The organism is Chitinophaga sp. CB10, assembly GCA_001870995.2.
Taxonomy (GTDB): domain Bacteria; phylum Bacteroidota; class Bacteroidia; order Chitinophagales; family Chitinophagaceae; genus Chitinophaga.
On sequence record MLAV02000003.1, the window covers coordinates 346028 to 403698 of the forward strand.

Genomic DNA, 57671 nt, shown 5'->3' on the forward strand with positions numbered 1-57671 from the left:
GTTAATGCAGTAAACGCCAAACGGATAGGCTCCTTCGTGGAAAATGACCTGGCCTTTTTTGTAGGATGAGCATACCTTGGCAGCATCAATCAGTTCAAGATTGCTGTGGTCCGCCTTACAGAATATAGACGAGAAGCGGTCTTTACAGTTTTGACATGCTGGATTTAATGGTGTACTCATAATCAATTGTGCAAATGTACTAATTTACGGCTCCTTAACCAAAGCAAAAGCAGTTGTGGCGCTTCATTATTATGTAATTTATAAACCATACGAGGTACTGACCCGTTTTACGCGGGAGGGTGATAAGGCTTGTCTGGCAGATTTCTTTAAAGTACCTTCAGATGTGTATCCTGTGGGGCGCCTGGATTATGACAGTGAGGGCTTATTATTGCTTACGAATGATAAAGCATTGAATCACCGCTTGTTATCTCCTAAATTCCAGCATGAAAGAGAGTATTGGGTACAGGTAGACGGGGCTGTAACGGAAGAGGCTGTCAGGAAACTGGCCCAGGGCGTGCAAATAAATGTGGATGGAAAGATGTACCTGACGAGGAAGTGCAAGGCGGAAATCTTTGAAACGGAACCTGCGTTGCCACCCCGTAACCCGCCGATCCGGTTCCGTAAAAGTATTCCTGCTCCCTGGCTGCGCCTGACGCTGCACGAGGGCAAGAACCGGCAGGTAAGGAAGATGACGGCGGCAGTAGGCTTTCCTACGTTGAGGCTTGTACGTTATAGAATGGAAGGGCTGACCATTGCCGGAATGAATGCCGGAGATATGGTGGAGCTGAGCCGCGAAGAGGTTTACCGGAAGCTGAAACTGCACTGATGCTTTTTGGCTTTCTGGTCTTATTTAACTAGGTTTGTTGCCTACAAATTTCTATTATGCTGAAATCAATGACTGGCTTCGGAAGGGCGGAAAGCACAAGAGGCGAAACAACAATTGTGGTGGAGATCAAATCGCTCAATGGAAAACAGTTTGAGGTGAATCTGAAATTTTCTCCTTTGCTGAAACCCTATGAATTTGATATTCGCTCGCAAATGCAGCAGGTGTTGCAGCGTGGAACGCTGGATGCTACGATCAACGTACGTCAGAATGGCGCCACCAGGCCGGTGGTTATCAATACCGACCTGGCGAAGTATTATTACCAGTCCATTACCATGCTGGCCAACCAGCTGGAACTGCCCCAGGGCGATATGCTCAATATCCTGATGAAACTGCCCGAGGTAGTAACGCCGGCCACCGAGCAAATCTCCGAAAGCGAATGGAAAGATGTGGAAGAAGTATTGCAGGCCGCCCTGCAGGACCTGGATATGCACCGCCAGGACGAAGGGCTGATGCTGGAAGCGGACCTGGTACAACGTATTGAAAATATCGAAACATATATGGCGAAGGTCAAAGAGCTGGACCCGCTCCGCAAGGATCGCATCCGCCAGCGCCTGGAAGGCCTGCTCGCCGAACATGTAGGAAAAGAGAATGTGGACAGCAACCGGCTGGAACAGGAACTTATCTTTTACCTGGAAAAACTCGATATCTCCGAGGAACTTTCCCGCCTGGAAAACCATTGCCGCTACTTCAAAGAAATTTTGAAAGAAGCAGATCCCGCCAAAGGTAAAAAGCTCGGCTTCGTGCTGCAGGAAGTAGGCCGGGAAATCAATACCACCGGCTCCAAAGCCAATGACGCCGGGATACAGCAATGGGTAGTGCTGATGAAGGATGAATTGGAAAAAGCCAAAGAACAAGTACTAAACGTTTTATAGCAAGGCGTAAACCTTATGAAGAGACTACTCCTGGTAACCGCAGGCTTTTTAATACTGGCTGCCGCCTGCAAGCCGCCTAAACTGGACGTCTACGAAAAAAACCTGGAAATACCCGGGCACGACTGGACCTACGACTATAAACCAGCCTTTGAAATCAAACTGGAACCGGAAGATACTGCCTGGCTCTACAACATATACGTGAACGTACGCCACCAGGCCGCCTATCCGTACAGTAACCTCTGGCTGATGGTAGGTACGCAATACCCCGGCGACAGCATCCCCGCCCAGCAGCGCGTGGAGCTGCCCCTGGCAGAGCCCTCCGGCAAATGGCTGGGCAGCGGTATTGACGATATCTTTGAACACCGGGTGCCTATTCAGCAAAACGCGATTTTCAGTAAACCAGGCACCTATAAGATAACTTTTCAACAAAACATGCGGCAAAATCCGCTTCCCCATGTAATGAATGTTGGTTTGCGGATAGAGAAAGCCGGTAAACGGCCCTGATGAAAAAAATTTATAATAAACTGCAGGAAGGAAAATCAGTGTCCTTCCTTTACTTTTTAGTACTGTTCTATACAGTGGCCGCACTGGTATGGTGGGGAATACTACTCCTGCGCCAAAGCCACCAGATAACCGGCTTTGAAGTGCAAAACCTCGCCCTCCGCATCGATAGCCTGCAAAAGCCGGTGGAATACCAGCTGGAATTTCAGCGCATCGAAAGGGACGAAAAAATGCGCTTCATCAAATACCTCGGGGAAGGCCTTACCTTCCTCGGCATATTGCTGGTGGGCGCCGGCTTCGTGTACCGCGCCATCTGGAAGTATATGAAACTGAGCCGGCAGCAGCAGAATTTTATGATGGCGGTCACCCATGAGCTGAAATCCCCCATTGCGGCGGCCAAGCTAAACCTGGAGACTATACGCCGGCATGCCAGTCTCGACGAGGAAAAAAGGACCCGGCTTATTGATAACACCATCCGGGAAACCAACCGCCTGGACCAGCTTTGCAATAACATCCTGCTGGCAGCGCAGCTGGAAACCCACCGCTACCAGCTCTTTAAGGAACCCCTGAACGTTTCCCAGCTCATGGAGGCAGATATTAAGGAAATAGGCGGACGAATTGGCACCCATCACATTCAGGCAAGCATTTTGCCGGGGGTATGGATGGAAGGTGACAAGCTGATGCTGCACATCGTACTGAGCAACCTGGTGGAAAACGCTGCCAAATATGCACCCAAAAACACCGCTATTCTGGTAAAACTGTTCGAATCCAACAATCAGCTCAAATTACAGGTAGTGGATGAAGGTCCTGGTATCCCTGATGAAGAAAAAGAAAGGGTCTTCCTCAAGTTTTACCGCGTAGGCAATGAAAATACCCGTAAAGCCAAAGGCTCCGGCCTGGGGCTGTTCCTGACAGCCAAGATTGTGGAACAACACAACGGTTTCATACAAGTGCGCGATAATAAACCTACCGGCGCCTGCTTTGAAATAACATGGACTGAATATTCCATTCAAACGGCGTAAATTTAAACCGGATTAAATGACGGCCTTTTAATCCATCATTTGACTTACAATCAAATATTAACACATGAAGGAAGCTACAAAAGCATCAATACTACTGGTTGAAGACGAAGAAAATCTCCAGGAGGCGCTGAAGCTGAACCTGGAGCTGGAAGGCTATGAAGTTACTGCTGTTGACAATGGTACCGCTGCCCTCAAGGCAGTCAAAAACGAATATTTTGACCTGATCATACTCGATATCATGCTGCCGGAAATGGACGGCATCGCTGTGTGCGAAAATATCCGCATCCAGAACAACGAAGTACCCATCCTCTTCCTCAGTGCAAAAAACAGCAGTGCGGACAGGGTGCTGGGCCTGAAAAAAGGCGGAGACGACTACATGACCAAGCCTTTCAACCTGGAAGAACTGTTGCTGCGTGTGGAAAAGCTCATCGTTAAGAATAAAAAGATCCAGGATAAAGACAGCGTACCGAACGTGTACCGTTTTGGTAACAATACTATCGACTTCGCCGCGCAGGAATGCATCGGCAAGGACGGCAAGCATTATGAGCTCAGTAAGAAAGAGGCGATGCTGCTGAAACTCCTCATTGAGAACAAGGGAGAGGTAGTGACGCGTGAGAAAATACTGCAGGTGGTATGGGGATATAACGTGTACCCTACTACCCGTACGATTGATAACTTCATCCTCAACTTCAGGAAATATTTTGAAGAGGACAGCCGGAACTCCAAGTACTTTCATTCCGTGAGAGGTGTGGGGTATAAGTTTACGGAGGCGTGAGGCGTCTTGGCCCCCTCCCCTGAAACACCCTGCAATCAGGCAAATGCCAAATTTCCTCCAAATCTCACCGCTTTCCTGTTATTTTCTGCCTAGTACAAAATGACACTTTCATCTGGCAGTGATTTGCACGATATTTAATTATCGTGGCATATTTAACTATAGCATTGGTGATTGCTGCAGTTTGGCCGTACTGGGTATTCTTCGGGGTTAGCCTCATTACGATACTGCTTTTTTTCTTCGCAAGAGAGAAAAGGATTCGCCGTGCCACCCGGGAGGCGCTGCACCGGCAACAAGCCATGATCAACCTGGAGCTGAATGCCTTCCAGGCGCAGCTGGACCCTCACTTTATCTTCAACAGCCTCAACGCCATACACCATTATATCCTCGCTACCAGCACGGATATGGCCTCCCTTTACCTCACCCGCTTTTCCAAACTGATGCGGCTGATGATGGGGAATTTCAAAAAGGAATGGATTACGCTGCAGGAAGACCTCGATGCGCTGGAACTCTACCTGCAACTGGAGCAGCTGCGGTTTGAACAGCAGTTTACCTACCGCCTGGCGCTGGAACCGGAGGTGGAACCCATGCACACGCTCATTCCCCCGCTGATCATACAACCCTATGTGCAATACGCCATCTGGCACCGGTTGCTGGCGCGCCCGCAGAAGACGGGCGGACAGCTGAATATCGTCATCGGCGTCAAGAATGACCGGCTGTACATCAAAGTGGAAGATAACGGCAACCCGACGGCCTCCCTGCTGGATGATACGGCAGAACGGCTCGCCAACGGCATCGATATTGCCTCCGAACGCCTCTACCTCATGAGTGAGCGCTACCATATGAAAGCCAGCATTTCCGCGCAACCCATCCTCGACAGCGCCAGCCATCCCTGCGGCAACCGGCTCGTCATCAGCATGGAACATACTCCCGCCCGGCAGGAGTTAACCGGCTGATTGCTTGTAAAGCAGTAAAAAAAGCGTAAATTTTCATCGTGAAACAGGAGGCTTTTCCCTCTCTTCGTATTATACCATTTATCAACTATTTCTACCTTCATGCGCGCCATCATAGTGGACGACGAGAAGCACAGTCGAGACGTACTTCGTATTCTTTTGGAAAATAATTGCCCGGATATAACGGTAATGGCTACCTGCAATAATGGCGAAGCCGCCCTGGACGCGATTGCCATGTACGATCCTCAGCTGCTGTTCCTCGATATCGAAATGCCCGGACTGGACGGATTCCAGGTATTGGAAGCCACAAAACGCGGCTCCTTTGCTGTGATCTTTACCACAGCGTACGACCACTATGCCGTCCAGGCGATACGGCACAGCGCACTGGACTATCTCCTGAAACCCATAGACGCCGCAGAACTGAAGGAGGCGGTTATTAAGGCCACCGAACGCATGGGACAGCCGGTTACCAGGAAAGTGGACCACCTGGTAGAGATGTTACAGCAGCATATCAAACAATCCGAGCGGCTGGCGCTGCCCACCGCCGAAGGCCTCCGGATGGTGGTCGCCAGTGATATCCTCTATTGCGAGTCAAACGGCGCCACTACCAACGTGTACCTGCGCTCGCAGGAAAAACCGTTTCCCGTTACCCGCACGATGAAGGAAATGGAAGAAGTGCTGGAAGATAAAGCCTTCTTCAGGGTGCATAACAGCTTCCTCGTGAACCTCTCCTTTATGGATAAATACATCAAGGGCGATGGCGGGGAAATTATCATGTGCGACGGGCAAAGGGTGCCTGTATCCCGGCAGAAAAAGCAGGACTTCCTGTTACGGATAGAAAAAATGTAATGCTTACAGGCGCTTGATGGCAGCGCAGGACACCCAGCCGTTCTTGCCATCGTTGAGTTCCACCTTACAGTACTCGCTGGTGGTATCCACCAGTTTTACTTTCATGCCTTCGTGAAGTTCAAACAGCTCCTTGCTGGTATCGTCCGGCGCGGCTTTTACTTTGATGGAGCCTGCCATCACGATGCCGTTGTTGTGGTTATTGGCAATATTGTAGGTGTCAATGGCCATCAGCAGGTACACGAGGAACAGTACGCCAAACAGGTAGCTGCCCCATTGGAGATACTTGTTCCGCAGCCCGGGTATCTGGGTGTTGATGAGGAGGGATGCCATTAGGATCCAGATGAATACGACCGCGCCCACGGCCCAGCCATTGGAGGTATGCAGGTGTTGCAGCTGCAGCCACCAGCGTTGGAAGAACACCAGGGGCAAATCGCCCACGTACCCATTTACCTTTTGATTGGCGACACTGAGATTGTGTTTGATGGCAGCGTCTTCGGGGGATAGCTGTAAGGCTTTTTCATAGCTGTACACCGCCTGCCCTGTTTTGCCTGCCTTGTACCAGGCGTTGCCAGCATTGAGGTACAGATGGCGGGAGGTATAGCCGGCGTCTATTAGTTGCTGATAGATGGTGGCCGCTTCCGTAAACTTGCTCTGGCGATAAAGCGCGTTGGCTTCATCGAAGCGTACTTGTGGATTCACGTCGTCCGCGAGGGCTGGCGTGAAGCAGGCCATCAACAGGATGCCTGCTGCCAGGAAAATCGATTTGAACATTCTGCAATAGAACATTTGCCTGGTGGTTAAAAATTAATTCTTCAGTGCGTCTTCCAGGTTGGTAATGATGCTGACAGCTTTTTCGTATGTACCCTGCATCCGCCGGTTGTCCTGGCCGGGAGCATACAATGCAACTTCACAATTGTCGATCAGGTCAAACAGCTCAGCGGTGTTGCTGCCGTTGATACTGCGGGCAGCCAGCTTCTCCTGGATCAATTGTTTGCTCAGGTCTGCAAATGGAATTTTGAGCTTATGGCTTAAATAGCCCCATACGGCCCTGGAAGTTTCTTCATAGAAAGCCTTGTCCTTACCTTCTTTCAGGTAACGGGCGGCCAGTTCCAGGCGTTTGAGCGCTACTTTGTTTGCATAGCGGTGTTTCAGCACGGAAGCGTTGGTGGTGTTGTAATCCTGGCGGCGTTTGTAGAATACCGCGCCGGCATACACCAGTACCGGTATCAGCAGCAGGACGTAGAACCAGATGCTGGTGACGAACCAGGTATGTTTTTTCACCCAGGGCATGATGCCGGTTTCAATACCTACCAGCTCATTTCTGCCCACACTGTAATCCTGTTTTTCGGATTTAACTTTTTTCCCTTGCGTGATATTGATGGGGAAGGCTGCAGATTTTATCGTTTTATACGCGTTCGCGGAAGGGTCGAAGTAGGAGAACTCCACCGGCGGAATCACGTGTTCGCCTGCTTCCGTCGGCATCAGCACAAACTCGAATGTACGGCTGCCGGAGAGCGGATTACTGTTTTTTTCGATGTTATCGGATACTTTCGGGTCATAGGCTTCGAACCCTGAAGTAACGTCCACTTTGGGTGTATTCAGCAGGTTCACGTTACCCTGGCCGCTGATGGTTACTTTCAGCGTGAGGGCTTCGTCAGTAGAAAGTTTATTCTTGTTCACTTCGGCCGTCATGTTGAAGCGGCCAACGGCGCCGTTGAAGCTTGCCGGGCGGCCTTCTGCCGGCAGCGGTTTCACGGTAATTTTTACCGGGTTGCACTGCGTTTTATAGGGAACGTCTTCATACTCCACGTCCGGGCGGTTGAAGAAATCGTCGAAGAAGGGATCGCGGAAGGCGGGATCGTTGAAGAAGTCTTCAAACGGATCCCTTGCGCGGCGCTTGTTTTGCACCACTTTCACGAGGCGCACCTGGTTGTCCACTTCCACCGGTTCCAGCTCCAGCGTGCCAGATTGCAGCGGGAACAGCAGTGTTTTACGGATGGTAAACACTTTGAACAGCTGCCCGTTCACCATTTCTTCGGAGGCCTGGGGCGGGTTGGGAAGTTCGATATCTTTTGCGGAAAAGCCTTTGAAGGCAGGCACTTTCGTTACGCTTGAATTGGTGGGGAGGCGGGTATAGAGTTTATACGTTGCCGTTAGCTGGTCCCCTTCATAGAGGTTGGTCTTATCTACCTCTACTTTTACGAATATATTTTTGCGCAGTTTTTCGTTGATGTTCTCTCCTTTGCGCAGCACGCCGTCAACGGATTCGTCGCGGCCGCCGCGTGGCGCGTAGCCGCCGGCAGAGGGTTGTTGCGGCGCCTGTTGCTGGGAAGCGCCGGCGCCTTTACGTACCTCGATGAGTACGGGGTTGGATTTTACGACATTCCCGTTTACCCGTGCCTGGGCGCCGGGAATGGTAAAGTTACCAACACGTTTGGCTTGAATGACATAAATGAGGGCGATATATTCAGATCTGCGGCCGTTCATGATGGATTGCCCCATGCTCTGGCTGGGGCCCTGCAATACGTCAAAATCTTTGAAGTCAGGCGGGTTAAAGCTAGTCACATTTACCCCATTCTCTATCATGAACTGAATTTGAAATGGCTCGTCCAGCGCTACAGGGTTGCTGCTCACCGTGGTAGTAAAGCGGAATTCCTGCGCAAATGCGCAGTTCACCAGCCCTACTAAAAACAATAAGGAGAAAAGACACTTTCTCATACTAAATCTGACCATCATAATTGTGTCAACAAATTTAACCAAACCCGCCATGGATGCGGTAGAAGCGCCGTTAAAAGTTAGTTAAAAAATTATGTTTATATGATTGTTAAATATCTCCTAAAACCGGCCGCAGTACGATGTCTTCAACGACTGTTTGTTGGGCGAGGGTATAGGCGGTCCACATCACGGTGGCTATATCTTCAGGGGGCATCATCCTGTCCGGCGGGGCCTCAAAACCGTCCCAGGAAGCGGTGAGCGTGGCGCCGGGGCTGATGCTGGTCACCCTTACGCCGAAAGGTTTCATCTCTTCGCGCAGGTTGCGGCTGAAGCCGAGCAGCGCATGTTTGGTAATACTGTAGGACCCGCCATTGGCGTAGGCTTTATGGCTGGCAACGGAGCAGAGGTTGAAAATATGCCCGTTACGGCGCTCCATCATATCCGGCAGCAAGGCCCTGGTGAGGTGGTAGGCGCTGTAGACGTTTACGGCCATCAGCTGTTCCAGCAGCCCTTCCGCTTCTTCGTAGAGGCTACCGGGGGTAAAGATGCCGGCGTTATTAACGAGGATGTCCACCTGGCCGAAGGCTGCTTTAACGGTGGCAGCAAAGCGCAGCACCTGGGCTTTATCGCCCATATCCGCCTGTTCCGCGAGTACGGTAACGGCGCTGTTCTGCGCCTGTATGGCGGCTTTCGCTGCTGCGAGCGCCGCTTCATTGCGGGCGCAGATGGCAATGTTGAATCCTTCTTTGGCTAATCGTTCAGCTACTGCCCTGCCAATGCCTTTACTGGCGCCGGTTATTACTGCATTCATGGTCTTGTCCTGTGTTAAAGCGGTAAAATAGTAAAAATTGTATTTCGTAACTTTGCGCGATCATGAAATATAAACATCTTTTCTTTGACCTGGACCATACACTCTGGGACTTTGAAACAAATGAACAGGAAACACTGCTCGAACTGTACGAGCAGCATGCTTTGGAGAGTAGAGGGGTGCCGTCATTTCAGGAGTTTTCCGCATCTTATGTGGCTAACAACGAACGCCTCTGGGATCGCTTCAGAAAAGGTTTTATCACACGCAACGATCTTCGCTATAAACGTTTCAGGTTAACGCTGCTGGAATTCAAAATCGGCGATGAAAAGCTGAATGAGGCCCTGGCGGACCAGTTCCTGGAAATCCTCCCCACGAAAAAACGCCTCTTCCCCCATACCGTGGAAGTGCTGGATTACCTCGCAGGGAAAAATTATCCCATGCATATGATCACCAACGGTTTCGAGGCCACGCAGCTGCTGAAAATGAAGAATTCGGGGATAGATAAATATTTTACCCATATCATCACCTCCGAGCTGGCCGGCAGCCTGAAGCCCTACCGGGAAATTTTCGATTATGCGATCACGAAAGCCGCTACTTCCGCTACCGAGAGCATTATGATCGGGGACGCCATGGAGCTGGATATCAAAGGGGCGCATGCGGTAGGAATGGACCAGATTTACTTCAACCCTGCCAAACCGCCGGTAGACTTCACGCCTACCTATACGGTGAATACCCTGGCAGAGATCAAGGATATTCTCTAAAACAAAAAAGAATCGCGCAAGCGATTCTTTTTTGTTTACTCCCATGGGGAGCCAATATGGTAATGGCTTATTTAGTCGTCTTTTTAGCCGCCTTTACCCGCATGGCTGCGGTTTTGGAAGGCTGTTTACAGCAGCTTTTAGCCGTGCCCTTGCCGTGGCAGGAGGCAGCATCCTTACAATCAGCCTTTTGTTCAGTTTTAGCTGCTTTATTGGCAGACTTTTTAGCGTTATCCTGTCCGAAGGCAGTACCTGCAACGAGCAGGGAGGCAATAGCCAGTGTAAATAACTTTTTCATAGCCTTGTTAGAGTTTTGCAATGACGGTTTGGCCACCTCTTACAACCTGTTCCAGCTGTACGGTTACCTCTGTACCTAAAGGTAAGTAAAGATCTACCCTTGATCCAAATTTAATGAAGCCCATTTCTTCGTTCTGGGTAACCTGCATGCCCGGTTTGAGGTAGTTGACAATACGGCGGGCCAGCGCGCCGGCAATCTGGCGGATCAGGATGTCGGCCTTGCCGTTGCCGATTACTACGGAATGCCTTTCATTTTCCGTGGAAGACTTTGGGTGCCATGCCACCAGGTATTTACCGGGGTGGTACTGGGAGAGCTTCACTTCGCCGCTGATCGGGTTTCTATTTACATGCACGTTGGCAGGGCTCATAAAGATGGATACCTGCAGGCGCTTATCTTTAAAATATTCAGGCTCGTACACTTCCTCAATCACCACTACTTTACCATCGCAAGGGGAGATGACGAGGTTCTCACCTTCAGTATTTTTTCTTGCCGGCAGCCTGAAAAAGGATACGATGAACAGGAAAAATACTACGGAAATGGCCAGGAGGCTCCAGGTGAGCGCTGCTGAGTCGAACCAGTAAAATACTGCTCCGTTAATTACTAACAGTACCAGGAACACAAGGGAAATGGTAGCAAATCCTTCACGATGGATCTTCATTGTTTTCTATTTGTTTGTCTGTTTATTGGTTTAATCGCAGAGCGAAGTTAGTTCAATTCAAAAAATTCAGCATACGAATTTCTGATTTTACAACATAAATGACTGTACGTAGATCCAGGCAAAGGGCGCTGCCAGCAGCATGGAGTCGAACCGGTCCAGGAAGCCGCCATGGCCGGGCATGATGGCGCCGGAGTCCTTCACCCCTGCCATGCGCTTGAGTTTGGACTCGATGAGGTCGCCAATGGTGCCGAATACCGCCGCAATGCCGGCCAGTACCAGCCAGTGCTGCAGGGCCAGGTAGCTGCTGCCCCAGTAATGACCGTACACCCCTGCCGCGGCCACCGCCAGGATCATACCTCCCAGGGTGCCTTCGATCGTCTTTTTAGGGGAAATGGCCGGCGCAAAGGGCGTGCGGCCTATAAGGGACCCCACGATGTACGCCATGGTATCGTTGATCCAGATGAAGATGATGAGCAGTAAAGGGATCAGCCAGCCGGGGGCGGTGCCCACCTGGTCGGCAGTGTAGTGAATATCGATAGCGTTCAGGCGGATATGCACGAGCAGGCTGAATGGAATGGTCACATACAGCAGGCCCATGGCGGAATAGCCGATGTTTTTGAGGGAGAAGTCCTTACTGAAGAGGATTTCCCCTAACGGCAGCACCATGAGGAAGATGATGGCCAGCCACCAGCCTATAAATCCGGCGTTTATATCCCCCAGCATAAAATTACTGCCGGTAAAGGCCAGCATAATGGCGCAACTGGCGATAGACACGCCGTACCGGTGTAAAGCGGAGGTATTGGCAAAATCGGTATCGATCAGCCTGATCAGCTTAAAATACTCCTGCAGGGCGAAGAAGTTCACCAGGAAGAACAGGAGGAAGAACGTAAAGGGACTCCACAGGATGCCGCCCAGCATTACTGCCACAAAAACCAGTGCTGACGCAGTGCGGGTAAAAAATGTTTTCATTATTGAAATTGCTGTTAGTTGATTTTATGGCCGCAAAAGTCTGCAAAAATTTGAGCAAATGCCAGCGGGGGAACCATTATTCATGGTCCCCGGCCTTATTTTCGTCTTCTTCATCCAGTTCATACGGATCGCCGGTGGGCAGGTTATTATGTTGGGTAACCAGCGATTTGGCTGTTTCAGCCTGGGCATCCGGTACGTACAACTCTACCTGACCGGGAATGGTGAAGGTATAAGAGGAAGATTGTTTATTGAGAATAACCGCGTCAATCCCGTTTTCGATTAACATGCCTTTGACGATCTCCGTTTCGTAGGGGCGATCGCTTGCGAATACTTTAGTCCAGCCTTTTTCCATGTTACAGTTATTTTGTCAGTAAGTTAAGTTACTATTTTCTGTTGTTATTGAGATGCGGGATGATCGTCCATGGGATAGGTTTCCACCTGGATGGGGTCCGGCGAGCGTTTGATGAGGGCCCAGAATAAACCGGCCGTTACCGCCAGGCTGATGACGGCAAAGTACCAGGGCAGGAAGTCGTCTACCATCGGGTCCGTCCCGGAAAGGCCGTGCTGAAACAGGTACGACTGTACGACCAGCATGCCATTGTTGATAACGTGGGCGAGGATGGCCAGCCACAGGTTGCCGGTTACCAGGTAGATGCCTCCCAGCACCACGCCCAGCGCTATACGGGGCATAAAGCCCAGCATATCCAGGTGCAGCGCGCTGAAGATCACGGCGGTGAACACCACGCTGAGCCAGCGTTTCCGGGTCATATTGATCATAACCCGCTGCAACACTCCCCTGAAGAAGAGTTCTTCCGCTATGGCGGGAAGGATGGCCATAAGTATGAGATTGATGATTAGGTCGCTGAAATGCGGCATGCGCAGCATGGCGCGGGTGAGCATCTGCCCTGTCTCCTGCAGTTCCCGGGCCTGTTTGGGCAGGTTCCAGGTTTGGTTCCACTCCGCCATGCTGTTGGCAAACGGCAGCGCGCAGAGGAATAAGACTACCGTCAGCGCCAGCTGCATCCAGGATGGGCGGGTTTTCAGCCCAAGGTAGGTGGCCGGGTACGGCTGCCAGAGGTAGGAGAACACTACTGCCGGGAGGAGGAATACGTTGAAGGAATAAAAGAACTGAATCCATTTTTGCGGTCCAACCAATGCAGGGTTGGTTAAGACGCCTTCCTGGATTTCAATTATCGTATAGCCGGTGAGTTTAGGTGCCAAAACGCCTATTGCCAGGAGGTTTATAACAAAGAAACCCATGAAGAACCCTATGATGGTTACAAAATGCAGGATGGGTGGATGCTCCCTGAGATAGCCGTTCATATCAAATACTGTATTAAAATGCGTAAATTTACGGCGTGAAATTAAGCATTGCAGCAACAGTATCACAAACTACCCTGCTGCATTTAGCAAAATTATATACGTTATTACCTTAATACCTCTGGCCTGACGGGCCGTGGTTCTTAGTTTATGGTGAAGATAGGAAACATAGAACTGGGAGAATTTCCCCTTTTGCTGGCGCCCATGGAAGATGTGAGCGATCCGCCGTTTCGTGCAGTTTGCAAGGATGGCGGGGCTGACCTCATGTACACGGAGTTCATTTCTTCCGAGGGGTTGATCCGCGACGCTATTAAAAGCCGTAAGAAGCTGGACATCTTCGAATACGAGCGCCCGGTGGGCATCCAGATCTTCGGCGGAGATGAAGAACCATTGGCCATGGCCGCGCAGATCGTGGAGGCTACCAATCCGGATCTGCTGGATATTAACTTTGGCTGCCCGGTGAAAAAGGTGACCTGTAAGGGCGCCGGCGCGGGCATCCTGAAGGATGTTCCCAAGATGGTGAAGCTGACGGCAGCCGTGGTAAAGGCCACCAAACTGCCGGTAACGGTGAAAACCCGCCTCGGCTGGGACGATAATACCAGGAACATCGAAGAGGTGGCCGAACGCCTGCAGGACGTGGGCATCCAGGCCCTGACCATCCACGGCCGCACCCGCGTACAGATGTACAAAGGCAACGCCGACTGGACCCTCATCGGAAAAGTTAAAAATAATCCACGCATAAACATTCCTATCTTTGGTAACGGTGACATATGTACGCCGGAGCAGGCCATAGCCGCCCGCGCCAAATACGGAGTGGACGGGGTGATGATTGGCCGCGCCGCTATTGGATATCCCTGGATTTTCCGCGAGATAAAGCATTTTATGAAAACTGGCGAACATTTACCTCTTCCAACTGTTTTGGAAAGAGTGCAGGTATGTAAAAAGCACCTGCACCAATCTGTAGCCTGGAAAGGTGATATCGTTGGCATCCTTGAAATGCGCCGCCATTATACAAATTATCTCAAAGGGTTACCTCACATCAAGGAATTCAGACAACAATTAGTAACTTTAAAGACGCTAGCTGAAATAGAAGAAGTATTAGACGCGATCGTGGTGCAATACAAGGATCATATTTTCGAAAGGACTACTCCCCAATGGGCTGAAAACGAGCATTTACCGGCCTCTGATAAAATGGCCGGTTGTAACGTTTACGGTTAAACGATGACCCCGGAAATACAATAAATAAAAAATTACTTTCACATGACCACAATTAAAAATCTGAAAAATGAAGTCTGGAAAGACTTACAGATTAAAAACAAATCTGCCCTCCGTAAGAAATATGCCGTTTCTAACATGGGAAGAGTGATCAGCTATCATGAAAGTATTGAAGATGGTAAGCTACTCACGGGTTCTACCGTGGAAGGCTATACGGTTTTGAACGTAAAACCGGCAGATACCTATCAATCACTCTACCTACACAGAGAAGTTGCCAAGCTCTTCAACAAAAGGCCAGGGCGTACGCACAGGTATGTGATCCACCTCGACTACGACAAGAAAAACAATAAAGCCAGCAACCTGGCCTGGGCTACCAAGGAAGAAATGGAAGCGCACCAGCAGAACAGCCCGGCTAAAAAGGCATATAAAGAAAAACAAAGGAACAGGCTGAAAGGTCTGAAACTGAACGTGACCAAGGTGAAAAGCATCAAACGCATGCTGAACAAGCCCGGTAAGAAGACCATGAAGCAGATTGCCGAGCAGTTTGACATCAGCGAAATGCAGCTCTACCGTATTAAAAGCGGGGAAAACTGGTCACACGTTACATTGGATTAAAGCCTGGTTTGCCAGGAATGATCTATATATGATGTTGTCTGACAAAGGCCATACTTTAGTGTGGCCTTTGTTATCTTTTTTATTTTCAGGCACTTACGAGTGTTCCTGCCTCGGCCTTTACCATCTCTCCCAGTATCCTCCTGTAATGGTCGCTCTCCTGTAAGACCGGCTCATACCCCATCATAATCACCTGTTTTCGTGCACGCGATAACGTTACCAGCAGCTTCCGGTCTACTTCAATCTGCTCGCTGTTCCAGTGAAACCGGCCCAGGCACTGCAATGTTTGCACCTGCCCCGTGTGGTACACCGCCAGCGAAACAATGATGATATCATTTTCCGATCCCTGGAAGCGCTCCACTGTATCAATATTCACGGCCTGCAGGTCCGGATCGTCCGCAATCAGCTCCCTGATCAGGCTGATCTGCGTGCGCCAGGGCGTGACCACTCCCACCGTATCTTTTGTGAATGCGGGGCCATGGCGCCGTTTGAGGTACCGGAGCAGGTCAGCCACCCGCGCGGCTTCCGTGCTGTTCATTTTGGAAGTTGGCTCATAGGGGCTGGGTATAAATATTTTTCTGCCGAGAGATAAAAGCCTGTCCCATGCATTATCTCCCGCGTCAGGGGCAAAATGTTCCTGTTGCGCTATGCACCCGGCAGTAAGCTGCCCGGCATAGTACGGGTTCACCAGACTTGCGATGCTTTCGTGCATCCTGAAATGGGTATTGAGCATTCCCCAGGCGTGTTCCCAGCGCTGTTGCTTGCATCGCTGCATCAGTCGCTCGAAGATGGAACAACGCAGGTCGGCAATCCCCAGCTGGCGCAGGTCTTCATCCCGGGTTTCGCAGAAGTAGCTCTCCTGCGCCACCACGGGCGGCAGCTGGTTCTGATCCCCGATGAGGATGAACTTCCGGAAAGGCATCAGCAGTCCTAACAATTGCGGCTCTGTGAGCTGGGAGGCTTCATCGGCGATCAGCACATCCATGGGGATGCCCATCGTGATCAGGAGGTCCAGCCTGGTGGCCATGGTGGCGACCGTGCCTACAAATATGCGGTGACTGGTAATGAACTGCCGGGCATCGTCCAGGGAGCCGTTCATGCACAGCTCTTTCAGTTTAATAGCGGAGGGAGTATTGCGCCCGCCCATCCGGAGATAAGGGAGTTCTTTCGCGTCCAGCCTGAGGCAGATTTCCTCTACCGCCTTATTGGTAAAGGCCACGATGACCACGTGGTTGTTCCTGCGGACCAGCTCTCCCGCCATGGTGGTCAGCATAGCGGAGGTTTTACCCGTGCCGGGAGGCCCTTGCAGGAGGTAGTAATCCTCCGCCTGTAAGGCGTTACGGACAATGGCTTCCTGGTTGGCGTTGAACATGGGCGGCAGCGGCACGTCCAGCTCGCGGGTACGGGGCGCTCTGAGCCCTAACAGGGTTTCCGCCTTGTGGCGGTATTGCGGGGCCAGCATGTAAAACAGGGAGGATGCGGCCATCCAGTAGTTGGACTCGTAGATATCGTGTTCAATGATCCATTCCTCGTGCTGCCGGAAGAAATCCAGGGTCATCTGCCGGTTATTCAGGGAGAAGACGAGGTAGTCCCTGCCCAGTTCATCGATACGGCCTTTCAGCAGCTCCTGCTGCAACGGCGCAAGTTCCGGGCCCGTTCTGGCGTAGATGATTGCCGTGTCCCCTACCCTGAAATTATGACTAACGGTGGCGGCTATATCAAAAATGACGGAGCTGCTGGTGCTGTCGAACTCGCGGAACCGCAGCCCGGGAATAATGTTGAACCGGTCGGCCTTTTCGTCCTCCTGTTGCAGCCACAGGGCGGCGAAGCCGTCGGCATCGTCTTCCCGGTGCACTTCGGAGAACATGCCGCATTTGGCCTGGAGAAATTCCCGGAGGATGAAGGAGAGGAATGTTTTATAATAGGTTTTGGCGATGTCCGGCGCTTCGTTCCAGGCTTTTTCGAAGGCCATGAAAGGCTCCATACTGAAGGAAGGCAGGCCGGCGGCGGCCGTACTGTTGATAGTGGATAATACGTCGTATTCCCCGGCGGCGAGCCGCAGCAGCATGGCTACGACTTCGTTGCGGAGTTGCAGCAGGGCATTTTCGCTGGCGCGGGTACTGCTTACGTTCCGGAGGGGCTCCGCCTGCGCGGCGGAATACAGGATGGCGCTGCTGCCCTTACGTTTACGGCCAAACGCAGACCGTAATAACAGGTTATAGCCCACTACCTGCATTTCGTGGTTTTTCCAGGTATTGAAGTCCGGGGCCTTTCCGCTTTTCAGTTCAAAAATTTCTTTCCGGTTCGGATCAGCATCGTCTTCCGCCATGATATCCAACCGCCCCTGTATGCCGTAGACGGAGGAGAAAAAGGTAGGCTCTATGCGCAGGGGTTTATCCTCGAGGTCCCGCACGGTTTGGTGCAGGTTGCCCCAGTGGGAGTCCCGGATATCCCGGAACATTTCATTGATCTTCTCCCGGCCGTATGCGGCGGCCTGCAGTACATTATCCGCTACGGCTTCCCGGAAGGAGGTCTTGAAGTCTATGGCCCTGTTGCGCAACATTTCATCCAGGAGCGCATTCACGAGGTTACCTTTAAAAGCCGCAGGGCTGGATGTTTGCGGTACCAGCTTCTTCACCAGGTAGAGCAATTTATTCACCCCTTTGTGGTTGAAGCATTCTGCCAGGTCGCTGATATCAATCAGGAGGTCGGGTTCCAGCACAACCTGGCTCTCCGCGGTGGTGCTGTATAAAGGCGGCTGTGCTTCATCCGGATCCTCCCGGCGGCAATGTATCACATGGAGGGAATCGTAGCGTCGGAGGCGCCCGTGTAAGGCTATCACGGAGGACGGGTCCATTTCCTTTAAGGAGAGGTGAATCTCTCCCAACTCATCATTTTTTACCAGCAAAACACAGGCGTACCTCCCCTGCTTGTCAGTAACCAGTGGGCCTACGGCCATCACCATGCATTTCAGGGAAAGGATACTGGCGGGTTGGTTATTGATATTCCGGGCGAGAGATTTGGTACCGGCGTCGTAATAGGCTTCGGACAGGCGCAGGGGCACGGTGGCGGAATAGCACCAGGCCACCGCCTCTGCCAGGGCTTTAATGCAGAGGGTATGTTCCTCTTCCTGTAAGGGCTGCATGGTGCGTGTATGCCTGGCCGTTATAATGCGCAGCGCGGTCAGCTGCTGTTGGATGTCCGGCGGGACGGTTTCTTTATCGAAATAGAACTGCATCCGGGCAAAGAGGTTGCCGAAGGAGCGGTGTTCCTGCCGGGTGAGGTCACGGAAAAGGCTTTCCAGTATGAGCTTATAGAGCCGGAGCTTACCGGCCGGCTGCGGGGTATTGGCTGCTTCCTGTATCCGTGCGAAAAACGCTGCTGCTTTTTGTGATGCGCCCATTGATGCAATATACTGCAATGCCGACTTTTTGCATCAATGGAGCATTTGTTTTACCTTTCTGAGGATTTATAATGTAAACCTTTTTTATGTCAGCCAAGAAGATAGCCATTATAGGTGGTGGAAACCTGGGGTCGGCCATTGCCCGGGGATTGCTGAAGAGCGGTTTTTCACAGGCCGGAGACATTACTATCACCAAACGTAATACTGATACCCTTGTTGCCCTGAAGGAAGCGGGCGTACAGGTGGAAAACGATAATGCGAAAGCCATCCGCGGCGCGGAGGTGATCATTGTTGCCCTGAAGCCGTATAATGTACGCGAGGTGTTGCAGGAATACAGCGCTGTATTTGACCCCGCCAGGCAGATATTAATCAGCGTGGTTACCGGCGTCAGTATTGACGACCTGGAACGCATTGTTCCCGGAATGGCCGTGGTGCGCGCGATGCCCAATACCGCCATTGCGATACAGGAGTCTATGACCTGCCTGAGTTTCAAGCATGCTAGCCCCGGGCAAACGACCTTTGTGACCGATATGTTTAACCAGCTGGGCGCCGCTGTTACGATCGATGAGAAGCTGATGGACGCCGCTACTGTGCTGGGCGCCTGCGGTATTGCCTATGCGCTTCGTTTTATCAGGGCTAATATCCAGGGGGGCATTGAGATCGGGTTTGATGCCCGCACGGCCAGCCTGATTGCGGCGCAAACGGTGAAAGGCGCTGCAGAGCTGCTGATCAGGGAAAAGACCCACCCCGAAGCTGAAATTGATAAGGTTACTACCCCTAAGGGCTGCACGATTGCAGGTCTGAACGAAATGGAGCACCAGGGCTTCAGTTCATCGCTGATCAAGGGCATTACTGCCTCTTATGATAAGATTTTGAAAGGTTAATCTTTCCGGGGATAATCGAAGAAGAGAAATGATTTTTTAGCGCGATCGAACTCCTGCCAGGAGTCCGTATTGGCTTGTATTGCGAATACGCCGGCGGTAGGTACGTTGTCTATCCTGATTTCTTCCGTTAAATAATTGGCGAAGTCCGTAATGCCGGGGTTGTGTGCGAAGATGGCCACTACGTTGAAGTCGTCGTCTATCCTGGTGATCACTTTGAGGAAGGTGGAGGCATAGCAGAGGTACAGTTCATCTTCCAGCAGGATGGCCTGTTTGGGGTAACGCCATACGTCGGCCATGAGTTTGGCGGTAGTACGGGTTCTTTTGGCAGGGCTGGCGATGATCAATTCGGGCACTACTCCTTTATCGAGGAGCCTTTGGGCCATCTCGGGGGCGTTTTCCTTTCCCCTTTTATTGAGCGGCCGGTCAAAGTCGTCCGTATTGGGATCATTCCAGCTGGACTTTGCGTGTCGGATGAGTAGCAATGTTTTCATGGGCTGAAAACTTACGTAAATACTTTTAAAGAAAGTTAATAGGAACGGGGCAAATAGGAATCGTTGTGAGATTCATTTAAGATAAAATTAACATAGAAATACGGAAAATGTTGTGTTCCAATGGATTTTATGTGGATGGGGGATTTTTTGGGGTGACATGGTTTTATGCGGGACTTTAAAAAAGCAGGAGCGCCATGGGACGCTCCTGCTTTATAAAGTCGTGTATTATCTGCACTAGTAACCTCTTTCGTTTTTTCCTTCCATGAAGTTCATAAAGGCTTTGTTTACTACGCGGTTACCGCCCGGCGTTGGGTAGTTACCGGTGAAGTACCAGTCGCCCAGGTTATTCGGGCAGGCTTCGTGGAGGCTTTCGATAGACTGGTAGATCACTTCGATTTCAGCGCCGATATTGCCAGGGTTGAGGATCTGGGCAATTTTAGCGGAGATTTCTTCGGGAGTGAACAGTTTGTACACATTTTTCACCACGTTTTGGGCGTGGAGGGTGTTGGTACGTTCCAGTTCTTTACAGAGGCCGTAGGCTTCCTGCAGGATATGTTCCTTGCCTTGTTCCTTCAGCAGGGCGATGGCAGCCTGGAAGGCTACGAAGTCGCCCATTTTGCTCATATCGATACCGTAGCAGTCAGGGTACCTGATCTGCGGCGCGGAGGATACGATGATGATCTTTTTAGGACCGAGGCGATCCAGCATTTTGATGATACTTTCCTTGAGGGTGGTACCGCGAACGATGGAGTCATCGATCACTACGAGGGTATCCACACCGGGGCGTACGGTACCGTAGGTGATGTCGTACACGTGCTGCACCATCTCATTACGGCTGGAATCTTCGGTGATGAAGGTTCTCATTTTCACGTCCTTGATCGCGATCTTATCGATCCGGATACGGCGGTTCACCATTTCGGTGAGCTTTTCCTGGTCGATGTCGTTACCCCAGGAGAGGATACGCTCGATCTTGATCTTGTTGAGGTAATCTTCCAGGCCTTTGAGCAGGCCGTAGAAGGCTACTTCCGCGGTATTGGGTATGAAGGAGAAGATGGTATTACGCAGGTCGTTGTCGATAGCTTTCAGTACGGTGCCTGAAAGGTTACGGCCGAGGGCAGTACGTTCTTTATAAATCTTTTCGTCGTTGCCCCTGGAGAAGTAGATTCTTTCGAAGCTACAAGCTTTTCTTTCCTTGGGTTCGAGGATTTTTTCGATGGCATATTCCCCGTTGTGTTTAACGATGAGGGCGTGGCCTGGCATCAGTTCCAGCACTTCATTTTCCCCGACATTAAAGGTGGTGCGGATAGCAGCTCTTTCGGAGGCGGCTACGATGACATCATCATTAATGTAGTAGTAGGAAGGGCGGATGCCGTTCGGGTCGCGGATCACGAATGCGTCGCCGGTGCCGATAAGGCCGGCAGCGTGGTAACCGCCATCAAATAAGGAGAAAGCCTGTTGGAGGATATGTTTGATGTCGAGCCCGTTGCGGCGTACTTCATCTTCTTTGCAAAGGAAATGGTGAACGGTTTCGAGCATCGCAGCGAGGTCGCTGTTTTTGTGTACTTCGCCCGGGTTTACGTCTGTGAATTTGAAGAGTTCATCTGCGTTGACCAGGTTAAAGTTACCTGCCATAGCGAGGTTGCGGGCAGGGATGGTGTTGTATCTGACAAAGGGGTGGCAGAGTTCCACATTGTTTTTGCCTTGAGTGGCGTAGCGAAGGTGACCCATGAGGAGTTCGCCGAGGAACTTGATATGCCCTTTCATCAGGCCCGGATACTTGGTGATCTCGGGTTGATACTTTTCGATTTCCTGGATTTCGTCCCTGATCTTACCGAAAACGTCGCCGATGGCTTGCGGAGCGCTACTGCGTACGCGGTGCATAAAGGGAACGCCAGGTTCGGTGTCTAATTTTACTGCAGCTACCCCAGCGCCATCCTGGCCCCTGTTGTGCTGCTTTTCCATGAGCAGATATAATTTGTTCAGCCCATAGAAAACAGTTCCATACTTCTGTTGGTAATACGAGAACGGTTTTCTCAATCTTATAAATGCCAGTCCGCATTCATGCTTGATCGCATCACTCATGCCTGAAAATTGAAGATGCAAAGTTACAGCAATTTCAACTAATTCGCGTCATCGGAGCGTAACTACGGGATGAGCGGAATGAAAAGCGGCGCGGAGATCATCTCCGCGCCGCTTTTCAAAAAAGTTAAAATTGGCTACTGTTTGGCGAGCTGAGCCATCCACTGGTTAATATGTTCGCAGTTTTTGTACTCGGGATCCACGTGTACATAGAATGTCGGGATCTTTTCCGTGAGCCATTTATTGATTGCTTCTGCCTGTTTGATCATGAGGCAGCGTTGCTGAATGCGTGCGTAGTCGTCGTTCAGGTTTTCCCGGTGGGGCTGTGTACGCGTTTTCAGGTACACGATGCGCACGGCGGTATGGCCCTGTTCGTCGGTGAATACGGTAGGTTTGGAGATACCGCCTGGTTTGAGGGTATCGAGCATCATGACGATCTCTTTTTCGGAAGGTTCTTCCAGCTGATCGATGGTGATGAGGGTACCTTCGCCTGTTTTGGACTGCAGCATACCTCCGGTGAACTTCGCGGAGGGGTCATCGCTGTAGTCGCTAACAGCCTGGGCAAAAGTGATTTTGCCGGCGATGATCTGGTTGCGAACGGAGTCCAGTTTTTCGGTAGCCTTGGCCAGGTCGGACTTGGTTACGGCTGCTTTGATCAGGATGTGCTGTACGGTGATGTTATCGCCCTGGCGTTTCAGCATCTGGATGATATGGTAACCATGGGCGGATTTAACCGGGTTGGAGATCTCTCCTTCTTTCAGACGGAAGGCGGCGGCCATAAAGTCCGGGTCCCAGGTGTTTTTATCGTTACGGTTCATCGGGTAGATGCCTTTGTTGTCCTTTACGCCGGGATCTTCGGAGTAGAGGATGGCGAGGGAGCCGAAGTCGGCCTCTTTAGCCAGCACGCGTCTTTTAAACTCCTGCAGGCGCTCGATGGCGTAGTTATCCATTTCGCGGGTAGCCTTGGGCGTGATTACTACCTGGCCGATTTCCAGTTCAGACTCATAGAATTTGAGGCTGTCTTTAGGAATGGCGTCGAAGAATCGTTTTACTTCGGAAGGGGTTACCTTCACCTGTTCGATTACTTTATTGCGCATGGCCTGGGCCAGCAGATTTTCCTTGATGGGGGTGCGGAAGCGTTCGCGAAGCTGGTACACGGTGTAGCCGGTCACTTCCTTCATTTTTTCTTTACCGCCGTAGAGTTGTTCGAAGTAGCGGATACGGTTTTCCATCTGGCCTTCAATATCGCCATCGCTTACGGGAAGGGAGTCGCGTTCTGCCTGGAGTACCATTACCTTCTGGGAAATGAGCATTTCCAGGGTATTGCAGGCGGCGTTGGGCGGTAAGTTACCGTCGATGGAATTGCGCTGCTGGTCGGCGAGAGCCCCTTCCATGTCCGATTGCAGGATAATTTTGTCCCCTACTATACCTATAATTTTATCTGCCACGAGCTTCTGCTGGGCTGAAACGGCCTGCAGGATGGTGAGCGATATAGCAGATAATGCCAGAAGTTTCTTCATACTAATTTCGTAAAGTTCAAAAATAACCAAATAAAGATCAGTCCCCTACTAAATTTCGATGGATTTAACAAAAGTTTAGATCAGGCCGGGGAAAAAGCGGACTGACACAAAAAAAGTGCAGCGAGTAGGGCTCGCTGCACTTAAGTTTATTCAGGAGAGTTCTTATAAAGTCCTCTTCACTTCTACTTCTTCAAAACCTTCAACGATATCTCCCGGGCGGAGGTCATTGTAGTTACGGATACTCAGACCGCACTCCATGTTGGCTGCCACTTCCTTCACGTCGTCTTTATAACGTTTCAGGGAGCCGAGATCGCCGGTGTAGACTACGATACCATCGCGAACGAGGTTCACGCGGGTATTTCTTGTCAGCTTGCCATCGAGTACGAAGCAACCGGCCACTGTAACCTTGTCGAATTTGTAGGTTTCGCGTACTTCGACGTTGCACACCACTTTCTTTTCGATTTTTGGTTCCAGCATCCCTTCCATCGCGGATTTGATTTCTTCGATCGCATCGTAGATGATGGAGTAGTTGCGTATTTCGATGTTTTCTTTCTCTGCGAGTTTGGCTGCCTGAGAAGAAGGACGTACCTGGAAACCGAGGATGATGGCATCGGAAGCAGTAGCCAGGAGGACGTCGGATTCGGTGATCTGACCCACGGCTTTGTGTACGATGCTGATAACGATTTCTTCGGTAGAGAGCTTCTGCAGGGAGTCGGACAGCGCTTCCACGGAACCATCAAAGTCGGCTTTGATGATGAGGTTGAGCTGTTTAAAGTTACCCAGTGCCAGACGGCGGCCGATTTCATCCAGGGTGATGTGTTTCTTGGTACGGATACCTTGTTCGCGAACGATCTGAGCGCGGCGGTTGGCCACTTCTTTGGCTTCAGATTCGTTTTCGTACATTTTGAATTTCTCACCTGCCTGTGGGGCGCCGTTAAGGCCGAGTACCTGCACTGGCATGGAAGGACCGGCTTCGTCCATTTTCTGGCCACGTTCGTTGAACATGGCTTTGATTTTACCGTAGAAGGAGCCTGACACGATGGTATCGCCCTGACGGAGGGTACCGTTTTGAACCAGGAGGGAGGCTACGTAACCGCGGCCTTTATCCAGGGAAGCTTCCACGATAGAACCTGAAGCCTCGCGGTTAGGGTTGGCTTTGAGTTCCAAGAGTTCGGCTTCCAGGAGGATTTTCTCCAGGAGGATGTCGATATTCAGGCCGCTCTTAGCGGATATTTCCTGGCTTTGGTATTTACCGCCCCAGTCTTCCACCAGGAGGTTCATACCAGCGAGTTGTTCTTTAATTTTCTCAGGGTTGGCGCCATCCTTATCAATTTTGTTGATAGCGAATACCATTGGGAGGCCTGCTGCCTGAGAGTGGGAGATCGCTTCACGGGTTTGAGGCATGATGGCGTCGTCCGCTGCTACTACGATTACTGCGATATCCGCTGCTTTCGCACCACGGGCGCGCATCGCGGTAAACGCTTCGTGACCCGGGGTATCGAGGAAGGTAATTTTCTTACCGCCTGCGGTCGTCACCTGGTAGGCGCCGATGTGCTGGGTGATACCACCGGCTTCACCGGCTACTACGTTTGCGTTACGGATGTAGTCGAGCAGGGATGTTTTACCATGGTCAACGTGACCCATGATGGTTACGATCGGAGCGCGAGGTTCCAGATTTTCCGGATCATCTGCTACTTCTTCCTCGTCGGAGTCTTCGGCGGCGTCGAGGCCGATGAATTCCACTTCATAGCCGAATTCGCCGGCAACCAGTTCGATTACCTCTGCGTCGAGGCGTTGGTTAATGGAAACCATGATGCCGAGTCCCATACATTTGGAGATTACTTCGGCGAAGCTAACATCCATCAGGTTAGCGAGTTCGCTCACGGAGATGAATTCAGTTACCTGGAGTTTGTTATCCTCCATGTTCTGGTTAGCTCTTTCATTGGCTCTCTCCTCGCGTTTTTCGCGGCGGTGTTTCGCTTTCACGTTTTTACCGCGGGTATTGCCGGAGAGTTTGGCCATTGTTTCCTTGATCTTATTCTGGATTTCGTTTTTATCGATTTCCTTTTCTTCAGGCGTACGTTTATCAGGAGCGTTGTTGCCATGGCGGTTAAATCCACCACCCTGACCCGGGCGGTTGAAGTTACCTCTGTTCTGGCCGCCCTGTTGACCGCCCTGACGGTTAAATCCGCCGCCTTGCTGACCACCCTGGCGGTTGAATCCACCTTGTTGGCCACCCGGACGGTTTTGACCGCCGGCGTTTTGTCCGCCCGGACGGTTTTGACCACCGTGCTGACCACCCTGGCGGTTTTGTCCGCCGTGTTGGCCGCCCTGGCGGTTTTGACCGTGTTGGTTACGATCGCCATGCTGGCCGCCCTGGCGGTTTTGGCCGCGGTTATCGCCGTGTTGGCGATCGTGGCGGGCATGGTCGCCTGTACCTTCCTTATGGTCGCCGTCTTTGAAGTCGCGCGGCTGGATAGGTTCAGGTTTCTTTTCAACGATAATGCGTTTACGTTTACGTTTTTCTTCGCGTTCTCTGTTGAAATTGCTTTTATTGTTATCTCTTCTGTCGGACTGTACCGGCAGTTCGATTTTGCCGATTACTTTAGGGCCGGTTAATTTTTCGGCCTGGATGTTTTCTATAACGGCGCCGGCTTGCTCATCCGCATTATTTTGTGCAGCAGGAGCCTGGGCGGCGGGCTCGTTGGTAGTTTTAGGTTCGTCTTTAACAACAGGTTGTTTGACGGGAACCGTTTGTTTGGTTGCTGCAGCCGGTTTTGCCTCTTGTAATACTTCTTCCACTTTGTTAACTAAAGGTTTATCTTCAACCGGTGCGGCTTTTTCCGTTTTATCTGTCGTCGTATCGGTTTTATCTGTTTTTGCTGATTGCTCAGGTTGAGCGGGCTTAGCAGGGGCTTCAGGAGCTTTTTCTGCTGGCTTCTCGGTGCTGGCTGCCGGTTTTTCCGGTTGTACGGCTTGCGGTGCGGCTGGTTTTTCAGCGGCTTTAGAAGCGTCAGATTTGGCAGCAGGCGTTTGTGCAGCAGTTTTATCAGCGGCGGGTTGTTCCTTAGGCTGTGCTGCTGGTTTAGGTTCCGTAGCTTCTGTTTTCGGCTGTTCTTTCTGTGCCGGTTTTTTACCGCCACGATTGAGCGCCTCGAGGTCGATCGTAGTGATGACGCGAGGGCCGTTAATTTTAGGAGCTTCGGTTTTAACCACATCCGGTTCGGCAGGCGGGGCCTGAGTTTTAGGCGCTTCCGCTACAGGGGGAGGTGGTGCAACGGGAGGTTCAACCTTTTCTTTTTCCTTAACCGGCGGGTTTTCCTGAACGGGTGCTTTAGGTTCCGGTTTAGGAGATTCCTTTACTGGTTCCGGTTTAGGTTCAGGTTTAGGTGCTTCTGCTACTGGAGCAGTTGGCTCTTTTTCTTCTTTAGGAGTGTTCTTTTTAGCCACAGCTTCCGCTTCCTCGTTTCCTTTCTCTTTCTCTGCTTCTTTCTTCTTCGCTTCTAACACGCTTCCTTTGGGCAGGGCTATCTGGTCGCTTTTGCGCTTGTTAGCCTTGTCCTGTTGGAATTCCGACTGCAGGGCTTGGTACATAACAGCCGTGAGGCGGGCATTTGGCGAACCAAAGCCGCCAATATCGAAGCCTTTATTGGAAAGAAAGTCTATAAGTGTTTCTTTACCAATATTAAACTCTTTGGCTGCGGCCAGCAATCGTGGTGTGTTGTTTGTTGTTTCAGGCATATCGTAATTCGGGCCTCCCCTGTTTCCCGTTTCTTCCAAACGGGTTGTTTTTTTACGTTTAAACAATAACTCGAAAAAATCAATTCCCCTTCTAATAAGCCCTTTACCTGGGAAGGGTTCTGGCTGGGCTTTATTCTTTGTCAAACTCTTCCTGTAATATTCTTCTTACATCCTGCACTGTCTCTTCTTCAAGATCCGAGCGGCGGACCAGCTCTTCGGTGGTCAGCTCCAATACGCTGCGGGCAGTATCACAACCTATGCGCTTCAGTTCGTCTATGATCCATTCTTCGATTTCGTCAGAGAATTCTTCCAGATCGATATCAAATTCGGCTTGTTCCTGTTGTTCATCGCGGAATACGTCGATTTCGAATCCGGTGAGTTCGCAGGCGAGTTTGATATTTACGCCTTTTTTACCGATGGCCAGGGATACCTGATCTGGGTTCAGGTACACGGAGGCGTATTTATTTTCCATATCCACTTCCATGCGGCTGATCCTTGCGGGGGTCAGGGAGCGTTGGATGAGGAGTTGGATATTGGTAGTATAGTTAATGATGTCGATGTTTTCGTTTCTGAGTTCACGAACGATACCATGTATGCGGCTACCTTTCATACCCACGCAGGCGCCTACCGGGTCAATACGGTCGTCATAAGATTCAACGGCTACTTTGGCTCTTTCACCTGGTTCGCGTACGATTTTCTTAATAACGATCAGGCCATCAAAGATCTCAGGAACTTCAATTTCCAGCAATTTAGCCAGGAAGGATGGATGTGTCCGGGAAAGAATGATGAGTGGGGCATTATTCTTCATTTCTACCTTTTTCACCACCGCTCTAACGTTTTCCCCTTTCTTGAAATAATCAGTGGGGATTTGTTCGGCTTTAGGCAAAATTAATTCATTCCCTTCATCATCAAGCAATAAAACTTCTTTTTTCCAAACCTGGTAGACTTCGCCGGTTACAATTTCGCCGGCTTTGTCAGCATATTTCTTTACGAGGATATTCTTTTTGAGGTCGCCGATGCGGGCAGACAGCGTTTGTTTTGCTGCCAGGATGGCGCGGCGTCCGAAGTCCAGGATCTCTACTTCTTCATAGAGTTCCTCCCCTATTTCAAGGTCTTTTTCGATGGCAGTAGCCTCTGTATATGCGATTTGCGCATTTTCATCTTCCACTTCTCCATCTTCCACTACGGTCCGACGGCGAAATATCTCCAAGTCCCCTTTTTCTGTATTTACAATGACGTCAAAGTTCTCATCAGAGCCATACTTTTTCCTCAGCAGGGTCTTGAACACATCTTCCAAAACCTTCATCAGCGTAGGGCGGTCGATGTTTTCCGCCTCCTTAAACTCGGTGAATGACTCAATCAGGTTAATACTAGCCATGTTTAATTATTATATTTTAGAACACAATGCACACTTTCGTATGCTTGATTTCATTGAATTTTATATCGGTAGATTTTTTTTCTTTTTTCTTTCCAATTACTTCTTCGATGGTAAAGCCTTCGTCTGATACTGCGGTCAGGGTTCCTTCTTTGGAAGTACCGTCCAGGAAAGTGGCTTCCACTTTTCGGCCAATATTTTTGAGATATTGTCTGTGCAGTTTCAGGGGTTCATCCAGCCCGGGGGAAGAAACTTCCAGGGAGAAGTCGCCATCCGGGAACAGGGCTTTTTCCTCCAGCAGCGCATAGAGGGCTCGGTTAAAAGATACCAGTTTATCGACCGGTACGCCTTTATCCCCATCCAAAAAGAGCTTTATATTATTTGTGGGTTTTATTCTGATATCCACCAGAAAGTTATCGGGATCGTTTGCCAGCAGACCTTCTGCCAGCTCCCGTATTGCTGTAATCACGAGTTCGTTTGCCATACAAAAAGCGCGAAGGGGCCGATATCTCGTCCCCTTCGTTTGAATCATTTTTCCTACGCAAAATTAGGATTTTATTTTTATTGTAGCACTATTTATTTTATTTAACAGTTAATTTTTAAGGAGATATATTATTAAGGGCTATACGTATTTCTGAAAAGTTTAATTTGATTAGGTGACGGAAGTTAAAGAAAACTTAAAATGAAACGGGATGTTTATGGCCGGAAGATATTATCAGCTACCTTTGCTCCATTATGTTGAAGACGCTTATATATCTTTTTCTTGCCTGGTTGCTTTACAAGCTGGTGTTTGACTTCATCATACCTATTTACCGCTCTACCAAGGTGGTAAGGAGGCAGATGGCGGACATGCAGGAGGCGATGCGCCAGCAATATGAGCAGCAACAGGCTGCCCAGCAGGGATACAGTACGCAGCAACAGCAACAGCCGCCGGTATCCCGTCCGGCCCCGAAGCCCGACAAAGGAGATTACATTGATTTTGAAGAAATTAAATAAAAAAACCTCACAGAGATGTGAGGCTTTTCTTTTATGTCTTATACCGCCAGCGGCTTGAAGATATCGAGTATTGTTTTAGGCGCCTGCAGGTGGATGGTATGAATCCCCAATTGTTTGGCAGGTTCTATATTGGGCAGCGTATCGTCGATAAAGACCGTTTCTCCCGCTTTCAGCCCATTTTCGTCCAGGACCACCTGGTAAATTTCCGATCCCGGCTTACGGTAGCCCACGAGGTGGGAATAATAGATTTTGTCGAAGAACTCCGCCAGGGAGGGAATACCCCGGGATTCCATCAGGATTTTATTGAAGTGATCCACATGGATTGCATTGGTATTGCTGAGGAGATACAGATTGTACTGCTGGCGGAGCTGCTGCAGCAATTGGAGGCGCTGCAGGGGGAAATCCAGCAGCATAGCGTTCCAGGCAGCAATTATTTGCTCATCAGTGACCCCTTCCGGTAGATGTTTATGCATTTCAGCGAGGAACTCTTCATTGGTGACATGGCCGGTTTCCAGGTCGTTGAACAAACTGGAGCCTTTAAACTGGGAATACAGCTCATGGAAATTTTCCGCGCCCAGTTTTACGAAAGCGTCATTGGTTTTTTGGTAATCGATGTTCAGGATAACCCCGCCAAGGTCGAAAATGATATTTTTAATTCCCTGCATAAGTGCGTATTTACTGCAAAGAAACACGTTTTTCGTAAAGTGTAGAGGGGTGAGTTACATTGTGGAAAATAATTTTAGGTTAATTGAATAAAATAATTAATTTTGCCGTCCCCTCGAAAGAGGGTTTGCGTTCTTCGGAACAGCTCCTATAGCTCAGTTGGTTAGAGCACCTGACTCATAATCAGGGGGTCACAGGATCATGCCCTGTTGGGAGCACGGATTTTTTGAGGCTTTTAGTGCGATGCGCTGAAAGCCTTTTTTTGTTTGAAACAATTCAGCGGTTGATTATAGCTGTCGAAGTACGAGCGTTTCCAATGCGATAGAATTAGAAGAAAATAACCTCTGGGAATCGTTTACTGGACCTGGATGTTATTTCCAGTGGTGGAAGGCATCAGTACCTTGCGCTTACAGCTAATATGTTTAGAAATAGTAACGAATGGCAGCTCATCACCATGCCATTAACATTACCTAACGCAGTAAATGATGTAGAAATTCGGGGATTCAACTTTGCGCCAGGCACAACTGATGTTTTTCTGGATTACATCAATATCATCCCTGGCGACGCCCGTGGCTTTTATTCCAATGAATACACAGTTACAAGTCAGTAGCCAGTAAGGAAGGTGTCGATGTTGGCGAAGTGCAAACCGTGCTACTCAAAAAGATCGAAGAGCTTACACGCTATATCATCGGCCAGGAAAAACGTATTAATGCCCAGGAGCAGCGAATTAAAGAACTGGAAATGCAAACAAAGAAATAATTTATAGCGGTCTAACAAAGGCCGCTTTTTAATTTTTTATTCGCCATAATGCTGTGCTAGTATGCTTTCATACCCAATTATACCGGCTCTCAAATCTTTTAAGTTCAAACCGCGTTAAAACCAGGGTATATAGCCACAGAAAGGCAAGGAAATTTTCGGACGCCAACAACCATAATGGTATCCATAAGCTCGGTTCGACAGCTTCAAAAAAAGTCCCAAAACAATAATCCCCCTCCCCCATTGCACCCCATCAAAAAAATCCTTAGCTTTAGCTCAGGCCAGAAGTGCCGTTGTCCGGAAATTGTAGTATCGCCATTTTGTCAACTAAAGCTTTATATAACGAACCACATCTAATTATCCTAGCCTCACAAGGAAACCGTGAAGCATTCACCAGCCTGTACTCCCACTACCTGGATGCTGTAACGCAATATATCCGCCTGTTTACCAACTCCGAAGATGAGGCCGACGAAGTGATCCAGGATGTTTTCGTCCGCATTTGGGAACAACGGGATAAACTCAGCACCGTCACCTCTTTCAGAAGCTACGTGGCCAGGGCAGCCCGCAACCGCTTGCTCGACCATCTACGCCATCTGGAAGTCAGAAAGGCCGCAATTCTCGACCTGCAACAAACAAAAACAACAGCGGAAACACCGGAAGATATATGGCATTATCGTTATATTTATGCAAAGGTGCAGCAACAAATAGCCGCGCTTCCCACCCAATGCCAGCACGTTTTCCGGCTTAGCGTGGAAAAAGGTATGAGCCTGGACGAAATTGCCGCCGAACTGCATATTTCCAAATCCGGCGTAAAAAACCAGCTCTATAAAGCCCAGAAACTGGTGCGCCAATGCTTCGAAGAAAAAGATAGCCACCTTTTTATCGTGTTCCTGCTCTCCATCCCCACATTTTCCATTTTCTAAAAAAAATTTTTTTGGACCGGCGTGTCCTTTCGCTTTCCTCAAACGTCCTTATTCCGGAAACACATTCCAGGATATGACTCAGGAACAACTATACGCTTTTTTGAAAGACTATACCGCCGGTAATTACTCAGAGCAGGATTACCTCGCCTTCCGCCATTGGCTTGATAACGCCGCTATGGAGGAAAAGCTGGCAGTACTTGATAAGTATAGCGATTTGTTTCCTGAACTCACCGCCCAGCCTTCGGCTGATACACGTCGTATAGCCATGATTGAGGCCGCCCTGGATGAGTCGACATTCGAAGCACTGCGTAAACCTGCGAGAGTACTTAATATACGAAGGTGGAGCGCTGCCGCGGCAGCTGTACTGTTGCTCGGCGCCGGCGCCTGGTGGCTACTTAAAGACAGCAAATCTAAACCTGCTACTGTAGCTCAGCATGTAAATGTTGCCCCAGGAAAAGCCGGCGCCATCCTTACCCTCGGTGACGGGTCGCAGGTAGTACTCGACAGTGCCGGAAACGGCCTCATAGCCGTGCAGAACGGGGCCAGTATTGTACTCGACAGTGGTAAAATCGGTTATGGAAAGCATGACCGGCAAAACGGGGAACCGCAGCAGAATACGCTGTCTACCCCGATCGGGCGACAATTTAAAGTCGTGCTGCCGGACGGTACCCTGGTATGGCTCAACGCCGCAAGCTCCATCCAATACCCCACCTACTTCGCCGGCAACAACCGCGAAGTAACCGTTACCGGTGAGGTGTACATGCAGGTAGCCCAGGATCATAACCACCCCTTCCGGGTGACCATCCAAAGCGATGGCCAGCACGAAGGAACAGTGGATGTACTGGGAACCGACTTTAACATTAACGCCTACCCGGATGAAAGCGCCACAAAAGTGACGCTCATCAGCGGCGCCGTCATGGTGTCGGCCGGCACCCCTGTTCAAAAGGAAATGCTGAAGCCGGACCAACAGGCTGCCATACATGAAAACAGTAAGATCACCGTCCTGCACGTAAATGCAGATAACGTAACAGCCTGGAAAAACGGGTACTTCGATTTCGAAGAAAACGACCTGACCATGCTGATGCGGCAACTTACCCGCTGGTACGGGATCGAAACGGAAATACAGAAAAATGTACCTGTGGATATAGAGTTCGGGGGGAAAATCAGCCGGAATCTGATGCTTTCAGAAGTCATCAAAGTCTTGAACCAGGCAGGCGTACACTGCTACCTGACCAATGAAAAAAAGTTGATCGTAATACCGTAATGAACAATCAAAAATTGTGTTTAGTCAATCAATACCAGCAGTAAAGCTGCTGTCAACCAAAAATGAGATAGACCTGTTGCCGCGTGAGGGAATGAGCGTCGCCTCTTAATGCTATTAGCAAACAAGTAAAAATTTGATAAGAAAACAGAAAGTCAAGAAAAACCGGAAGTGTTAGGACCACTCCCGGTAGGTGATTTGACTGCCTCTGGCTGAATGAAACCAATTTTTTAAACAACCATTTAAACAGATCAAACTAATGCAATTTATGCAAAAAAATGCTAATTGTAGTTGGTATGCTATGCCCGGAAATGTAGCACCGGACAGCCTCCGGAAAGGATCGGCGGACTGCGCCGGCACCGAGGAGGCAACTCTGGCAGAACGGCATATTCCACACGAGGGTATGGGTACCGGACTAAAAAAACTGCTGATTACAATGAAATTAACAGCATTGCTCTTCCTGGTATCTATCATGCAGGTTGCGGCTGAAGTGAAAGCGCAGCATGTTTCATTTACCGGCCAGCGGGTTAGCCTGCAACGGGTGTTTTCCGCGATTGAAAAACAAACGGGATACCTCGTGTTCTATAAAAAGGAAGTGCTGCAGCGCTCCCATGAAATCTCCATTAACGCAAAGGATGTTCCCTTAAACGACTTTATGGAGCTGGTACTCAAAGACCAGCCCGTAGACTATGAAATGGTGGCTAAAACCATCATCCTTAAACTAAGGGAAACACCTGCGCAAATGCAAAATACTTCCGCCTTTCAACAGGAAAAGCGCACCGGCCGCGTCACGGATAAAAAAGGGAGTCCCCTGCCCGGTGTATCCGTACTGGTTAAAGGACAGTCTAAAGGCGTTATCACTGACGGCGATGGCCGGTTTTCCATCTCCGCAAAGGCCGAAGACGTACTGGTATTTAACTTTATGGGATTCAAATCCCAGACCGTAACCGTGGGCGATCGCGCCAGCTTCAACATCGTCCTGGAAGATAACGTTTCCGGACTGGGGGAAGTGGTGATCACCGGTTACCAGAACGTAGCCAAAAAACTCTTTACCGGTTCCGTGACCAATATCTCCGGCGCTGACGTTAAGCAGGATGGTATTCTCGACGTTTCCCGCATGCTGGAAGGTAAAGTGGCCGGGGTATCCGTTCAAAATGTGTCCGGTACCTTCGGCGCAGCCCCTAAAATCCGCGTCAGAGGCGCCACCTCCATCACCGGTGAAAACAAACCGCTGTGGGTGGTGGATAACGTAGTACTGGAAGATATCGTAAATATCAGCAACGACCAGCTCTCCAGCGGGGATGCACTCACCCTCATCAGCTCCTCCGTTGCCGGCATCAATGCGGATGATATCGAATCCTTTACTATTCTGAAAGATGCGGCGGCTACCGCCCAGTACGGCGCCCGCGCTATGAACGGGGTGGTGGTAATCACAACCAAGAAAGGCCGCGCAGGCTCCACCCAGGTGAACTACAGCGGCAACTTTTCCACTTTCCTCAAACCGGACTACAGCACGTTCAACATCATGAACTCTGCGGACCAGATGTCCGTTTACGCGGAAATGTACCGGAAAGGCAACCTGACTTCCAACATCGCTAATGAAAATACAGGAGGTGTTTATGCGAAGATGTACCGCCTGCTGAAGGAATACGATCCCGTTACAGGTAAATTTGCCCTGGAGAACACGCCGGAGGCACGTGCCGCCTTCCTGGAACGCTACGCGAAAGCCAATACTGACTGGTTCGGCCTGTTGTTTAAAAACTCCTTTGTGCAGGAACACTCCCTGAGTATTTCCTCCGGTTCTGAAAAATCCCAACACTACGTTTCACTGGGTTATTATAATGACAACGGCTGGTCTATTGCCGACCGCGTAAGCCGTTATACGGCTAACCTCCGCGGTAACTACAATATCACCAACAGGCTTACCGCCAACGTAATTGTGAACGGATCCATCAGGCAGCAGCGCGCACCCGGCACACAGGGCCGCTCCAGCAACGTGGTAGAAGGCGTGTACACCCGCGACTTCGATATCAACCCGTACAGCTTTGCCCTGAATACCAGCCGTACGCTCACTGCTTACGATGAAAACGGGGAACTGGAATATTTCAACAGGAACTACGCGCCGTTCAATATCCTCCACGAACTGGAAAACAACTACATCAACCTGGATATGCTGGATACCAAGATCCAGGGCGAACTCGCATATAAAATCTCCAATGATTTTAACTTCAGAACGCTCGGCGCGATGCGCTTCGTGAAAACTACCCGCGAAAACATCATCACCGAACATTCCAATATGGCGGAAGCCTACAGGTACATGCCTAATGCTACCGTAGCAGCAAATAACAGGTTCCTCTACCTGGATCCGGATCATCCTGAAATCACAGTAAAAGTGCCTACCCTGCCTTATGGCGGTTTCTATAACAAGAACGACGACAAACTGGTAAACTACTACGTAAGAAACCAGCTGGATTATAAGCACACCTTCAACGAAAAACACCTGGTTAATGCGTTCGTAGGTCAGGAGGTTAAATACACTGACCGCCAGAGCACCTTCAACAATGGTTTCGGTTACCAGTACGATAAAGGCGGTACGCCGTTCACGGATTACCGTGTCATAAAGATGTTCCTCGAAAGTGGTTATAACTACTATGGAATGGAAAAGCAGTACGACAGATACCTGTCCCTCTTCGCTAATGCCAGCTATTCCTACGATGGTAAATACGTATTCAACGGAACCGTACGTTACGATGGTTCCAACCGCATGGGTAAATCCAGGAATGCACGCTGGCTGCCAACATGGACGGTGAGCGGTGCATGGAACCTCGACCAGGAAGAATTCCTCAAGGATAAACGCAATATCAGCTTCCTGAAGCTCCGTGCATCCTATGGTCTTACCGCCAGCATTGGTAGCGCTACCAACTCTTCCGTGGTATTCCAAAACAGCTCTGCCATCCGCCCGCGCCAGTCCGAACTCGAGCCGCGTATTGAAATCCGGAACCTGGAAAACTCAGAGTTGACCTGGGAAAAGCAATATGAAGGAAACATTGGTGTGGACGCAGGCTTCTGGGGCGATAAGCTCAGCATCTCTGCGGATATCTACCAAAGAAACGGGTTTGACCTGATCAGCAGCATGCGTACTTCCGGCATCGGTGGCGAAGGCACCAAACAGGCAAACTATGCGGATATGAAGTCCCATGGCGCTGAGTTGACCATCGGTGGCCGGGTGATAAAAACCAAACAGTTCAACTGGTCTACCAACCTGACCTTCGGTTATAATAAGAATAAAATCACCAACCTGAAAAGCAAACCCCGCATCTACGACCTGATTATTCCTGAAGGTGGCGCGATGGAAGGGCATGCGGTGCGTGGCCTTTATTCTATCAACTTCCAGGGCCTGGATGAAAATGGTAAGCCTACATTCATCGATGAATCAGGTAACGTGGCCAGCGGCGTATATGTACAAAGCACCAACAAGGATTACCTGATCTATGAAGGTTCCGTAGATCCAACCATTACCGGTGGCTGGAACAATACCTTCAGCTACAAAGGTTTTATCCTCAACTTCTTCTTCTCATACCAGGCAGGAAACAAGATCAGGCTGAACAACGAATTCGCACTCAACTATTCCGATGCGAACGCGATGCCTAAAGAGTTCCTGGACAGGTGGACTTTACCATTGGATGAAACTATTACCAACGTACCGTCTATCGCCGATTACGTTACCCGTAATAAAATTGGTTCCGTTTATCCCTATACCGTTTATAACTATACCTCAGGCCGCGTAGCAGATGGCAGCTTTGTACGACTGAAACAACTGTCCCTCGCGTACAACCTGCCAGCCAACGTGGCTAAGCTGATACGTGCCAATAACATTTCAGTGAAGCTGCAGGGTAATAACCTCTGGCTGGTATATGCCGACAAGAAGCTGAAAGGTCAGGATCCGGAGTTCTTTACTTCCGGAGGTGTGGCGATGCCATTACCAAGACAATTTACATTCTCCTTAAAAGTTGGATTCTAAAGGTGAAAATTATGAAAAGCAAATATTTATGTATCGCGTTGCTGGCCCTGACGGCCGGAACCGGTTGCAGCAAATACCTGGAGCATGCGCCTGATCAGAGGGCGGAGCTCAACACGCCTGAAAAGGTTTCTGAATTACTTACCACCGCCTACCCTGCTGCCAACTATTTTGTGATGGCAGAAGCGAGGTCCGATAACCAGATGGATGTGAGCACCACCGGCATTCAAAGCCCGGTAAATGCTGACTCCTATTTTTGGAAAGATGTTACTTCTACAAGTCAGGATGGCCCTACCTATTACTGGAATGCCTGTTATGAAGCCATTGCGGCAGCCAACCAGGCGTTGGCCGTATGTAATAGCGCTGTTAACCCCAAAGCCTATGAAGGGGCAAAGGGAGAGGCATTGTTAGCCAGGGCCTATGCACATTTCATGCTGGTGACGCTCTACTCAAAGGCATACGACCCTGCTACGGCGAGTACTGATCCCGGTATTCCGTATGTTACCGAACCGGAGAAGGTAGTCGTAAAGCAATACGACCGTAAAACGGTAGCCTATGTATATGAGATGATTGAAAAGGATATCAAGGAAGGTATGCCTTTAATCAACGATAAATATGCCGTACCCGCCTACCACTTCACCAGAAGGGCCGCACATGCATTTGCGTCCAGGTTTTATCTCTGGAAGAGAGATTGGGCGAAAGTGATTGAGGAAGCGAACCTGGCATTCCCTACCAACGACTTTGCAGCAAACGTAAGGCCATGGCTCAACTATCAGAGTGCAACCGTTACGGTAAACGACCTGCAGACATTTTATACCAACGCCACCAACCCAGGTAACCTGCTGCTCGGCGAAACGGTATCTTCATTGGGTATTTACTATTACCGCTACCAGTACGCGATGACGCAGCCCCGCCTGAACCAGATCATTGCGCCGCTGGGTATCTCCTGGAACGCCCTGAAAACCTATAGCACCAGCTCTACTTTTTACTTCGTGATGAAGTACCTGGCATACTTCAAGCGTTCCAGCCTCAACGCGACTACCGGCGTGTATTACACCATGGTGCCCCTGCTCACCACAGAGGAGGTACTGCTGAACAGAGCGGAAGCGTTGCTGATGAGCGATAAGTATGAGGAAGCCCTGGCGGATATGAATACCATGATGAGAACGCGTATTGTAAACTACAATACAACTACTCACCTTGTTACCAACGACAAGATTACCAAATACTACGAGTCGAGGACTACAGATAAAAAAGAAGCCTATCGCATGGCCATTCTCGATATCAGACGTGCGGAGTTTGTAAATGAAGGCATGAGATGGCTGGATATCCTCCGCCTGCAAATGCCGGTAACGCATACCACCGCCAAAGGAGAAGTATTTGAGCTGGCTGCGGACGATAAGAGAAAACTGCTGCAACTGCCGGAAGAAGTCACCTTGTCCGGTATTCCTCTTAATCCTCGTTAATCTTACTGATTGTATGAAAAAATATTGCTTACATATAATAGCACTGGCGGCAATCTGCCTGTTCTCCTGTAAAAAGGAAGACGATTTAAATAAGCCCCTGGTAGGACTGGGAGGCGACACCTGGGCAAAAACAGCGCTTGATAACTGGATTTACAACACCTTTACCAAGCCGTATAACCTGGAAGTAAAATACAGGTGGGATGGTACAGAACTGGATCCTACCAAAACCCTGGTTCCACCGGATAGCAGCCGGGTAAGGCCATTGATGGAAATGGTAAACAGCGCGTGGATAGCGCCTTACGTAGCTGAAAAAGGTGCGGATTTCATCAAAATGTATTCTCCCAAACAATACATGCTGGTGGGTAGCGTGGAGTATAACACCGGCGGTACTGTGAAGCTGGGTGAAGCCGAAGGCGGTTTCAGGGTAACGCTTTACAATGTGAATAACTTTGATAAAACCAACCGTGCCAATGTGCAGCAGGTACTCAAGACTATTCACCACGAGTTTACCCACATCCTCCATCAAACCGTGGAAATCCCCAAAGAATATCCGTTGCTGACCGGTGGAGGTTACACTTCCGACTGGAATAACCAGACCTTGACGCAAGGCCTCGCGCTGGGCTTTATATCCCAGTACGCCAGAGCCGCTCCCAACGAGGATTTCGCCGAAATGGTATCTATCATGCTCACACAGGGCCGTGGCGGATATGAAACCCTGCTGCGTACTAGCGGTACCAACGTAACGGTGCTGCGCCAGAAAGAAAATATCGTTGTCAGCTACTTTAAGCAAACATGGGGGATTGATTTCACTTCGCTGCAAACAAAAGTGCAGAAAGACCTGAACAGCTACTCCAAATCGCTGGCATTTGCGCAGATCGGGTTTAGTAAGGCATTTTCCCAGATTACCATTAACCCGGCGCTGGTAGGCGAACAATCTGATAAGTTTAATACAGCTTGGGAAACGGCTAAGGCCAATTTCATGAAGGCCAGCTCCTCTGCGCTGTACGCCCTGGAGAGCATTAACATCGTATTTCCAACGGCTACTACCATGCAGCTGAAGGTGAATTTCCGCGCTACAGCCGGTACTAACTCTGGTAATTTATTCACAGGAACGTACACTTACAACGTTACTGCGAACACTACAGCGGAAACCAACACATTTGCCTACGCCAGCGCAGATGCAAACGGTACTGCCCTGTCAGCGGCAGCCAAACCACTGACGGATTACTTCAGCGGCGCCTTTGCCATGAAATATTTCTATACGCAGGATGTCAAAGTGGAATATGGTGGCCTGCAGAAAGCGGATGATGCTACCTCATTTACATTCGGAATATTAAACCTGTAATGAACATGATTAAGAAAATCGCACTATATACAATATTGTCAGCGCTGGCATTTTCAGCCTGCAAAAAAGCGGATGATCCTTTCATGGAAGATCCGGATAAAAGACTGGCTGCCCGCCTGGCAGAAGATGAGCAGTTGCTGACCAGCGCTGAATTTGGCTGGAAAGCTACTATTTACCCTAAAGGCGGAAAAGGCTTCAGCTATTATTTTAAGTTCGGTAAGGATAATTCAGTGGAAATGATGGGCGACTTTGACGCTACCACGGCTACCACGCTGAAGTCTTCCACCTACAGACTAAAAGCCTTGCAATGGCCTACGCTGATATTTGATACCTACAACTACATCCACCTGCCAAATGATCCGGCTCCTGGTGTGAGCGGAGGCGCTGCCGGCGCAGGCTTGCAGTCCGACTTCCAGTTTGCCATGGATAAAATGAAAGGCGATACCTTTTTCCTGAATGGAATTGACCGCGGTAACGTAATGACCATGGTGAAGCTCACCAGTGACGAGCAGAAGGAGATATTGGCCGGTAAGGTAGCGCAAAACATGACCAGCATGAACGGATATGCATCAACTGTTCGTTATCCTAATCTTACAATGGAGGATGGCAAGCAGATGGACGTGTCTATTTCACCGGCTTCCCGTCGTGTACGAATTAGCTACCAGATAGATGATACCAATGTTTTCAGTAAATCCAGGGGTTTTGCCTATACCGTTAGAGGCGTTATTCTTGACTCAACGGTAACGTACAAGGGGTTTGCTATCAGGGAGCTCATCTGGGATGCTGATAAGAGCAACTATTTTGTGCAGAATGGGGACAAGAAGATTTACCTGGGTTCCGGTATCATACCTGTTGTGCCTTTGGCGGCTGTATTTGGAGTAGGTAAGGATTATACGTCAATAGACTATACGCCCGCTACCCTGAAAGGTACTATGGGTACTGATTTTGACGCGGCCTTCACCAACAGCTCAAATCTGTTTAAAGGCGGAAGTGCCACTTTGAATACCGTAAGGTTGATCCTTAATTCAGACAACACGTACACCTTGAGGTTTAACTATGTTACCACAGGATCCCTTGTTGCCAACATCATTTACACTCCTGTTAAAAATGCAGATGGTTCATTCAATCTGGTCTTTACATCCCAGGATAATAATGCTGGCGTTAGAGCTGCTGCTATCGCGCCTGTCAAAAATTATTTTGAAAATACCGCATTCAAAATAAGCTGGGTGACTAATACGATTTCCGGGTCTGTATTAACATTAGGTGGCCTTGTTAAAGCAACTGATAATAAGCAGTTTTTCTATGGCGTGGTAGGAAACTAGTATCTTTTATATGTGGCATCTTCAATCCGTGTACTTTTTGCGTGATTGAAGATGCCCTCCTTGCGTACCCACGCAATCCCGGTTCATTCAGGAGCTTATCCTCAAATTTACCCCGGATACGCATACGCCTCCGCCACCCACTCAAACGCCCCGTCCTTCTTCCGCGCATGCCCTATCCCCGGCCATGGCAAATGATAAGCAAATATCGGTGTAGCCGATGCCGTTAGCCGCGCCAATACCTTCTTACGGGTGGCCGCCGCCAGCTGCAGATCGGTATCTCCATTGAATCCCCATTCCGGATGCGGAAATAACAGCACATCGGAATGTATCAAATCCGCTACGTGCACAATAGACTGCCCGCCGGAATAAATATGCGTAATGGTATGCCCCGGCGTATGGCCTGGCGCAATTTCCAGTTTAATGCAATCATGCAGCACCAGCCCGTCTTCAAACAAATGCAGCTTAGGCTTGATGGTAGTCAGCACCTGCTGGGTAGCTTTGGTAAACACTTTCAGCAGCGCTTTATCTTCGAAGGCGGATTTACTGAAGTCCTGCTGATCCGCCATCCAAAAGTCATGTTCAATGCGGGAAATATAATATTCCGCATTCGGGAAATTAGGCGCCCCGCCGGCGTTCAGCACACCGCCGATATGATCAGGATGGCCATGCGAAATAATGATCGTAGTAATATCAGCCGGTTGTATCCCCGCATCCGCCAGGGAATTCAGCAGCCAGCCGGAGTTTTTGCCAAAGGCATTGCCGGTGCCGGTATCTATCAGTATCACCTGGTCCTGCTTTTTTACCAGCAGCATATTCATCCCAAGGTCCACATGGTCCGTTGGGCGGAAGCTCTTTTGCAGCAGGTCATTCACGGCCTTTGCAGGCACGCCCGGCGCAAAGTTGGGCTGTACCTTATCCATATGGATAAAGCCGTCCGTAACGGTGATCAGTTCCAGCTCTCCCAGGCGGAATTGATGGAACGGCCTGGTTACAGGCGTTGCAACAGCGGCAAACAGATTTTTAAGAGGCAAAGCAGCGCCGGCGCCCGCCAGCAGCATATTTCGGATTAACGTTCTTCTGTTCATCGGATTGAGGAAATTTTCACCAAAGGTATTGGCATCCGGTATCTGTGACAAGTAGTTACAAAAAAGAAAGGTACGCACCAAATGGGTACTATTGCTGAAAATCAAGCAAATAAAAGGGCCTCCCTGGAAGCAGGGAGGCCGTATCCCTACTTATAAATCCACGTTAATAAGCTGATTGGAATTGGCAATGGTCACCTGCTGTACCGGGCAGCTATCAGCTGGAACAAATGACCCCTGCGGATCAAATCTGGAAATGGGCGACAGGAAGGAAAAGGAAAACTGCTGTAATGGCTGCGCAGCGCCGTTTACTTTCAACTCCTGCTTCTGTTCGAAGCCATGGAGTATCAGCCTGATAAAACGGAACTGGCTGGCCCTGCTCCCTGAAGGCGCTTCCAGCGTCAGCCTGGCGGCCGACGGCTGATAGGTGATACTGCGCTTGTAGAAACCGCCTTTTTCATAATCAAAGCTTTCTCCGTCATCTTCATAATACACGAAGGTGTTCGCGTCCGAACCCTTGTACACATGAAGCGAGAGCGTGTCAGTGGGCTTCTCCGATGTACTTTGTACAAGGGATTGCATAGGGATGATACTGCTGCCTTTTACATATACCGGCAATGTTTTGTTATTCAGTTCTATGATACTTTCCTGGTTCCCGGCCAACGCCTCGTCGGTGTACAACTTGTACCAGTTGCCGGCCGGCAGGAATACTTTACCGAACGATGCGGTACTCTCAAAAGGCGCTACCAGCATGGCATCGCCAAACAGGTACTGGTTCTGGTACCGCGTATCAAATACCCTGGGCTCAAAGGTATAATCCAACGCGAGCGTGCGCATAACGGGCACGCCTGTACTTGCAGCCTCATATATCTTGCTATAGATATAAGGCAGCAGCCGGTACCGGAGGTTGATATAATTCCTGGAAATTTCCAGCACCTCTTCGCCAAAAGCCCATGGCTCGGCAGATTTCGTATTTACCTGCGTATGGTTGCGGAAATAGGGAATAAATGCGCCTATCTGCATCCAGCGGGTGTACAACGCCACGGAGGGATTTCCTGAAAACCCGCCGATGTCCATCCCTGCAAAGGCAAAGCCACTCAGGCCAAGGCTGTTCAGCAACCTTACGCCCAGCAGCATGTGGTCGTCTTCGGAACGGTTATCCCCCGTCCAGATGGCGGTATAGCGCTGGGACCCCGCATAGGCGGCACGGGTGAGCAGGAAAGGCCGCTTCTTCATCTCCTCGCGGGCGCCTTCGTAACTGGCTTTGGCCATGGTAAGCCCGTAAACGTTATGCGCCTGCAAATGCGTGGTAGGCTTGCCTTCAAAATCAAACAGCACGTTATCCGGCATCTTCTGCCCCCAGGTGGCTATTTCGTTCATATCATTCCAGATGCCTTCCACACCTGTACGGATATACGATTTCAGCTGCCCTTTCCACCATTCCCGGCCTTTGACGGACGTAAAGTCCGGGAAATGGCACCAGCCGGGCCATACCTGCCCGGTGTAATAGCTGCCATCGCTGTACTTCACAAAGATGTCGGCCTGCCTGCCGCTTTCGTAGGCGTGGTAACCGTTTTCAACCTTGATGCCGGGATCCACGATTACGGTCAGATGCAGACCTTGATCTTTGAGTTTTTTAGCTAATCCCTGCGGATCAGGAAAACGCTCCCTGTTCCAGGTGAACAGCTTGTAAGCATCCATGTAGTGGATGTCGAGGGTGATGCCATCGGCCGGTACTTTCTTTTCACGCAGGGTTTGCGCAATGCGCATCACCTCCGTATCAGGATAGTAGCTATACCTGTTCTGCTGGTAGCCCAGGCTCCAGCGGGGCGGCAGCGGCATACGCCCGGTAAGCAAAGTATAATCAGACACTATATCAGCCATACGGGTATGGTAGATGAAGTAATAATTCATCTCCCCTCCCCTGGCGCCAAAGGAGCTAAACCGGTTGTTGCTGGCGCCGAAGTTGAAATCACTTTGATAACTGTTATCGAAAAAAATACCGTAGTTCAGCCGGTGATGAATACCTATGTAGAAAGGGATCGTCGCATAGATGGGGTCCCTGTCCGTCCGGTAGGCAAATACATCGGAGTTCCAGTTCGTATAGGCTTCCCCTTTACGGTCCAGGTTACCGGTTTTTTCGCCCAGCCCTATGAAGCGCTCTCCTTCCTGCATATGCTTGTAGGTAGTTACCTGGCCGTTGATCCAGGAGGTGGTAAGGCCGGGTTCATCCTGGTTGATCACTTCCCCGGCAGGGGTTAAGAAAGTAACGGCAAACGGGGTCTTACTGATCCTGACCCGGAGGGAGTCAGTCGTAATGTTTATTTCATTATTATTTTGGGAGATGCGGGCGCCGCCTGGCTGCGGTTTCCCGACTACGGCATAGGAAAAATCTGCCGCCAACGGGCCTTTGTCTAACCGTACCCTTATTACTGTCGGGCTATAGACCCTTACCTCCGCATGGGCATTCTCCAGCGTAAGGCTTACCTGCTGGTCATTGATGACGGCACTTTTCACATTACCGGCGGTTAATACAGGCTGTTGAGCCGCAGCCTGCAAACCGGCCAGCAGGAGCATGCCTGCGGCTATATGCCTGCTTTTTTGCAGCACGTTCACATTGTACATTGGCAATAAAATTAAGGGGGGAGAAAAACAAAGGCTGACGGACTTCCCTGGCGCCGGCCCGGCGGGTCGGGCGGAGTTCCGGTGGCCGGAACTCCGCCACCGGAGCGGGTTATAAAAATCCAGTTAGTCTATCAGCCTCTGTTGACCATTAATATCCCGGGTTTTGAGTGAGGTTTCTGTTCACCGCCAGATCGCTGGTTGGGATCGGGAACAACAGGTTCCGCTTGTTGTCTGTTGGTTTCAGCTGCCATGGCTCCAGGTATTTGCCGAAGCGGATCAGGTCCTGCCGGCGCCAGCCTTCCCAATATAATTCGCGGCCACGCTCGTCGAGCAGGTTCGCCAGGGTGAGGCTTCCCAATGCAGTGGCGCCTCTCTTGGCCCTGAGCTGATTGACAATGGCCAGTCCTGCATTACTGCCGGTGCGCAGCAGCGCTTCCGCTTTCATCAGCAGCACGTCCGCAAAGCGGAAGAATACATAGTCGTTGCTGGCTTCCTGGCCGTCTTTACTGCTGGAAGAGGTAAGGAAGTCAGGCGGATATTTGATCACACGGATACCGGTTACTTCCAGGTTGTTGCCCGTTTCCTTGATGGCTACTTCCCTGGTGAACGCCAGCGGATTGCCTTTCCTGTCTTGCAGGGCTTTCCCGTTCTGATCATATTGCTGCCCAACGAGGAAGCCTACACGCAAACCGGAAACATTGGTAACGCCCTCGTAAGCGCCGCCACGGCGGGTGTCCGCAGCTTCAAATTTGTCGTAGAAGTCGGACAGGGTGGCAAAGCCATTCCAGCCGCTCGGATTCATGTTATAATGCAGGGTAAACTTCCAGCGGGCGAAGGCGCTGTTGCCGGAACGTACGGTACTGAAGCCAGGGCCGTTGCGCTGGGTGAAAATGTTTTCGGTCGACTTCACATCGTTGTCCCGCGCAAAGTTGTCGAAATAATTATCCGCCAGCTTGTAAGAGCCAGGGCTGGCAATGATCTCGTCCGCATATTTGATCACTTCCTGCATATCTGCCGCATCAAAGGCGGGCGCTTCCCTGTTGAGGAAGGTGCCTTTATTCAGATAGCATTTCATGAGCAGGAAGCGGGCTGCATCCTTGTTGGCCTGGTAGGCCGGGGCCACCGGCCTGTCCGGCAGTGTAGGAATGATTGCCTTCAGTTCGGAGATAATGAAGTCCATCGCTTCAGCGGTTTTCATTACCCGCGGCGCGTTCAGCAGGGTGTCCTGCGGGGTGCGGAAAGGTACCTGGCCCCATAAATCCACGGTGGTAAACATGGAAAGGGCGCGCAGGAAGCGGGCTTCAGCAGCCTGCCCGTCGCTGGGGCGGAAGTTGAGTACGTTGGTAGCGGCAAACTGCAATTGCAGCAGGCTGGTAAACGCGCTCTGGATATGCGAGTGGTCGGAGGTCCAGGTATGTTCGTGCAGCGCGCGCCATACGCCGTTATCGTCCCAGTCGCCGGCACGGGTAGGCCCTACCGCTTCGTCCGTACTATGCACCATCATACCCCAGGTGTTGGAAAAATCCTGGTAAGGCATCTGCAAGCCATCGTAGGCATTTTTCAGCAGGGAGGCTACGGTGATCACTGAATCTGCTTCCTGCCGCGTAAGGGTGGAACCTAAGTCTTCTTTAAGGCTGCAGGAGGCAATATTGAGGGTAACTGCCACTGCCAGCGAGGTTCGGAATATATGCTTGATCATGTTTTTCTGTTTTGTGGTGAATGGAATTTTTACAGGGAGAAGGACAGGCCAAACATTACGCTTCTGGCGGTTGGATACGGAGAGTATTCAATCCCAAAAGAAGTAACGCCATTCACGCTTTTATCCGTATTTACTTCCGGGTCAAAGCCAGTGTATTTGGTAATTACGAAGAGGTTTTGCCCGGTTACTGAAATGGTGGCGTTCTTGAATACGCGGCCCACATCGCCAAAGGTGTAGCTGAGGGTTACGTTATCCAGTTTCAGGAAGTTGCCGTTTTCCAGGTAGCGGGACGAAACCGTGATCGGGTTGGCGAGCGATTCGCCATTGCCCAGCAGGGATTTCGCAATGTTCCTGCTGCCGAGGTTACCGATAGGCAATACCGTGTTGGCGGTGTTGTTATATACCTGGTAGCCGAAAGCGCCATGGGAGCTGAACGCAAAGGTGAATTTCCTGTACATCACCTGTGAGTTAATACCCAGCATGGTTTTAGGGTTCGGGTTGGTCAGGTAGTAGAGGGTGTTGCCGCCATCTGCATAGGTAGCCTGCCCTTTATCGTCGAAACCTTCGAATTTACGCACATAGAAAGTGTTGAGCGAATAACCGTTGGCAAGGCGCTGGGAAGTGGCGCCGGATACGCCCTGGCCGCTGATGGAGCCGGTCAGCACCGGAGGCCCGTCATAGTTCTTCAGCTCATTGCGGAGGAAGGTACCGTTGATGCCGAGCGCCCAGGTGAGGTCTTTCTTACGGATGATTTCACCGCGCACGCTGTATTCCAAACCTCTGTTGAGCACATTGCCCGGCATGTTGATCCAGTAGGAAGATGCCGGCGCCGGCTGGATAGCAGGGAAGCTGAACAGCAGGTTGGTGGTGTTTTTATAGAAGTAATCAACCGTACCGGTGATCCTGTTGTCCAGGATACCGAAGTCGATACCGCCGTTGAATTGTTTGGAGGATTCCCATTTCAGGTTCGGGTTAGCCACGTTGGTCAGCCCTGAACCACCGCCTGCGCCCAGTCCGTATTGCTCCTGGGATGCGCCTGCCGGGAATTCCTGGTTACCGGTGATACCGTAGCCTACACGCAGGGCGAGGGTCTGAAACAGCTTGCTGCCTTTCATAAACTCCTCATTGTTGATATTCCATTTGGCGGCAAAGGAAGGGAAGGTACCGTACTGGTTGGAGCTACCGAATTTGCTGGAGCCGTCTACCCTAACGGTAGCATTCAGCAGGTATTTATCGTAGAAGTTGAGTTCCGCCCTGGCGAAGTAGGATTGTAGTTCGCTGGTTGGGTTTTTAAAGGAACTCATGAAAGTGTTGGCCTGTGCGGGCGACTGCAACTGGTGCACATAATCAATCGCGTACGTAGGGAAGCCCAGGGCGCCCAGGTTTACGCCTTCGTAATTGAATTCCTGGTATTCATAACCCAGCAAACCTTTCAGGTTAAACGCTTTGGTCAATTGCTTCTGATAGGTCAGCGTGGTGTTGAAGAGTTGCGTATTCAGCTCCGTATTACCATAGTATGCCTGGCCCAGGTCCTGTACGCCGGCAATATTGATAAAGGAAGCAATTTGCGTTTTACGGATACCCACCTGGTGGTTCAGGCTGTACATGGCCCGCAGTTCCAGGTTATCGTTAAACTTGAAATAAGGGGATACGCTTCCGAGGATGTAGGTAATATTGGCGTTATCGTCGTAGGCTTTGGACATGGCGAGCGGGTTGATGGAGCTGCCTGCGCCCAGCAGGTTGAAGGAACCATCTGCCTTGCGCAAAGCCATAGTCGGGTTCCATTGCAGCGCCTGGCCGATAAGGCTGCCCGTGAAGCCGGCATCGTTACTGATTGGCGCCAGCGTTTCCAGGGTTTGCGCCGCCATGATGTTATAATCTACTCCCAGCTGGTTTTTGGCGAGGAAGGTATTCTGGCCATTCAGCGTGGCAGTGATCTTTTTCAAACCTGTTTTGCGGATGATACCCTGTTGGTCCTGGTAACCGAAGGAAGCCCGGTAACGGCCGGTTTCATTACCGCCGCTGAGCGCTACGTGGAAGTTCTGGGATACGCCGGTACGGAGGATGGACCCCATACCATCTGAACTGGAACCATAGTCGCCGGAGGTGAGGTTGTATTCCTTCAGCGCGGAGCGGTATTCATCCGCATTCAGCACTTCCAGCTTCTTCATGATGTTGCTGAAGCCGGCGGAATAATTGGCATCCACCCTGGCAATGCCGGCGGAGCCTTTTTTGGTGTTGATCATAATCACCCCGTTGCTACCGCGGGAACCATAGATGGCGGTAGCCGAAGCGTCTTTCAGCACGTCCATGGAAGCGATGTCCAGGGAGTTGATAAAGTTCATCGGGTTGGCATCCGGGGTTTGACCCAGGCCGGCGGCATTCACACCCGGGCGGGCAACGCGGCCGTCCAATGGTACCCCGTCGATCACGTAGAGGGGCTGGTTGCCGCTGCGCACGGAGCTAAGGCCCCTGATGCGTACGGTAGTGGCTGCGCCAGGCGCGCCGCTGTTGTTGAGGATCATTAAGCCGGATACCTTACCCTGGATCAGCTGATCAGGGGCGGTAGTGATACCCCGGTTAAATTCCGCCGCCTTGATGGACGCAACGGCGCCGGTGAGGTCCTTTTTACGGGTGGTACCATAACCCACTACCACCACATCGGAAAGGGTGGAGCTTTCAGGTTGCAGGGTAATGTTCGCCGAGGTTTTACCGGCAGTGCTTACTTCCTGCGTCTTATAGCCAACGAAAGAGATGACAAGTGTGGCATTGGCCGGTATGCTGGCCAGTTTGTAATTACCCTCAGGATCTGTTGCGGTTCCTGATTTGGTGCCCTTAACGGCAATGGTAGCCCCCGGGATGGGAGCGCCTTTTTCGTCCGTAACCTTACCGGTAAAGCTTTTGTTTTGGGCAAAGGCTACGCTTTGCACCAACACCGCAAACACCGCAATAAAGAGGCGAAGGAGTCGTGATTTGGTCATAAAATGGAATTTTGATTCAGTAATGAAACAAGTACTGTTACGTGGATTGCTGATAAATGTGAACGAAATAGAGTTTCTGACAAGCGAACGTGATGATGCTGTTAAAAGGCAATGCCTTTATTTTTTTTACGTGGATTTATATCATCAGGCTCAATTAAATAATGGAATTTTTAACGTGGTGAATAAATTAAGTCAGTTTTCCTTTTAGTTTTTTGGTTGTTGAATTTGTTCCTAAGATCAAAGTAAATTATCAGTTCTCAGGCTAACAATTTATAAAGACAAAATATAGAAAATATTGACCACAAAATCTATATTATTTTAATTAAAGGGTTCAAAATCAATAAAATAAAAACGAATATATTTTTTGAAAATATCGACAACATCCGCCGTTTTTAAAGGCTTTTAAAGGGCTTTTATGGCCATAATCCGGTCTTCAAACTCCTCGTTCGGCACCAGGGACCGCTTCTTGATTTTGGTTTTATACGCGTATATCGTGTTCACAGAATATTCCAGGATCCGGGCGATCTGCTCGTTATCGGTGATGCCTATACGTATCAATGCAAAGATGCGTAAATCGGTATTTAAGAGCTCGTTTTCCTTCAATTGCACTTTGTTGTCAGCGTCAAATAGTTTGTTGAACTCGTCAACAAAATGGGGGAATATCCGGAGGAACACCCGGTCAAAGTTGGTGAACAGCTCTTCCCGCTCCTGCCGCACGTTGATGGAATTGATGAGGAAGCGGAAATCGGCCGGGCTTTTACTCTCTGCCAGTTTCTGTTCGAGCATCTGTTTGATCTTCTCGATTTTCCCGATGTATTTGGCGTTGCTGTTAAAGAAGTAGCCGATGTATTCCTCTTTAATCTTATTGGCCTCTTCCAGCTGGTTATTGGCCTCCTGTTGTCGCAAATGCGCCTGCGTGATGGCTAATTGCGCCTGCTTGAGCTTCCTGATCTGCCGGAAAACGATGATGGTCATGGCCACCAGCGCCAGGAACAACAGGGTAACGATCGCTGCATATATTATTAAGGAGCGGTTTTGCTGCTCGGCGGTGTTGATGCGTTCCTCCTCTATAATGGGGAGGATATTGCTGACCATGACCTTGCGCTGCCTGGCCCCGTAAAAAACGGCCTCCGTCATGGCCCGCTCAATATACCGCGACGCGGTTTTTATATCCCCCAGCTCAAATAAAAAGGTAGCCAGGGTATAGGCGGCCATGGTCTCTTTCGTGGAGGTCCGGATGTCGGCAATAGCGGAGCGGGCCATCAGGTAGATGGCCGTATCCCGCTGCTGATTTTTCTGGTACATGGAGCCGAGGCTACAGGCGGCCACTGCTACCTGCCGCTCGGTAAGGTTAGGATCGTTCAGGTCGGGGAAGGTGGCCAGCGCGCCCAGGATGTCGCCCCGCTTATATAGCTGTTCGGCCTTATGGAACCGGTACTCAAAGCTGGTGGAGTCCATCAGCTGCAGGGCGGAGTCCATATACACAATGGCCTGGCGCATGTACTCCGGACTAAAAAAACGGTCCTGGTTATAGGCCGCCATATCGGAATAGAACCGGCTTTTGAGTTTGAAGAACTCGACCCGCACCTCGTCCGGCATCCCGTTTACGAAAATGGTATTGATATAGCCGGATGCTTCCATAAACATCCCGGAGGAGAGCAGTATAAATCCCAGTTTGACTTTAGCGTTGGCAATGCGCACGGGATCATTCAGCTGGTGACCCAGTTGTTGCATTTTGGCGCCGTAGGAAAACGCCGAATCGAAGTTGAAGACTTTATACGCTTCGTACAGCTCCTGGTAATAATTGTAGGTTAGCTCCGGGCTGCCCTGCGGCATTTGACGCCTGATGCTGTCAATCTTTTTAATCTTAACGGAGTCGTAGGCCGCAGCGCGTTCGATCGTTTGGTTCAGTACATGCAGGATACTGTCTATATACGGTTTGCCCTTAGCATGGGCAGCCAGAGATAACAACAGGAAGAACAAACCACCGAAAATACGCCTCATAGAGTTGGTCAATAATTTTGCTGGATGATGAGGCTCAATTTAAGGTAAATTTTATTGTTTCTTCAGCGTATAATTCAGGTTGCTCTGGATTATTTTCTGATCGCCGTCGAGCATGCGCAGTTCGTCCGCGCTTACCTTCTGGAAGTTGCGTTGCAGGTTTTTATCCTTGTCAGGATTCAGTACAATCACCTGGGCATTGGGGTCGCTGGCGCTGCCTTTCACCAGCGCGTAATTGCCTTCGGAGTTGAAGGACTGGTCGCCATTCTGCGTGCCCTGGTAGGTTTCCGTCAGTTTATAACGCCTGTTGCCATCGGTTTCCGTTTCGTTGATGGAGAGTTTGGTCATGATGCCCCCGCAGTCCGCGCAGGGCAGGGTGCCGCTGTAGGTGACCCATTGGCCTTCCGTGACGCCGCCGGCAGTAAGGGTGGAATCGACAGTGCTTTGTTTTTTCGGGGACTGTTTGCAGGCAATAGTGCAGAGAAAGAGCAAAACTGTTACCAGTGTCAGGTACTTCATAACGAGAGGTTTTACACTAGTAACAGTAATTGCGTCCGCTTGTTTAGAGGATTACCTCAAAAACGAAAAACTGGCTTTCCTCCGCAGGGGAAAAATTATCATCCGCCGCAAACACGAGGCTGGGGTGGCCGTTGGGTAATACCGGGCCAAAGGTGACCCCTTCGATATTATCTATGTAAGTCCCCAGGGTTTCGAAATTATATAAGAGCCGCTTTTTTACCGGGTTAAAATTAGGGGTTTGGGAGAGAGATCTAATGCCGCTGATGTCAGTGGCTACGTCCAAATCGGCAACGTACAGCCGGATCGTGCACGATGGAACACCGACCGAAAAGGAACGCTCCAACACGAGTAGCTTATCAGCGCCGAGGCATAAAATGTCGGCGATGCCGTTGATCCGGAAGCTATCCTTCGATACGGGTGGATAGGCCACGGGGTCCAGCTGGTAAGCATATTGGGCCAGTGGTTTCCTTGTGGCCATATCATACCGGAGGATGCGGGTAACGGCATTGTGCACGCCCACGTCAGACCGGGGGCCGTCTTCATAGCGCGGCTCTTCCAGGCTGACGAACATTTGTTTGTTATCCGGGGAGAAGGCCAGGCCTTCAAAGCCGCCGTTTCGCCTGGGGCCATTGCCGGAGGCCTGCATGCGGAAGATCTCCGGCAGCGCAAATGTATCGATGTACTGCCCGTTTGTATGAATAAGGGTAAGGCTGGGATTAGCAAGAATGGTATCTTTTGCGTTGACGATCCGCTCCCCTTCGCTGCTCCATACCATGGCGTCATACCTGGGATTATAGCGCAGCGCTTCCGGGTCCGGCGTGCGTGCGGGGTTGGAGAATTTATTCGGGTAAGGCTTGCCGTCTGCCTGCAATAAGGTAGTAACGCGCGTGATCCTTACGCTATCGAAAGTATGTTCATTGAAGTAGAGTTTTGCGGTATAGAAGCGCGCCGGATTCAGGTCCGAACGGTCATCGCAAATCAGGTAGTACTGTTGGCGCGCCGGATCGTAATCAATGCCGGAAAGGCCGCCGGTGACGGCCCCTTCAAACAGCAGGCGATGCGGGATCACCTGCTTGCCTATCAGCCGCAGCTGCCCGATTGCCGGCGGCGTGCGGACCGTTTTACGGGTGGTAGTACAGGCAAATAAAGTAAGCGCAATGAGCAGGCAAAAAGCCAGGTTCTTTTTCATGGCGGCAATTTACTCCATTATCGAATAAATAAGACAGGCCGGTGCGGATGCACCAGCCGTCACTCCAAATTGACCAACAATATAGCAATTGTATAAAACTCTTAACCCGCGCCGCGTTCCGCTGAAGAGAACTGGTTTCGGTACCGGAGGACTTTTGTGAAAGCGTTTTACCGGATGGTTGGTAGCGGCTTTGCGGCATGCCTGATTAAGACATACGGCAAACGTGCAATATTGGTTTGGACGCCTAACTTATTTTTGAAGCAGCGATAAATCTTCTCTACAAAAAAAACCCTTTAAACACTTTTGATAAAGCATTTAAAGGGCCTTTACGTGAGGGTGTGAAAATATATTAAACCGCCCTGCCTCTGATGATGTTGATCAATATGGCAATGATGGCCAGAACAAGCAAGACGTGTATGAGGGAACCTGCGGAATAAACGAAAAATCCGAGTACCCATCCAATTACCAGTATTACTGCGATTAAATACAATAAGCTGTTCATATGTCATAATTTTGATTCATTATAACCCTTGGAAAATGCGTGCCAATCTGCATTATATTCATTATAAAATAGTAGCGCGTGCGCGACTCCATTAATTGTGGATGGGGTTCCACCATGCGGGAAAAAATAGGACAGTGGCAAGCCGGACGGTGTCGTGCGCAAACCCGTTAGAATAAAGCGTTTGCGCGAAATGGTCGCATTTTTGGACTACCTGCGTCAGCAAACAAATATTCGTGACCATAAAACTTTATTGATTATGCAACAGCAGGAAAATCTTAAAACACTTTTGAATGATTTGGTGAAAATCAATAACGACAGGGTAGCAGGATACCAGAAGGCTTTCGATGCTACGGATGACGCGGACCTTCAGATATTATTCAAACGCCTGCAACAGGAAAGTGAGGAATATTCCCGACAGTTAAATGCAGAGTTGCTGAAACTGGGCGATGAACCACAGACCGATTCAACCATGTCCGGTAAACTCTACCGCACGTGGATGGATATGAAAATTGCATTTACCGGTGAAGACCGTTATGCCATATTATCCTCCTGCGAATACGGGGAAGACGCCATCAAACGGGCATACGAAGAAGCCCTGAAATCAGATACGGCCATGCCGTACACCCTTAGGGAACTGATTGCATCACAGGCTGCTTCGCTGCGTAAGGCGCACGATACCATCAAGGCCAGCAGAGACGTCGAAAAGATCAATCACTAGCCGGTCGTTTTGTGCAGCATTATGCATGTTGTTCTTTTTGTTCATTCCACCGTTTTGCATGGTTGTTCAGGAATACCAGCCTACATTTGAGCAGACGGTATTCCAATCATACTTATCTTCATAAGTAATATGGCAACTACGGGATTTTAGGTACAGGGCTGCTTCTACCAGGTAGAGGCAGCCTTTTTTACGCCTGCAATTTGCGTATCATTTTGACAATCTTATTCAGCATGCCGGGTTTTTGTTCATTCAGGGGTGCTGCTGTTCAGTTTGTTCATTCTGCGATATTATTGCAGAGCTTACTTATATTTACGTCGATTGAGAGAAGTCTTAGTAATATATTTTAGACCATCTATGAAAAGCTAAAAGAGGGCGGTTTCTTCCACCCTCTCCTTTTATATTGCCAGAGACGGATCCCAGTCTTTCCAGACAGCCTCATAGCCTTGCTGATGCAGCATCTCAGCGATTTCAGCGGCGGAGCGCTCATCGGAAATTTCGAACTGCCCGAGGGACTGCCGGTCTACCACGTAACCCCCCGGGTTGGTTTTACTGCCGGCGCTCATGGCCGTTACTCCCAGCTTTACCAGCCGGTCCCGGAATGCCTCCTCTTCCCTGGTGGAAATACTTAACTCTACCTCCTGGTTAAGCAGGCGGTAAGCGCAAATGAGCTGCACCAGCTCGCGGTTGCTCATCTCCACTTTGGGGGCCAGCCCCCCGCTGAATGGCCGCAGCCGCGGGAAGGAAATGCTGTATTTCGTTTGCCAGTAGGTTTGCTCCAAGTATTGCAGGTGCAGGGCGGTAAAAAAGCTGTCCGTACGCCAGTCTTCCAGTCCAATGAGCACGCCCAGCCCCATTTTGTGGATGCCCGCTTTGCCAAGGCGGTCCGGCGTTTCCAGCCGGTAGCGGAAGTTGGACTTCTTCCCTTTGGGGTGGTGCAGCTTATAGTCCGCCTGATGATAGGTTTCCTGGTACACCAGCACGCCGTACAGGCCCAGGGGGATCAGCTCCCGGTAATCCGCCTCGTCCATCGGCTGCACCTCCATGGAGATGTTGGAAAAATGCGGCCGTACCAGTGCCAGCGCCTTGCGGAAGTAGTCGAGCCCCACGGTTTGCTGGGCCTCGCCGGTAACCAGCAGTACGTGATCGAAGCCCATGGCCTTGATAGCGTTGATTTCCTGCAGTATTTCCCCCGCGCCGAGGGTTTTGCGGGCAATGCTGTTGTTGAGGCTAAAGCCGCAATAGGTGCAGATGTTCTGGCATTCGTTGGACAGGTACAGGGGGATGTAGAGCTGCATCGTGTTGCCAAAGCGCTGCAGGGTGAGCTGGTGGCTGATGCGCGCCATCTCTTCCAGGTAGGGCGCGGCGGCCGGGCTGATCAGGGCGGCAAAATCGTCCAGCGTGCGGCGGCGCGCGGCGAGCGCGCGTTCCACGTCCGAAGCGGTTTTGGCGTATATGCCGGCTTTTACTTCGTCCCAATTATGACGGGTGAATATTTCAGTGAACATAGTTGCTTGTTTAAAATCAAAACTCGTCGAGGAAGGCTGTGAGCGGACTGGAAGCTATGGCCTGGCGGGACGCTGCGGCCAATCCGGATTCATATGCCTGCCTGCCGGCTTCCACGGCCAGTTTGAACGCCTGCGCCATTTGTACCGGGGCCTTTGCGACGGCAATAGCCGTGTTGACCAGCACGGCGTCCGCCCCCATTTCCATGGCCCGGGCAGCGTGGGATGGCGCGCCGATGCCGGCATCCACGATCACGGGCACCTTGCTTTGCTGGATGATGATCTCCAGGAAATCGAATGTTTTAAGCCCCTTGTTGCTGCCTATGGGAGCGCCTAAGGGCATCACGGCGGCCGTGCCGGCGCTTTCCAGGCGTTTGCACAGCACGGGGTCAGCGTGGATATATGGCAGCACTACAAAGCCCAGCTTTGCCAGCTCTTCGGTGGCCAGCAGGGTTTCGATAGGGTCCGGCAGCAGGTAGCGGGGATCAGGATGGATTTCCAGCTTGATCCAGTTGGTTTCCAGCGCTTCGCGGGCTAACTGTGCCGCATATACGGCTTCCTTCGCCGTGCGCACGCCGGAGGTGTTGGGCAGCAGGTGCAAATGCGGATGATGGAGGTGGGTAAGGATGTCGTCAGCCTGCTGCTGCATATCCACGCGTTTGAGGGCCACGGTCACCATTTCGGAACCGGAGGCCAGGAGCGCTTCTTCCATCAGCGCTGCCGAGGAAAATTTTCCCGTACCGGTAAAGAGGCGGGATTGAAACTGCCTGCCGGCTATGGTTAAAGGTTGCATGTGAATGGTGTATTTAAACGTTTGTAAAGGAGGTCGACCAGCAGGGCTTTGTCCGGCGCGTTGGTAATCAGTCCGCTCACTGCAATGCCGTGAACCCCTGCCCGCAGCAGGCCCTGTATATCTTCCGTCACTATCCCGCCGATGGCGATCACCGGGATGTTAATGCCCATAGTGGTTAATTTTTGCATCACTTCCTGGTAGCCGATGAGGCTGAGGATGGGACTGAGTTTCTTTTTTGTGGAGGTAAAGCGGTAAGGGCCCAGGCCTACGTAGTCTGCACCGTCCGACTGGTGTTTGGCGATATGCCTCCAGGTGTTGGCCGTGCCGCCTACGATCATCTTCTCCCCTGCTATCCGCCGGGCTTCCGCTACCGTGTTATCTTCCAGGCCTACGTGCACGCCGTCCGCACCGGCGGCTGCTGCCACGGAAGGATGATCGTTGATGATCAGCGTGGCGCTGTAGCGCTCCGTGATGCGCCTTGCGGCAATGGCGTGCGGCATGAGTTCCTCCGCCGGCAGGTCTTTGATGCGCAGCTGTATCCATGTGCAGCCTGCGTCGCAGGCGCTGCTGATATTGGTCAGGTGGTCCGCCGGCGTAGCGCCCTGCGAG

The 57671-nt window shown here is 50.5% G+C and carries 47 protein-coding genes and 1 tRNA gene (2 of these 48 running past the window's edge); 20 read left to right on the top strand and 28 right to left on the bottom strand.

Translation table 11 applies throughout. The features are described 5' to 3' along the window. Nucleotides 1–180 carry the 5' portion of a Crp/Fnr family transcriptional regulator gene (locus tag BOC67_RS06855; protein ID WP_291908577.1) on the bottom strand. It extends 528 nt beyond the left edge of the window, so the window shows 180 of its 708 coding nt (coding positions 1–180); its start codon is at nucleotides 178–180; the stop codon falls past the left edge of the window. A gap of 55 nt (nucleotides 181–235) precedes the next feature. Here BOC67_RS06855 and BOC67_RS06860 point away from each other — a divergent pair, with 55 nt between their 5' ends. The 7 genes from BOC67_RS06860 to BOC67_RS06890 all read left to right on the top strand — a co-directional run bounded on the left by BOC67_RS06860 (nucleotide 236) and on the right by BOC67_RS06890 (nucleotide 5855). Then, nucleotides 236–826, top strand: coding sequence for a pseudouridine synthase (locus BOC67_RS06860; protein ID WP_291908580.1), 591 nt, complete (start codon nucleotides 236–238; stop codon nucleotides 824–826). 56 nt (nucleotides 827–882) lie between these two features. Further along, nucleotides 883–1758, top strand: coding sequence for a YicC/YloC family endoribonuclease (locus BOC67_RS06865; protein ID WP_291908582.1), 876 nt, complete (start codon nucleotides 883–885; stop codon nucleotides 1756–1758). A 15-nt stretch (nucleotides 1759–1773) separates the two neighbouring features. Further along, nucleotides 1774–2262 (top strand): gliding motility lipoprotein GldH, encoded by a 489-nt coding sequence (locus BOC67_RS06870; protein WP_291908585.1) that lies wholly within the window; start codon nucleotides 1774–1776, stop codon nucleotides 2260–2262. Beyond that, complete coding sequence (locus tag BOC67_RS06875; RefSeq protein ID WP_291908588.1) at nucleotides 2262–3281, top strand: ATP-binding protein; 1020 nt, start codon at nucleotides 2262–2264, stop codon at nucleotides 3279–3281. Before BOC67_RS06870 ends, BOC67_RS06875 begins: the two co-directional genes overlap by 1 nt. Before the next feature lie 64 nt (nucleotides 3282–3345). After that, on the top strand, nucleotides 3346–4056 hold the full coding sequence (locus BOC67_RS06880) for a response regulator transcription factor (protein WP_073082445.1): 711 nt from the start codon (nucleotides 3346–3348) through the stop codon (nucleotides 4054–4056). Nucleotides 4057–4199: 143 nt separating this feature from the next. Next, a complete protein-coding gene (locus BOC67_RS06885) occupies nucleotides 4200–5009 on the top strand; it encodes a sensor histidine kinase (RefSeq protein WP_291908596.1) in 810 nt (269 codons plus the stop codon). Nucleotides 5010–5108: 99 nt separating this feature from the next. Beyond that, entirely contained in the window at nucleotides 5109–5855 is a 747-nt protein-coding gene (locus BOC67_RS06890) for a LytTR family DNA-binding domain-containing protein (protein WP_291908599.1), read from the top strand. Nucleotides 5856–5858: 3 nt separating this feature from the next. Here BOC67_RS06890 and BOC67_RS06895 read toward each other — a convergent pair whose 3' ends face one another. The 3 genes from BOC67_RS06895 to BOC67_RS06905 form a co-directional block, all read right to left on the bottom strand. Continuing rightward, entirely contained in the window at nucleotides 5859–6626 is a 768-nt protein-coding gene (locus tag BOC67_RS06895) for a tetratricopeptide repeat protein (RefSeq protein ID WP_291908601.1), read from the bottom strand. Nucleotides 6627–6659: 33 nt separating this feature from the next. Further along, nucleotides 6660–8573 (bottom strand): BatD family protein, encoded by a 1914-nt coding sequence (locus BOC67_RS06900; protein ID WP_291908603.1) that lies wholly within the window; start codon nucleotides 8571–8573, stop codon nucleotides 6660–6662. 106 nt (nucleotides 8574–8679) lie between these two features. Beyond that, nucleotides 8680–9381 (bottom strand): SDR family oxidoreductase, encoded by a 702-nt coding sequence (locus tag BOC67_RS06905; RefSeq protein ID WP_291908606.1) that lies wholly within the window; start codon nucleotides 9379–9381, stop codon nucleotides 8680–8682. Between the two features lie 62 nt (nucleotides 9382–9443). On the opposite strand from BOC67_RS06905, the gene BOC67_RS06910 reads away from it, so the two are divergent. Next, on the top strand, nucleotides 9444–10139 hold the full coding sequence (locus BOC67_RS06910) for a YjjG family noncanonical pyrimidine nucleotidase (protein WP_291908609.1): 696 nt from the start codon (nucleotides 9444–9446) through the stop codon (nucleotides 10137–10139). 67 nt (nucleotides 10140–10206) lie between these two features. Here the strand turns inward: BOC67_RS06910 and BOC67_RS06915 are convergent, their stop codons facing one another. From BOC67_RS06915 to BOC67_RS06935, 5 genes are all read right to left on the bottom strand, one after another. Next, nucleotides 10207–10434, bottom strand: a complete 228-nt coding sequence (locus BOC67_RS06915; RefSeq protein ID WP_291908612.1) for a hypothetical protein — start codon at nucleotides 10432–10434, stop codon at nucleotides 10207–10209. A gap of 7 nt (nucleotides 10435–10441) precedes the next feature. Next, on the bottom strand, nucleotides 10442–11092 hold the full coding sequence (locus tag BOC67_RS06920) for a phosphatidylserine decarboxylase family protein (protein ID WP_291908613.1): 651 nt from the start codon (nucleotides 11090–11092) through the stop codon (nucleotides 10442–10444). Between the two features lie 87 nt (nucleotides 11093–11179). Further along, on the bottom strand, nucleotides 11180–12061 hold the full coding sequence (locus BOC67_RS06925; RefSeq protein ID WP_291908615.1) for a phosphatidate cytidylyltransferase: 882 nt from the start codon (nucleotides 12059–12061) through the stop codon (nucleotides 11180–11182). Nucleotides 12062–12137: 76 nt separating this feature from the next. Beyond that, nucleotides 12138–12413, bottom strand: a complete 276-nt coding sequence (locus BOC67_RS06930; RefSeq protein WP_291908617.1) for a DUF2007 domain-containing protein — start codon at nucleotides 12411–12413, stop codon at nucleotides 12138–12140. Nucleotides 12414–12457: 44 nt separating this feature from the next. Beyond that, nucleotides 12458–13384: a CPBP family intramembrane glutamic endopeptidase gene (locus BOC67_RS06935; protein ID WP_291908619.1), complete on the bottom strand. Its 927-nt coding sequence runs from the start codon at nucleotides 13382–13384 to the stop codon at nucleotides 12458–12460. 147 nt (nucleotides 13385–13531) lie between these two features. Here BOC67_RS06935 and dusB point away from each other — a divergent pair, with 147 nt between their 5' ends. Next, a complete protein-coding gene (gene dusB / locus BOC67_RS06940) occupies nucleotides 13532–14599 on the top strand; it encodes a tRNA dihydrouridine synthase DusB (RefSeq protein WP_291908621.1) in 1068 nt (355 codons plus the stop codon). Nucleotides 14600–14641: 42 nt separating this feature from the next. Further along, entirely contained in the window at nucleotides 14642–15211 is a 570-nt protein-coding gene (locus BOC67_RS06945) for an NUMOD4 domain-containing protein (RefSeq protein ID WP_291908622.1), read from the top strand. An 85-nt stretch (nucleotides 15212–15296) separates the two neighbouring features. On the opposite strand, the gene BOC67_RS06950 is transcribed toward BOC67_RS06945, so the two are convergent. Then, entirely contained in the window at nucleotides 15297–18611 is a 3315-nt protein-coding gene (locus BOC67_RS06950) for a DEAD/DEAH box helicase (RefSeq protein WP_291908623.1), read from the bottom strand. A gap of 86 nt (nucleotides 18612–18697) precedes the next feature. Here BOC67_RS06950 and proC point away from each other — a divergent pair, with 86 nt between their 5' ends. Beyond that, on the top strand, nucleotides 18698–19495 hold the full coding sequence (proC, locus tag BOC67_RS06955; protein WP_291908625.1) for a pyrroline-5-carboxylate reductase: 798 nt from the start codon (nucleotides 18698–18700) through the stop codon (nucleotides 19493–19495). Here proC and BOC67_RS06960 read toward each other — a convergent pair. The 6 genes from BOC67_RS06960 to rimP form a co-directional block, all read right to left on the bottom strand. Beyond that, nucleotides 19492–19986 carry a histidine phosphatase family protein gene (locus BOC67_RS06960; RefSeq protein WP_291908627.1) on the bottom strand — a complete coding sequence of 165 codons (495 nt, stop codon included), beginning with the start codon at nucleotides 19984–19986 and terminating at the stop codon, nucleotides 19492–19494. The two genes, proC and BOC67_RS06960, sit on opposite strands and share 4 nt — an antisense overlap. Nucleotides 19987–20220: 234 nt before the next feature. Continuing rightward, nucleotides 20221–21948, bottom strand: a complete 1728-nt coding sequence (locus BOC67_RS06965) for an amidophosphoribosyltransferase (protein WP_291908629.1) — start codon at nucleotides 21946–21948, stop codon at nucleotides 20221–20223. A 254-nt stretch (nucleotides 21949–22202) separates the two neighbouring features. Then, the gene (locus BOC67_RS06970; RefSeq protein WP_291908631.1) at nucleotides 22203–23585 is read right to left on the bottom strand and encodes a peptidylprolyl isomerase; all 1383 of its coding nucleotides are present in this window, start codon (nucleotides 23583–23585) and stop codon (nucleotides 22203–22205) included. Between the two features lie 162 nt (nucleotides 23586–23747). Then, on the bottom strand, nucleotides 23748–27365 hold the full coding sequence (gene infB, locus BOC67_RS06975) for a translation initiation factor IF-2 (protein ID WP_291908633.1): 3618 nt from the start codon (nucleotides 27363–27365) through the stop codon (nucleotides 23748–23750). A gap of 91 nt (nucleotides 27366–27456) precedes the next feature. Next, nucleotides 27457–28704 (bottom strand): transcription termination factor NusA, encoded by a 1248-nt coding sequence (gene nusA / locus BOC67_RS06980; protein ID WP_291908634.1) that lies wholly within the window; start codon nucleotides 28702–28704, stop codon nucleotides 27457–27459. A gap of 16 nt (nucleotides 28705–28720) precedes the next feature. After that, nucleotides 28721–29185, bottom strand: coding sequence for a ribosome maturation factor (rimP, locus tag BOC67_RS06985; RefSeq protein ID WP_291908636.1), 465 nt, complete (start codon nucleotides 29183–29185; stop codon nucleotides 28721–28723). Between the two features lie 251 nt (nucleotides 29186–29436). Here rimP and BOC67_RS06990 point away from each other — a divergent pair, with 251 nt between their 5' ends. Then, a complete protein-coding gene (locus BOC67_RS06990) occupies nucleotides 29437–29697 on the top strand; it encodes a DUF4834 family protein (RefSeq protein WP_291908638.1) in 261 nt (86 codons plus the stop codon). 38 nt (nucleotides 29698–29735) lie between these two features. Here BOC67_RS06990 and BOC67_RS06995 read toward each other — a convergent pair whose 3' ends face one another. After that, complete coding sequence (locus tag BOC67_RS06995) at nucleotides 29736–30362, bottom strand: HAD family phosphatase (RefSeq protein ID WP_291908640.1); 627 nt, start codon at nucleotides 30360–30362, stop codon at nucleotides 29736–29738. A 142-nt stretch (nucleotides 30363–30504) separates the two neighbouring features. On the opposite strand from BOC67_RS06995, the gene BOC67_RS07000 reads away from it, so the two are divergent. The 7 genes from BOC67_RS07000 (at nucleotide 30505) to BOC67_RS07030 (ending at nucleotide 41451) form a co-directional block, all read left to right on the top strand. Next, a tRNA-Ile gene (locus tag BOC67_RS07000) sits at nucleotides 30505–30578 on the top strand. Nucleotides 30579–31436: 858 nt separating this feature from the next. Further along, entirely contained in the window at nucleotides 31437–32039 is a 603-nt protein-coding gene (locus BOC67_RS07005; protein WP_291908642.1) for an RNA polymerase sigma factor, read from the top strand. Nucleotides 32040–32112: 73 nt separating this feature from the next. Continuing rightward, nucleotides 32113–33303, top strand: coding sequence for a FecR family protein (locus BOC67_RS07010; RefSeq protein WP_291908644.1), 1191 nt, complete (start codon nucleotides 32113–32115; stop codon nucleotides 33301–33303). A 433-nt stretch (nucleotides 33304–33736) separates the two neighbouring features. Next, entirely contained in the window at nucleotides 33737–37321 is a 3585-nt protein-coding gene (locus tag BOC67_RS07015; protein WP_291908647.1) for a SusC/RagA family TonB-linked outer membrane protein, read from the top strand. Nucleotides 37322–37332: 11 nt separating this feature from the next. Next, complete coding sequence (locus BOC67_RS07020; protein WP_291908649.1) at nucleotides 37333–38784, top strand: RagB/SusD family nutrient uptake outer membrane protein; 1452 nt, start codon at nucleotides 37333–37335, stop codon at nucleotides 38782–38784. 13 nt (nucleotides 38785–38797) lie between these two features. Then, nucleotides 38798–40129 carry a putative zinc-binding metallopeptidase gene (locus BOC67_RS07025; protein ID WP_291908651.1) on the top strand — a complete coding sequence of 444 codons (1332 nt, stop codon included), beginning with the start codon at nucleotides 38798–38800 and terminating at the stop codon, nucleotides 40127–40129. 5 nt (nucleotides 40130–40134) lie between these two features. After that, nucleotides 40135–41451 carry a DUF4302 domain-containing protein gene (locus BOC67_RS07030; RefSeq protein ID WP_291908652.1) on the top strand — a complete coding sequence of 439 codons (1317 nt, stop codon included), beginning with the start codon at nucleotides 40135–40137 and terminating at the stop codon, nucleotides 41449–41451. Between the two features lie 107 nt (nucleotides 41452–41558). Here the strand turns inward: BOC67_RS07030 and BOC67_RS07035 are convergent, their stop codons facing one another. The 8 genes from BOC67_RS07035 to BOC67_RS07070 form a co-directional block, all read right to left on the bottom strand. Continuing rightward, a complete protein-coding gene (locus BOC67_RS07035; RefSeq protein WP_291908653.1) occupies nucleotides 41559–42536 on the bottom strand; it encodes an MBL fold metallo-hydrolase in 978 nt (325 codons plus the stop codon). Between the two features lie 150 nt (nucleotides 42537–42686). Beyond that, complete coding sequence (locus tag BOC67_RS07040; RefSeq protein WP_291908655.1) at nucleotides 42687–45158, bottom strand: TIM-barrel domain-containing protein; 2472 nt, start codon at nucleotides 45156–45158, stop codon at nucleotides 42687–42689. A gap of 148 nt (nucleotides 45159–45306) precedes the next feature. Continuing rightward, nucleotides 45307–46857 (bottom strand): RagB/SusD family nutrient uptake outer membrane protein, encoded by a 1551-nt coding sequence (locus BOC67_RS07045; RefSeq protein WP_291908657.1) that lies wholly within the window; start codon nucleotides 46855–46857, stop codon nucleotides 45307–45309. Nucleotides 46858–46886: 29 nt separating this feature from the next. After that, nucleotides 46887–49838, bottom strand: a complete 2952-nt coding sequence (locus tag BOC67_RS07050) for a SusC/RagA family TonB-linked outer membrane protein (RefSeq protein ID WP_291908659.1) — start codon at nucleotides 49836–49838, stop codon at nucleotides 46887–46889. Nucleotides 49839–50240: 402 nt separating this feature from the next. After that, nucleotides 50241–51842 carry a DUF6377 domain-containing protein gene (locus tag BOC67_RS07055; RefSeq protein WP_291908661.1) on the bottom strand — a complete coding sequence of 534 codons (1602 nt, stop codon included), beginning with the start codon at nucleotides 51840–51842 and terminating at the stop codon, nucleotides 50241–50243. A gap of 51 nt (nucleotides 51843–51893) precedes the next feature. Then, a complete protein-coding gene (locus tag BOC67_RS07060; protein WP_291908662.1) occupies nucleotides 51894–52358 on the bottom strand; it encodes a copper resistance protein NlpE in 465 nt (154 codons plus the stop codon). Nucleotides 52359–52401: 43 nt separating this feature from the next. Next, complete coding sequence (locus tag BOC67_RS07065) at nucleotides 52402–53547, bottom strand: esterase-like activity of phytase family protein (protein ID WP_291908664.1); 1146 nt, start codon at nucleotides 53545–53547, stop codon at nucleotides 52402–52404. Nucleotides 53548–53896: 349 nt separating this feature from the next. Further along, nucleotides 53897–54049, bottom strand: a complete 153-nt coding sequence (locus BOC67_RS07070; protein ID WP_291908665.1) for a lmo0937 family membrane protein — start codon at nucleotides 54047–54049, stop codon at nucleotides 53897–53899. Nucleotides 54050–54305: 256 nt separating this feature from the next. Here BOC67_RS07070 and BOC67_RS07075 point away from each other — a divergent pair, with 256 nt between their 5' ends. After that, entirely contained in the window at nucleotides 54306–54767 is a 462-nt protein-coding gene (locus tag BOC67_RS07075) for a PA2169 family four-helix-bundle protein (RefSeq protein ID WP_291908668.1), read from the top strand. A 395-nt stretch (nucleotides 54768–55162) separates the two neighbouring features. Here BOC67_RS07075 and thiH read toward each other — a convergent pair whose 3' ends face one another. The 3 genes in view from thiH to BOC67_RS07090 are tightly spaced (at most 16 nt apart) and all read right to left on the bottom strand, a layout consistent with a single transcriptional unit that may run on beyond the window. Next, on the bottom strand, nucleotides 55163–56272 hold the full coding sequence (thiH, locus tag BOC67_RS07080; RefSeq protein ID WP_291908669.1) for a 2-iminoacetate synthase ThiH: 1110 nt from the start codon (nucleotides 56270–56272) through the stop codon (nucleotides 55163–55165). A 16-nt stretch (nucleotides 56273–56288) separates the two neighbouring features. After that, nucleotides 56289–57062, bottom strand: coding sequence for a thiazole synthase (locus BOC67_RS07085; RefSeq protein WP_291908671.1), 774 nt, complete (start codon nucleotides 57060–57062; stop codon nucleotides 56289–56291). Then, nucleotides 57050–57671 carry the 3' portion of a thiamine phosphate synthase gene (locus BOC67_RS07090; RefSeq protein ID WP_291908672.1) on the bottom strand. 23 nt of this gene lie beyond the right edge of the window, so only the last 622 of its 645 coding nucleotides appear in the window; its start codon lies off the right edge, out of view; it ends in the stop codon at nucleotides 57050–57052. The genes BOC67_RS07085 and BOC67_RS07090 overlap by 13 nt, the downstream gene beginning before the upstream one ends.

Bases quoted from the DNA above. Each gene is read 5' to 3' on its own strand.
- BOC67_RS06945 (WP_291908622.1), top strand. From the start codon at position 14,642: ATGACCACAATTAAAAATCTGAAAAATGAAGTCTGGAAAGACTTACAG.
- BOC67_RS06920 (WP_291908613.1), bottom strand. From the start codon at position 11,092: ATGAAGATCCATCGTGAAGGATTTGCTACCATTTCCCTTGTGTTCCTG.
- BOC67_RS06870 (WP_291908585.1), top strand. From the start codon at position 1,774: ATGAAGAGACTACTCCTGGTAACCGCAGGCTTTTTAATACTGGCTGCC.
- BOC67_RS06905 (WP_291908606.1), bottom strand. From the start codon at position 9,381: ATGAATGCAGTAATAACCGGCGCCAGTAAAGGCATTGGCAGGGCAGTA.
- BOC67_RS06910 (WP_291908609.1), top strand. From the start codon at position 9,444: ATGAAATATAAACATCTTTTCTTTGACCTGGACCATACACTCTGGGAC.
- BOC67_RS06970 (WP_291908631.1), bottom strand. From the start codon at position 23,585: ATGAAGAAACTTCTGGCATTATCTGCTATATCGCTCACCATCCTGCAG.
- BOC67_RS06880 (WP_073082445.1), top strand. From the start codon at position 3,346: ATGAAGGAAGCTACAAAAGCATCAATACTACTGGTTGAAGACGAAGAA.
- BOC67_RS06915 (WP_291908612.1), bottom strand. From the start codon at position 10,434: ATGAAAAAGTTATTTACACTGGCTATTGCCTCCCTGCTCGTTGCAGGT.
- BOC67_RS07035 (WP_291908653.1), bottom strand. From the start codon at position 42,536: ATGAACAGAAGAACGTTAATCCGAAATATGCTGCTGGCGGGCGCCGGC.
- BOC67_RS06935 (WP_291908619.1), bottom strand. From the start codon at position 13,384: ATGAACGGCTATCTCAGGGAGCATCCACCCATCCTGCATTTTGTAACC.
- BOC67_RS06895 (WP_291908601.1), bottom strand. From the start codon at position 6,626: ATGTTCAAATCGATTTTCCTGGCAGCAGGCATCCTGTTGATGGCCTGC.
- BOC67_RS07060 (WP_291908662.1), bottom strand. From the start codon at position 52,358: ATGAAGTACCTGACACTGGTAACAGTTTTGCTCTTTCTCTGCACTATT.
- BOC67_RS06900 (WP_291908603.1), bottom strand. From the start codon at position 8,573: ATGAGAAAGTGTCTTTTCTCCTTATTGTTTTTAGTAGGGCTGGTGAAC.
- BOC67_RS06875 (WP_291908588.1), top strand. From the start codon at position 2,262: ATGAAAAAAATTTATAATAAACTGCAGGAAGGAAAATCAGTGTCCTTC.
- BOC67_RS07020 (WP_291908649.1), top strand. From the start codon at position 37,333: ATGAAAAGCAAATATTTATGTATCGCGTTGCTGGCCCTGACGGCCGGA.
- proC (WP_291908625.1), top strand. From the start codon at position 18,698: ATGTCAGCCAAGAAGATAGCCATTATAGGTGGTGGAAACCTGGGGTCG.
- BOC67_RS07075 (WP_291908668.1), top strand. From the start codon at position 54,306: ATGCAACAGCAGGAAAATCTTAAAACACTTTTGAATGATTTGGTGAAA.
- BOC67_RS07030 (WP_291908652.1), top strand. From the start codon at position 40,135: ATGATTAAGAAAATCGCACTATATACAATATTGTCAGCGCTGGCATTT.
- BOC67_RS07025 (WP_291908651.1), top strand. From the start codon at position 38,798: ATGAAAAAATATTGCTTACATATAATAGCACTGGCGGCAATCTGCCTG.
- BOC67_RS06990 (WP_291908638.1), top strand. From the start codon at position 29,437: ATGTTGAAGACGCTTATATATCTTTTTCTTGCCTGGTTGCTTTACAAG.
- thiH (WP_291908669.1), bottom strand. From the start codon at position 56,272: ATGTTCACTGAAATATTCACCCGTCATAATTGGGACGAAGTAAAAGCC.
- BOC67_RS06965 (WP_291908629.1), bottom strand. From the start codon at position 21,948: ATGGAAAAGCAGCACAACAGGGGCCAGGATGGCGCTGGGGTAGCTGCA.
- BOC67_RS07050 (WP_291908659.1), bottom strand. From the start codon at position 49,838: ATGACCAAATCACGACTCCTTCGCCTCTTTATTGCGGTGTTTGCGGTG.
- BOC67_RS06960 (WP_291908627.1), bottom strand. From the start codon at position 19,986: ATGAAAACATTGCTACTCATCCGACACGCAAAGTCCAGCTGGAATGAT.
- BOC67_RS07010 (WP_291908644.1), top strand. From the start codon at position 32,113: ATGACTCAGGAACAACTATACGCTTTTTTGAAAGACTATACCGCCGGT.
- BOC67_RS06930 (WP_291908617.1), bottom strand. From the start codon at position 12,413: ATGGAAAAAGGCTGGACTAAAGTATTCGCAAGCGATCGCCCCTACGAA.
- BOC67_RS07045 (WP_291908657.1), bottom strand. From the start codon at position 46,857: ATGATCAAGCATATATTCCGAACCTCGCTGGCAGTGGCAGTTACCCTC.
- BOC67_RS07015 (WP_291908647.1), top strand. From the start codon at position 33,737: ATGAAATTAACAGCATTGCTCTTCCTGGTATCTATCATGCAGGTTGCG.
- BOC67_RS06925 (WP_291908615.1), bottom strand. From the start codon at position 12,061: ATGAAAACATTTTTTACCCGCACTGCGTCAGCACTGGTTTTTGTGGCA.
- BOC67_RS07055 (WP_291908661.1), bottom strand. From the start codon at position 51,842: ATGAGGCGTATTTTCGGTGGTTTGTTCTTCCTGTTGTTATCTCTGGCT.
- rimP (WP_291908636.1), bottom strand. From the start codon at position 29,185: ATGGCAAACGAACTCGTGATTACAGCAATACGGGAGCTGGCAGAAGGT.
- BOC67_RS06950 (WP_291908623.1), bottom strand. From the start codon at position 18,611: ATGGGCGCATCACAAAAAGCAGCAGCGTTTTTCGCACGGATACAGGAA.
- BOC67_RS07070 (WP_291908665.1), bottom strand. From the start codon at position 54,049: ATGAACAGCTTATTGTATTTAATCGCAGTAATACTGGTAATTGGATGG.
- BOC67_RS07065 (WP_291908664.1), bottom strand. From the start codon at position 53,547: ATGAAAAAGAACCTGGCTTTTTGCCTGCTCATTGCGCTTACTTTATTT.
- BOC67_RS07040 (WP_291908655.1), bottom strand. From the start codon at position 45,158: ATGTACAATGTGAACGTGCTGCAAAAAAGCAGGCATATAGCCGCAGGC.
- BOC67_RS06995 (WP_291908640.1), bottom strand. From the start codon at position 30,362: ATGCAGGGAATTAAAAATATCATTTTCGACCTTGGCGGGGTTATCCTG.
- BOC67_RS06890 (WP_291908599.1), top strand. From the start codon at position 5,109: ATGCGCGCCATCATAGTGGACGACGAGAAGCACAGTCGAGACGTACTT.
- dusB (WP_291908621.1), top strand. From the start codon at position 13,532: ATGGTGAAGATAGGAAACATAGAACTGGGAGAATTTCCCCTTTTGCTG.
- nusA (WP_291908634.1), bottom strand. From the start codon at position 28,704: ATGGCTAGTATTAACCTGATTGAGTCATTCACCGAGTTTAAGGAGGCG.
- BOC67_RS06865 (WP_291908582.1), top strand. From the start codon at position 883: ATGCTGAAATCAATGACTGGCTTCGGAAGGGCGGAAAGCACAAGAGGC.
- BOC67_RS07085 (WP_291908671.1), bottom strand. From the start codon at position 57,062: ATGCAACCTTTAACCATAGCCGGCAGGCAGTTTCAATCCCGCCTCTTT.